This is a genomic window from Mucilaginibacter sp. P5_A4 (assembly GCF_056400605.1).
Genome location: NZ_JBFUKX010000021.1, coordinates 1 through 57,671, shown reverse-complemented (window position 1 = coordinate 57,671; position 57,671 = coordinate 1). Strand labels below are relative to the sequence as shown.

At 42.2% G+C, this 57,671-nt stretch carries 57 protein-coding genes (1 of these 57 running past the window's edge); 26 read left to right on the top strand and 31 right to left on the bottom strand.

What is annotated here, in order from left to right; translation table 11 throughout:
• Together AC1DQW_RS14430 and AC1DQW_RS14425 are read right to left on the bottom strand one after the other, a co-directional pair.
• Window positions 1–114, bottom strand: the beginning of a protein-coding gene (locus AC1DQW_RS14430) for a hypothetical protein (protein WP_477454721.1). Its footprint begins 1,002 nt before the window's first position; only the first 114 of its 1,116 coding nucleotides appear in the window; its start codon is at window positions 112–114; the stop codon falls past the left edge of the window.
• Between the two features lie 62 nt (window positions 115–176).
• Entirely contained in the window at window positions 177–1,376 is a 1,200-nt protein-coding gene (locus AC1DQW_RS14425) for a hypothetical protein (RefSeq protein ID WP_477454720.1), read from the bottom strand.
• A gap of 379 nt (window positions 1,377–1,755) precedes the next feature.
• Between AC1DQW_RS14425 and AC1DQW_RS14420 the strand changes: the two genes are divergently transcribed.
• The gene (locus AC1DQW_RS14420) at window positions 1,756–5,007 is read left to right on the top strand and encodes a VIT domain-containing protein (RefSeq protein ID WP_477454719.1); all 3,252 of its coding nucleotides are present in this window, start codon (window positions 1,756–1,758) and stop codon (window positions 5,005–5,007) included.
• Window positions 5,008–5,139: 132 nt separating this feature from the next.
• Here AC1DQW_RS14420 and AC1DQW_RS14415 read toward each other — a convergent pair whose 3' ends face one another.
• A complete protein-coding gene (locus tag AC1DQW_RS14415) occupies window positions 5,140–6,081 on the bottom strand; it encodes a DUF5996 family protein (RefSeq protein WP_477454718.1) in 942 nt (313 codons plus the stop codon).
• A gap of 181 nt (window positions 6,082–6,262) precedes the next feature.
• On the opposite strand from AC1DQW_RS14415, the gene AC1DQW_RS14410 reads away from it, so the two are divergent.
• The 4 genes from AC1DQW_RS14410 (at window position 6,263) to AC1DQW_RS14395 (ending at window position 8,880) form a co-directional block, all read left to right on the top strand.
• A complete protein-coding gene (locus AC1DQW_RS14410; protein WP_477454717.1) occupies window positions 6,263–6,745 on the top strand; it encodes a YybH family protein in 483 nt (160 codons plus the stop codon).
• A 56-nt stretch (window positions 6,746–6,801) separates the two neighbouring features.
• A complete protein-coding gene (locus AC1DQW_RS14405; protein WP_477454716.1) occupies window positions 6,802–7,614 on the top strand; it encodes a DUF6597 domain-containing transcriptional factor in 813 nt (270 codons plus the stop codon).
• A gap of 84 nt (window positions 7,615–7,698) precedes the next feature.
• Window positions 7,699–8,469 carry an isocitrate lyase/PEP mutase family protein gene (locus AC1DQW_RS14400; RefSeq protein ID WP_477454715.1) on the top strand — a complete coding sequence of 257 codons (771 nt, stop codon included), beginning with the start codon at window positions 7,699–7,701 and terminating at the stop codon, window positions 8,467–8,469.
• A 30-nt stretch (window positions 8,470–8,499) separates the two neighbouring features.
• Window positions 8,500–8,880: a YybH family protein gene (locus AC1DQW_RS14395; RefSeq protein ID WP_477454714.1), complete on the top strand. Its 381-nt coding sequence runs from the start codon at window positions 8,500–8,502 to the stop codon at window positions 8,878–8,880.
• A 70-nt stretch (window positions 8,881–8,950) separates the two neighbouring features.
• Here AC1DQW_RS14395 and AC1DQW_RS14390 read toward each other — a convergent pair whose 3' ends face one another.
• The 9 genes from AC1DQW_RS14390 to AC1DQW_RS14350 all read right to left on the bottom strand — a co-directional run bounded on the left by AC1DQW_RS14390 (window position 8,951) and on the right by AC1DQW_RS14350 (window position 17,250).
• Window positions 8,951–9,901 (bottom strand): class I SAM-dependent methyltransferase, encoded by a 951-nt coding sequence (locus AC1DQW_RS14390; RefSeq protein WP_477454713.1) that lies wholly within the window; start codon window positions 9,899–9,901, stop codon window positions 8,951–8,953.
• A gap of 212 nt (window positions 9,902–10,113) precedes the next feature.
• Window positions 10,114–11,697 carry a hypothetical protein gene (locus AC1DQW_RS14385; RefSeq protein ID WP_477454712.1) on the bottom strand — a complete coding sequence of 528 codons (1,584 nt, stop codon included), beginning with the start codon at window positions 11,695–11,697 and terminating at the stop codon, window positions 10,114–10,116.
• Window positions 11,698–12,074: 377 nt separating this feature from the next.
• Window positions 12,075–12,602: a low affinity iron permease family protein gene (locus tag AC1DQW_RS14380; protein ID WP_477454711.1), complete on the bottom strand. Its 528-nt coding sequence runs from the start codon at window positions 12,600–12,602 to the stop codon at window positions 12,075–12,077.
• 72 nt (window positions 12,603–12,674) lie between these two features.
• Entirely contained in the window at window positions 12,675–12,833 is a 159-nt protein-coding gene (locus AC1DQW_RS14375; protein ID WP_477405023.1) for a lmo0937 family membrane protein, read from the bottom strand.
• A 297-nt stretch (window positions 12,834–13,130) separates the two neighbouring features.
• Window positions 13,131–13,601 carry a hypothetical protein gene (locus AC1DQW_RS14370; RefSeq protein WP_477454710.1) on the bottom strand — a complete coding sequence of 157 codons (471 nt, stop codon included), beginning with the start codon at window positions 13,599–13,601 and terminating at the stop codon, window positions 13,131–13,133.
• 4 nt (window positions 13,602–13,605) lie between these two features.
• Window positions 13,606–15,141 (bottom strand): FAD-dependent oxidoreductase, encoded by a 1,536-nt coding sequence (locus tag AC1DQW_RS14365; protein WP_477454709.1) that lies wholly within the window; start codon window positions 15,139–15,141, stop codon window positions 13,606–13,608.
• A gap of 227 nt (window positions 15,142–15,368) precedes the next feature.
• The gene (locus tag AC1DQW_RS14360; RefSeq protein ID WP_477454708.1) at window positions 15,369–15,566 is read right to left on the bottom strand and encodes a KTSC domain-containing protein; all 198 of its coding nucleotides are present in this window, start codon (window positions 15,564–15,566) and stop codon (window positions 15,369–15,371) included.
• 20 nt (window positions 15,567–15,586) lie between these two features.
• Window positions 15,587–16,063: a CinA family protein gene (locus AC1DQW_RS14355; RefSeq protein ID WP_477405015.1), complete on the bottom strand. Its 477-nt coding sequence runs from the start codon at window positions 16,061–16,063 to the stop codon at window positions 15,587–15,589.
• Window positions 16,064–16,209: 146 nt separating this feature from the next.
• Window positions 16,210–17,250, bottom strand: a complete 1,041-nt coding sequence (locus tag AC1DQW_RS14350; RefSeq protein ID WP_477454707.1) for a methyltransferase — start codon at window positions 17,248–17,250, stop codon at window positions 16,210–16,212.
• A gap of 280 nt (window positions 17,251–17,530) precedes the next feature.
• Between AC1DQW_RS14350 and AC1DQW_RS14345 the strand changes: the two genes are divergently transcribed.
• Complete coding sequence (locus tag AC1DQW_RS14345) at window positions 17,531–18,901, top strand: hypothetical protein (protein WP_477454706.1); 1,371 nt, start codon at window positions 17,531–17,533, stop codon at window positions 18,899–18,901.
• 150 nt (window positions 18,902–19,051) lie between these two features.
• On the opposite strand, the gene AC1DQW_RS14340 is transcribed toward AC1DQW_RS14345, so the two are convergent.
• From AC1DQW_RS14340 to AC1DQW_RS14320, 5 genes are all read right to left on the bottom strand, one after another.
• The gene (locus AC1DQW_RS14340; protein WP_477454705.1) at window positions 19,052–19,750 is read right to left on the bottom strand and encodes a formylglycine-generating enzyme family protein; all 699 of its coding nucleotides are present in this window, start codon (window positions 19,748–19,750) and stop codon (window positions 19,052–19,054) included.
• Between the two features lie 183 nt (window positions 19,751–19,933).
• Entirely contained in the window at window positions 19,934–20,956 is a 1,023-nt protein-coding gene (locus AC1DQW_RS14335) for an NAD-dependent epimerase/dehydratase family protein (RefSeq protein WP_477454704.1), read from the bottom strand.
• 67 nt (window positions 20,957–21,023) lie between these two features.
• Window positions 21,024–21,599, bottom strand: a complete 576-nt coding sequence (locus AC1DQW_RS14330; RefSeq protein WP_477454703.1) for a Crp/Fnr family transcriptional regulator — start codon at window positions 21,597–21,599, stop codon at window positions 21,024–21,026.
• Between the two features lie 116 nt (window positions 21,600–21,715).
• Window positions 21,716–22,606 carry a helix-turn-helix domain-containing protein gene (locus AC1DQW_RS14325; protein ID WP_477454702.1) on the bottom strand — a complete coding sequence of 297 codons (891 nt, stop codon included), beginning with the start codon at window positions 22,604–22,606 and terminating at the stop codon, window positions 21,716–21,718.
• A gap of 71 nt (window positions 22,607–22,677) precedes the next feature.
• On the bottom strand, window positions 22,678–23,496 hold the full coding sequence (locus AC1DQW_RS14320; protein WP_477454701.1) for an SDR family NAD(P)-dependent oxidoreductase: 819 nt from the start codon (window positions 23,494–23,496) through the stop codon (window positions 22,678–22,680).
• 373 nt (window positions 23,497–23,869) lie between these two features.
• On the opposite strand from AC1DQW_RS14320, the gene AC1DQW_RS14315 reads away from it, so the two are divergent.
• From AC1DQW_RS14315 to AC1DQW_RS14295, 5 genes are all read left to right on the top strand, one after another.
• Entirely contained in the window at window positions 23,870–24,691 is an 822-nt protein-coding gene (locus AC1DQW_RS14315; protein ID WP_477454700.1) for a class I SAM-dependent methyltransferase, read from the top strand.
• Window positions 24,692–24,864: 173 nt separating this feature from the next.
• Complete coding sequence (locus AC1DQW_RS14310; protein ID WP_477454699.1) at window positions 24,865–27,225, top strand: ABC transporter permease; 2,361 nt, start codon at window positions 24,865–24,867, stop codon at window positions 27,223–27,225.
• A 270-nt stretch (window positions 27,226–27,495) separates the two neighbouring features.
• Window positions 27,496–27,816 (top strand): ArsR/SmtB family transcription factor, encoded by a 321-nt coding sequence (locus tag AC1DQW_RS14305; RefSeq protein WP_477401746.1) that lies wholly within the window; start codon window positions 27,496–27,498, stop codon window positions 27,814–27,816.
• Complete coding sequence (locus AC1DQW_RS14300) at window positions 27,813–28,304, top strand: SRPBCC family protein (protein ID WP_477454698.1); 492 nt, start codon at window positions 27,813–27,815, stop codon at window positions 28,302–28,304. The genes AC1DQW_RS14305 and AC1DQW_RS14300 overlap by 4 nt, the downstream gene beginning before the upstream one ends.
• 44 nt (window positions 28,305–28,348) lie before the next feature.
• On the top strand, window positions 28,349–28,777 hold the full coding sequence (locus AC1DQW_RS14295; protein WP_477454697.1) for a VOC family protein: 429 nt from the start codon (window positions 28,349–28,351) through the stop codon (window positions 28,775–28,777).
• A 116-nt stretch (window positions 28,778–28,893) separates the two neighbouring features.
• Here AC1DQW_RS14295 and AC1DQW_RS14290 read toward each other — a convergent pair whose 3' ends face one another.
• Both AC1DQW_RS14290 and AC1DQW_RS14285 read right to left on the bottom strand, forming a co-directional pair.
• Entirely contained in the window at window positions 28,894–29,325 is a 432-nt protein-coding gene (locus tag AC1DQW_RS14290) for an SRPBCC family protein (protein ID WP_477454696.1), read from the bottom strand.
• Between the two features lie 435 nt (window positions 29,326–29,760).
• Window positions 29,761–30,117, bottom strand: a complete 357-nt coding sequence (locus tag AC1DQW_RS14285; protein ID WP_477454695.1) for a winged helix-turn-helix transcriptional regulator — start codon at window positions 30,115–30,117, stop codon at window positions 29,761–29,763.
• A 103-nt stretch (window positions 30,118–30,220) separates the two neighbouring features.
• Between AC1DQW_RS14285 and AC1DQW_RS14280 the strand changes: the two genes are divergently transcribed.
• Together AC1DQW_RS14280 and AC1DQW_RS14275 are read left to right on the top strand one after the other, a co-directional pair.
• Window positions 30,221–30,973, top strand: coding sequence for an SDR family NAD(P)-dependent oxidoreductase (locus tag AC1DQW_RS14280; RefSeq protein ID WP_477454694.1), 753 nt, complete (start codon window positions 30,221–30,223; stop codon window positions 30,971–30,973).
• Between the two features lie 62 nt (window positions 30,974–31,035).
• Window positions 31,036–31,659, top strand: coding sequence for an NADPH-dependent F420 reductase (locus AC1DQW_RS14275; protein WP_477454693.1), 624 nt, complete (start codon window positions 31,036–31,038; stop codon window positions 31,657–31,659).
• 75 nt (window positions 31,660–31,734) lie between these two features.
• Here AC1DQW_RS14275 and AC1DQW_RS14270 read toward each other — a convergent pair whose 3' ends face one another.
• Window positions 31,735–31,929 carry a hypothetical protein gene (locus AC1DQW_RS14270; RefSeq protein ID WP_477454692.1) on the bottom strand — a complete coding sequence of 65 codons (195 nt, stop codon included), beginning with the start codon at window positions 31,927–31,929 and terminating at the stop codon, window positions 31,735–31,737.
• A gap of 108 nt (window positions 31,930–32,037) precedes the next feature.
• Between AC1DQW_RS14270 and AC1DQW_RS14265 the strand changes: the two genes are divergently transcribed.
• Window positions 32,038–32,625 (top strand): Crp/Fnr family transcriptional regulator, encoded by a 588-nt coding sequence (locus AC1DQW_RS14265; RefSeq protein ID WP_477454691.1) that lies wholly within the window; start codon window positions 32,038–32,040, stop codon window positions 32,623–32,625.
• A gap of 439 nt (window positions 32,626–33,064) precedes the next feature.
• A complete protein-coding gene (locus AC1DQW_RS14260; protein WP_477454690.1) occupies window positions 33,065–33,826 on the top strand; it encodes an SDR family NAD(P)-dependent oxidoreductase in 762 nt (253 codons plus the stop codon).
• Window positions 33,827–34,152: 326 nt separating this feature from the next.
• Here the strand turns inward: AC1DQW_RS14260 and AC1DQW_RS14255 are convergent, their stop codons facing one another.
• A complete protein-coding gene (locus AC1DQW_RS14255) occupies window positions 34,153–34,866 on the bottom strand; it encodes a LytR/AlgR family response regulator transcription factor (RefSeq protein ID WP_477454689.1) in 714 nt (237 codons plus the stop codon).
• 1 nt (window position 34,867) lies between these two features.
• Complete coding sequence (locus AC1DQW_RS14250) at window positions 34,868–35,989, bottom strand: sensor histidine kinase (RefSeq protein ID WP_477454688.1); 1,122 nt, start codon at window positions 35,987–35,989, stop codon at window positions 34,868–34,870.
• Window positions 35,990–36,217: 228 nt separating this feature from the next.
• Here AC1DQW_RS14250 and AC1DQW_RS14245 point away from each other — a divergent pair, with 228 nt between their 5' ends.
• From AC1DQW_RS14245 to AC1DQW_RS14225, 5 genes are all read left to right on the top strand, one after another.
• Window positions 36,218–38,632: a TonB-dependent receptor domain-containing protein gene (locus tag AC1DQW_RS14245; protein ID WP_477454687.1), complete on the top strand. Its 2,415-nt coding sequence runs from the start codon at window positions 36,218–36,220 to the stop codon at window positions 38,630–38,632.
• 375 nt (window positions 38,633–39,007) lie between these two features.
• Entirely contained in the window at window positions 39,008–39,442 is a 435-nt protein-coding gene (locus AC1DQW_RS14240; protein ID WP_477454686.1) for a hypothetical protein, read from the top strand.
• Window position 39,443: 1 nt separating this feature from the next.
• Entirely contained in the window at window positions 39,444–40,853 is a 1,410-nt protein-coding gene (locus AC1DQW_RS14235) for a hypothetical protein (protein WP_477454685.1), read from the top strand.
• Window positions 40,846–41,886: a hypothetical protein gene (locus AC1DQW_RS14230; RefSeq protein WP_477454684.1), complete on the top strand. Its 1,041-nt coding sequence runs from the start codon at window positions 40,846–40,848 to the stop codon at window positions 41,884–41,886. The genes AC1DQW_RS14235 and AC1DQW_RS14230 overlap by 8 nt, the downstream gene beginning before the upstream one ends.
• A gap of 270 nt (window positions 41,887–42,156) precedes the next feature.
• The gene (locus AC1DQW_RS14225; protein WP_477454683.1) at window positions 42,157–43,143 is read left to right on the top strand and encodes a hypothetical protein; all 987 of its coding nucleotides are present in this window, start codon (window positions 42,157–42,159) and stop codon (window positions 43,141–43,143) included.
• A gap of 507 nt (window positions 43,144–43,650) precedes the next feature.
• Here the strand turns inward: AC1DQW_RS14225 and AC1DQW_RS14220 are convergent.
• The 6 genes from AC1DQW_RS14220 to AC1DQW_RS14195 form a co-directional block, all read right to left on the bottom strand.
• On the bottom strand, window positions 43,651–44,178 hold the full coding sequence (locus AC1DQW_RS14220; protein WP_477411897.1) for a dihydrofolate reductase family protein: 528 nt from the start codon (window positions 44,176–44,178) through the stop codon (window positions 43,651–43,653).
• Between the two features lie 792 nt (window positions 44,179–44,970).
• Complete coding sequence (locus tag AC1DQW_RS14215; protein WP_477404249.1) at window positions 44,971–45,717, bottom strand: LytR/AlgR family response regulator transcription factor; 747 nt, start codon at window positions 45,715–45,717, stop codon at window positions 44,971–44,973.
• Window positions 45,714–46,748, bottom strand: coding sequence for a sensor histidine kinase (locus AC1DQW_RS14210; RefSeq protein WP_477454682.1), 1,035 nt, complete (start codon window positions 46,746–46,748; stop codon window positions 45,714–45,716). Before AC1DQW_RS14210 ends, AC1DQW_RS14215 begins: the two co-directional genes overlap by 4 nt.
• A gap of 27 nt (window positions 46,749–46,775) precedes the next feature.
• Window positions 46,776–47,111 carry a DUF4288 domain-containing protein gene (locus AC1DQW_RS14205; RefSeq protein ID WP_295714116.1) on the bottom strand — a complete coding sequence of 112 codons (336 nt, stop codon included), beginning with the start codon at window positions 47,109–47,111 and terminating at the stop codon, window positions 46,776–46,778.
• Window positions 47,112–47,277: 166 nt separating this feature from the next.
• Window positions 47,278–48,135 (bottom strand): LiaF transmembrane domain-containing protein, encoded by an 858-nt coding sequence (locus AC1DQW_RS14200; RefSeq protein ID WP_477454681.1) that lies wholly within the window; start codon window positions 48,133–48,135, stop codon window positions 47,278–47,280.
• Between the two features lie 400 nt (window positions 48,136–48,535).
• Window positions 48,536–48,943, bottom strand: a complete 408-nt coding sequence (locus tag AC1DQW_RS14195; protein WP_477454680.1) for a LiaF transmembrane domain-containing protein — start codon at window positions 48,941–48,943, stop codon at window positions 48,536–48,538.
• Between the two features lie 202 nt (window positions 48,944–49,145).
• On the opposite strand from AC1DQW_RS14195, the gene AC1DQW_RS14190 reads away from it, so the two are divergent.
• A complete protein-coding gene (locus AC1DQW_RS14190; protein WP_477454679.1) occupies window positions 49,146–50,456 on the top strand; it encodes a flavin monoamine oxidase family protein in 1,311 nt (436 codons plus the stop codon).
• Window positions 50,457–50,675: 219 nt separating this feature from the next.
• Here AC1DQW_RS14190 and AC1DQW_RS14185 read toward each other — a convergent pair whose 3' ends face one another.
• Both AC1DQW_RS14185 and AC1DQW_RS14180 read right to left on the bottom strand, forming a co-directional pair.
• A complete protein-coding gene (locus tag AC1DQW_RS14185) occupies window positions 50,676–51,569 on the bottom strand; it encodes a flavin reductase family protein (RefSeq protein WP_477454678.1) in 894 nt (297 codons plus the stop codon).
• A 13-nt stretch (window positions 51,570–51,582) separates the two neighbouring features.
• Window positions 51,583–52,578 (bottom strand): fumarylacetoacetate hydrolase family protein, encoded by a 996-nt coding sequence (locus AC1DQW_RS14180; RefSeq protein WP_477454677.1) that lies wholly within the window; start codon window positions 52,576–52,578, stop codon window positions 51,583–51,585.
• Between the two features lie 392 nt (window positions 52,579–52,970).
• Between AC1DQW_RS14180 and AC1DQW_RS14175 the strand changes: the two genes are divergently transcribed.
• From AC1DQW_RS14175 to AC1DQW_RS14155, 5 genes are all read left to right on the top strand, one after another.
• The gene (locus AC1DQW_RS14175) at window positions 52,971–54,128 is read left to right on the top strand and encodes a homogentisate 1,2-dioxygenase (RefSeq protein WP_477454676.1); all 1,158 of its coding nucleotides are present in this window, start codon (window positions 52,971–52,973) and stop codon (window positions 54,126–54,128) included.
• A gap of 66 nt (window positions 54,129–54,194) precedes the next feature.
• Entirely contained in the window at window positions 54,195–55,319 is a 1,125-nt protein-coding gene (hppD, locus tag AC1DQW_RS14170) for a 4-hydroxyphenylpyruvate dioxygenase (RefSeq protein ID WP_477404231.1), read from the top strand.
• A gap of 100 nt (window positions 55,320–55,419) precedes the next feature.
• Window positions 55,420–55,659: a hypothetical protein gene (locus AC1DQW_RS14165; RefSeq protein ID WP_477454675.1), complete on the top strand. Its 240-nt coding sequence runs from the start codon at window positions 55,420–55,422 to the stop codon at window positions 55,657–55,659.
• 373 nt (window positions 55,660–56,032) lie between these two features.
• A complete protein-coding gene (locus tag AC1DQW_RS14160; RefSeq protein WP_477454674.1) occupies window positions 56,033–56,497 on the top strand; it encodes a YciI family protein in 465 nt (154 codons plus the stop codon).
• A gap of 4 nt (window positions 56,498–56,501) precedes the next feature.
• Window positions 56,502–57,155 (top strand): DNA alkylation repair protein, encoded by a 654-nt coding sequence (locus AC1DQW_RS14155; protein ID WP_477454673.1) that lies wholly within the window; start codon window positions 56,502–56,504, stop codon window positions 57,153–57,155.
• A gap of 314 nt (window positions 57,156–57,469) precedes the next feature.
• Here AC1DQW_RS14155 and AC1DQW_RS14150 read toward each other — a convergent pair.
• On the bottom strand, window positions 57,470–57,671 hold a 202-nt coding region (locus tag AC1DQW_RS14150), incomplete at its 5' end, for a hypothetical protein (RefSeq protein WP_477454672.1).

The window sequence follows — 57,671 nt, the reverse complement described above, 5'->3', positions numbered from 1 at the left end:
AGGTTGTATCAGCTGAAAATTATTGATCGACAAGTTCAGGCTGGCTGCCAGCTGGTTGTACCAGGCATCTGTAATTGCTGTAATGCTGTCGCAAGGAAGATTTATGTTTGTCATTAGCGGTATATAATAATCAACCGAAAAATGAAGGCTGGTTTTTAGCCAGCCTTCAAAAGAAATTATGCATTTACCTCTTCGAAATTTTTTGCTGAGGCATAAAGAGCAATAGCAGGCGCTGATGAGTGCCCAACAAATTCTCCTGCAGATAGTACGTTAACACCCAGCACAATAGGCACACCTTGTATGCTTGATGTGGTAATTTGTAAATTACCGTTCTCGTTAAAGGTTGCTGTATTGGTTGATGAGCTGCCGCTACTGCCGCAATAGAATGGCCAGAATCCGGCAGATCCGCTCGATGTAATAGTCTGCTGATCCAATGTAGAATAGGAAGCATCAGAAGTTATTGTTACCGACATACCAGAAGCAACAATTACGTTGGCGCCAAAACGCTGCATGTTTCCATTGGTGCCAAAAGTATTGTTCCAATTGATAGAAGAGCCCGGGCTCCATGGGTTTCCGGTTTGGTTAGCATAAGCCAGCCCCATTGCAGATGAGTAGTACCAGGCACCAGGTGTATTAGCAAAAACCAATACATTGTCGAATGTGGCACTAACTGTTACATTGCTTGCGGCAAATTGCTCACTGATTGAAGACGTAGAGCTGCTGCCTCCCCAAAGTCCAAAGAATCCTGAATCGGAGCCGCCTGTCCATGAATTGCTTACATTAGAATTCATGCTGTTGCTGTTAAATGTGAATGCTCTTTGAGGACTACTGTTTAACTGGTTTACCATATCGGTATAACTAAGCTGCCAATCGAAATTTATTGGAAGTCCTAATGCATCTGTATAAATTAAAGCCAGTTCGTTTTGAGCAGTAGCAATAGGATCTAATAAAATAGCGGCATAATCAGAAGAACCAATATTGGCAACGCTTGGTGCATAAAACATAGCCCAGTTTCTAAACATAGTAGGGATTTGATTCATACTGGGAAGCGTAGGGAGCCTTAAAACGTAGGCTTGCCATTTTGCATAATTGGCTGCACCGATATCCTCCTTAACATTTATTTCTCTTGAAGGAACCAGGGCAGACAGTAAACCTCTGTAATCGTTGTAGAATTGATTACCACCGCTTGCTGCAAACTGCTGTGTTAAAGAAAAAGGTGGGATATTATTGTAATATGCCCAGAATATACTGTTTGCTGCAGAGCCACTTGCAATAGGTGGCGCTGGCTGAATGATTTGGAAGGAATCCGGGCTTTGTCCCAAGCCTTGTGAGAATCCATTATACCAACCATTTTGTAAATCTAAGAACGTACTCATGTTTGAATTGCTTTAGTTTTCCCCTACGTAAGGCTTTTGGGGATTTGCCCCTGTAACGATGCATTTACAGGTAAGCCCGTTTTTTTGAGTGGTAGCTGATCTCCACTTTTCAAAAGCTTTTGCATAACAAAGTTGCTTTTAAATACTACCGCAGATAAGCGTGTAAATACCTGTTTTTAAACCCCCGTGTTTTTACCTGTTTTTCATGAGTATTTACCTTTATTGCGGAGTTTGTATAGCTATGGCGCCGCCGTAAATTAACCCGGCATGCTGCAAACACGACCCCGATGAGAGATCCTGCGGGGAGGCAGGAGAGATAATTTTAAATCATTTTATGGAATGTTTATAATCCCTGCATCTAACAGGAAATAAGCAATCCATGAAAAGACTAAATTTATTTTTTTTATCGGTAACTGTATTCATAGTACTACAGGTATCAACTGCCTTTGCCCAAAGCCCGCAACTTACTGTAGATGGTAAAAGCAATAACGGCGTAAAGCTGCAACAACTAAAAATTGACGTTGCCATTTACGGTAATATCAGTCGTACCACCTGGCAAATGACTTTCTTTAACACCACGTCCCGTATTTTAGAAGGCACATTAACTTTCCCGCTTAAAGATGGTGTAAGCATCAGCCGGTATGCTTTAGATATTAACGGCAAAATGCGCGAGGCCGTTCCGGTCGACAGGGGGAAGGGTACAGTAGTTTTTGAGGCTATTGAACGCCGCAGGGTTGATCCGGGTTTGCTGGAAAAAGTAGAGGGTAACACTTTTCGTACCCGTATTTATCCCATTAATCCGCACAGCACGCGCACTGTAATTATCGGTTACGAAGAAGAGATCCCGCTGGCAGATAACGGCAATCTGAAATTTACGTTACCCCTCAATGTAAAAGATACGGTAGATAAGTTTTCGCTTAACGCGGCTGTAATTCAAAGCGTAACAGCCCCGGTTGCCGATAACTCCAATGGTGATAACCTGCAGTTTGATAACCATCAAAATACCTATACTGCCTCTATCGAAAAAAGTAACTATACCCCTGATCATTCCCTGTCTTTCTCGATACCAAAACCATTGAATGCAAATGAGGTAATGATACAGGCACAGGGCAATAAATATTATTATTTCGTCAACACTACCCTGCAGGCTAAAATTATAAACAAGCCCGCTCCTCACCGCATCGGCTTATTGTGGGATGCATCCTTAAGCGGCGCCAACCGCGACAGCAAAAAGGAATTTGCCCTGCTGGATGCTTATTTCAGAAAGATAAATAATGCCGAAATTACTTTGGTAAGCTTTAGTAATACCATTTTAAGCACTAAAGCATATAGTATCAGTAATGGTAATTGGTTGGCACTTAAAAACGACCTGGAACATATTACCTATGACGGGGCTACCAACCTGGGAAACGTCAATTTAGCGCAATACCAGGCAGACGAGTTTTTATTAATGAGCGACGGACATCAAACCTTTGGCGAAAAGACCATAAAATTGAGTAGCAAACCTGTTTATTGTATCAATTCATCAGCATCGGCCGATTATAGTAACCTGAAACTGATAGCCTTGAAAACGCATGGTGAACTTATTGACCTGACGAGGGATGATAACGACAAGGCGCTAAAAAGTTTAACTACTCAGCCGCTGCATTTTTTAGGGATAAAGGCCGGCACTTCAGTCGAAGAAAATTACCCTTCTTTGCCGGTCGCGGTTGGCCGTACATTTTCAATTGCAGGTATTACGCGAAACCCTAACCAGGCCATCACTTTACAATATGGTTATGGCGATAAGGTGAGCTATGAAAAAGTGATCATACTCGACCTGGCAAAAAACGCGGTTGAAGATGTTGATGTGGCCAAACTATGGGCGCAAAAAAAGATAAGCGAGCTGGATATTAACTACGACACCAACCGGCAGGACATTGAATCATTAGGTAAACGTTTTGGTATAGTAACACGCAACACTTCCCTCATTGTTTTAGAAACCGTGTACGATTATATTCAATACGGGATTGAACCGCCTGCCGAATTGCGCGAACAGTATGATGCCATTATGAAGCAAAGGGCACCCAATAATGTGCAACCCCAACGGGAAAATCTTAGCACTGCTCAATATATGCTAAATGACTTAACGCAATGGTGGAATGCCGATATTAAGCATGAGGTTAAACCCAAGCCCAAGAACAGGAAAACACCTCGTCAAAATACAGTTGCTGCAGTTGCAGCTGTGGTTATAGATGAACCCGTAGGAAATGCGGATGTGAGGCAGGCAACAACAAACGAGGTGGCCAGGTATAAAGCAACCCAGGCTGCACCAGGCTCCAGCCAGCTTAATGAAGTTGTTGTGATTGGATACGGAGGACAAAGAAAAACATCTGCTACAGGGGCTGTGCAAGCAATACAACCGGCCTATTTACAAGGGCGGGTAGCAGGTTTATCGGTAAATCCAGGTACTCCGGGTTCAGCCGACAAAGTATTTATTCGTGGTAACTCCAGTGTGGGTAACACGCAGCCATTGTACGTTGTTGATGGAGTGGCAACCAGCAATCCACCCAATATTAACCCTAATGATATTGCATCAATAAATGTGATAAAGAATGCCAATACAACAGTCATTTATGGTGTTAGAGCCGCAAATGGAGTAATTGTAGTAACCACTAAAAATGGCCGGGCAGCCAACGCCGACTCTGTTGTTAGCCAATTAAAACAAAAAGAGGGAATCAATATTACCTACAATCCAGCAAATGCCGATTATTTAAAAACTATCCAAAAAACAGCCAAGGGCGGACAATATCAAAAGTACCTGGAGTTGAGGCAGGCCTTTAGCGGCAACCCTGTTTACTATTTTGATGTGGCCGACTATTTTATAAAAACCGGGAACAAAGAACTGGGCCAGCGCATATTAAGTAATTTGGCCGAGTTAGACCTGGGCAGCTATGAGCTATATAAAATGCTGGGCTATAAATTAAAACAAACCGGAGATTTCGAGGGTGAGGTATTTGCCTTTAAAAAAGTTACCGAATTACGCCCCTTAGATCCGCAAAGTTACCGCGACTATGGCCTGGCTTTGGAGGATGCCGGCGAACACCAGAAGGCTTTAGATGTACTTTATGCCGCCATGAAAAAGAGTTATACAGCCGAAGCCGATGGTCTTTATAATGGCATACAGGAGATATTTTTACCCGAAATAAACAGGATCATCGCCTTAAATAAAGAGCGCCTTAATCTTTCTGCAATTTCTAAAACAGTTATAAAGTCCTTACCGGCAGATATCCGCATTGTAATGGACTGGAATATGAATAATACCGATATTGACCTTTGGGTAACCGATCCGAATAACGAGAAATGTTACTACGGCCACAACCGCACCGAAATTGGCGGACGCATTTCGGATGACATGACCCAGGGATTTGGCCCCGAGCAGTTTTTATTAAAAAAGGCTATAAAAGGCACCTACAAAATTGAGATTAACTATTATGGCGACAGGCAGGCAACCATTGCGGGACCAACAACCATTATGGCCGAGCTATTTACCCATTACGGAACCCCACAGGAAAAAAAGGAACTTATTGTATTACAAATGAAAAAGGATTCGAAAGGGGCGGTATATATAGGAGATCTGGATTTTAAGTAAAGGGTTTTAACCTTAGCACCAAACTTACGAAGTTTCAAACCTTCGTAAGTTTTTGCACGATTAGAGAAACACAGCATCTTCAGATTTTCGCGAATTATGCCTCGCAATTGCAAAAGTTTCTTTCATCCCTTATCAATCCCGGCTATTTTTCAGCGCGGATAGGTCACATTGAAGGTTTTTGTCCCAGTTGCCGGTTTTGGCGGCTGCATCATAAGTAGATTGCATAAATTTCAGCAATGTTTCTTCTGGTTTGGCAGATCGTTGTACAGCTTCATAGGTTAAAAAAAACTCACCCATTTCGCTGCTGTAAAACGCTTCGGGCGGCGCCACCTGCTGAGTGCCAAAATCATCCGGCGCAGGGTAACAGTACGAATAAAAGGAAGGGTGCGGAAACTCCTCTGAGCCCGGCCAGAAACCGCATGAGCTTACCTCCTGCGAGTAAGCTTCCTGCATCACCTCTTTTGGTATATTGGGCATAGCTCCCTGGTGCAATGGCGCCGGCCTGCCAGAAAAACGCGTAACAGCCAGGTCAAATGCGCCCCAAAAAAAGTGTACCGGGCTGTTTTTGCCCTGGAACCCGGCCCTGAAATCGGTAAATACATTATGGATCCTGACCAAAGCCTGCCAAAAATTATGCATTACCGCGGCGTTGTAACCGCAAGGCGCATGATTTTCTGCAAATGGTATAGCGGGGTCTACCTCGTTTGGTACCGCGTAAATAGCTACCTCTACACCTGCTTTTCGAATACTATCCATCAGTTCACTATAAAAACCGGCCACTGTTTGGCCACCAAGTGCAAAATAAAGCCTGATCCCTTCACTGGTGGTGATCTGTACCTGGTGGTTGATAAAATCCAGGTCTATCTGGAAAACGCCGCCATCGTAGGGCATACTGCCGGTAGTTAGCCCGGTGGGGCTTACATACAGCGTTACCTGCCATGAATGATTGATCCAGGGCATTTTCTGCAGCCTTATTTTGCCAACTATCTGGGTATACATATGTGCTGTGGCGATTGTTTCCTTTAGATCGTGGTAAGCTAAAACGGGCCAGGTTGATGTAGGTTGATCGGTCATGGGACTGAAATTTTAAAGGGTAAACAGGGGACGCCCTATTATGTTTTGACGGGAGACGGATATGGAAAAATGGTACGGTGAAAGTACCAGCCATAAACTTAAATGCTTGTTCCGATTTGTACAATTTTAAGGCCGATAGCAGCGGTAATTTTGATAAATAAATTCAAATAAAATTAATGTTATGATCAATAGAAACAATATTCCCACGGTGATGCAATTACTTATCCTGTTATTTTTGTTTGGCCATTGCGATGCGCAGCAAGCAAAGAGAAACGCCAATCTTGAAGAGGCTAAGAAAGCGATAGCCGAAAGTAACAGCATCTATTTCCAGGCTTTTGCAAAAGGCGATTCATCCATATTTATTGATCGCTATGCAAAAGATTGCTGGATTATGCCACCAAATGCACCGGCAATGTGCGGTGCAGAAGCGCCGCTCAAATTTTTTAAAATAGCTTATGAGCAAATCGGTCTCAGGAATGGTAAGTTTATTACCATTGATGTATTTGGCGATGGTGAAGAATATGTAACCGAAGTGGGGTTTTGGCAGTCGTTTGATGTTAATAATAAACTGTTTGATGAAGGTAAATTCCTGGTATTGTGGAAGAAAACTGCAAAAGGCTGGAAAATGTTCAGGGATTCTTTCAGCAGCGACCGGAATAAATAGAAATACCTGCTATTGTTGTTGGTGTAAAAGAAATATAAAAATCATAAATTCACGATATGGAATTTAAGCATTTTTTTCCATCGGATATTTTAAAGCCTTACATCAGGCACTATTATATCTTTGAATCAGATTCGGACATTGAATTTGAGGATACCGTATTTCCAAGCGGCGATATGGAAGTGATCTTTAACCTGGGTGAAGGCACATGGGAATCGTCAGTTGAAAATAAATTCCTCAAAACCCCTCCCATAGAATTATGGGGACAGATCACAAAACCCCTTGCTATCCGGTCAAAGGGCAGGCATACCATGTTGGGCATTAAATTTTTTACGCATTCGGCAGCCTATTTTTTTAATGACGAAATAGGGGTATTTAACGACCAGATCTCTGATCTTACTGATATCATAGGCAGCCCGGCAAAAACCTTACACGCGCAGCTTTTAGAAACAAAAGACCAGGGTAAAAGAATAGAGCTGATAGAGATTTTTTTATTGAAAAGATTAATAAGCAGCGAAAAAAGATCATTTAAGATTGATAAAGTAGCCCATATTTTATCAAGCATCAAAAAGAACCCAGCCGAAAATAACCTTGGTAATATTGCGTCGAAACATGGTATTACCCCACGTTACCTGCATAAATTAATTTACCAGAATACTGGCCTCTCGCCAACTTCGTTCAATAAAATAAACAGGTTCCAGTTCAGCCTTAAGCTTATTGCCAAAAACGAACAGCCTTTTACTGCCATTGCCTATAACTGCGGTTATTTTGACCAATCGCACTTTATAAGGGATTTTAAATCTTTTACCGGCCTTACGCCCTCTGCGTACATGGAAAACATAACTCCTGTTAACCAACTGTTACTTCAATAAAATTCCAAACGGTTCCGGTTTATACAATTTTAAGATTTACCACTGCCATACCTTTGGTATAATTAAATATTAAACATTTATTGTATGAACACTTTCGAAACATTTTCGCAGCTGCACCAAAACCCAACGCCTTTCCTGTTAGGCAATATATGGGATGTAAATAGTGCAAAACTATTTGAAGCCAATGGTTATAACGCAATTGGCGTTTCCAGCCAGGCATTGGCAAACTCATGGGGTTATGAAGACGGAGAAAACCTGCCCTTCGAAATCTTGCTGCAATTAGCCAAACGAGTGGTTGAGGTAGTTAATATCCCTTTTTCGGTAGACCTGGAAGGCGGTTATAGCCGCACGATAGCAGGTATTATCACCAATATAAATAAACTGCATGACGCCGGTGTGGCTGGCATAAACCTGGAAGATACGATTGCGGGTGCAACCCGTAATTTATTGCCTGTTGATGAATTTCAAAAAATACTTGCGGCCATAGCTGATCACATCAGCAGGAATAATTTGAAATTGTTTTTAAACATCAGGACAGATGGATTTCTTTTAGGCTTGCCAACTGCACTTTCAGAAACGCTCACCCGGATCAAGAGCTACGAAAACACGGGCGCCAGCGGGATTTTTGTACCCTGTATCACCAACAGTGATGATATTAAAACAGTGGTGAATGCCACTAAGCTTCCCATTAATGTTATGTGTATGCCCGATTTGCCAGCTTTCGAAGAACTGGGGGACCTGGGTGTAAAAAGGATTAGCATGGGGCCATTTCTATTTAACAAAGTTTATGATACCGCCGGGAAACTGGCAAAGGCTGTCATTAGCGATAAAAACTTCTCATCCATTCTGTCATAATTTTCTATTCACCAATAAAAACAAAAAAAGATGAACTTACCAACAAGAGCACAGGATGCTCATGCCACACTTGCCGCCGCGTTTAACACAGGCGATGTATCCACAGTAATGAGCATGTATGATGTTACCGGTATTATTGTACCTGAACCAAACAAGCCGGTATCCGGCAAAGATCAATTTGAAGCATCGATAAAAGCCATTTTATCCATTAAAGGGAAAATGGAAATTAAAACAGTTTATTGCCTTCAAACAGGCGATATTGCCCTGGGACGATCTGAATGGAGCATTACCGATGGGAGTGAAGTAAAAATAGCTGCCAAGGGCATCGAAGTAATGAAACAACAGGCCGATGGCACCTGGAAAATAGTAATAGACCAGGCATTTGGCGCTGAAGCTAACCTGTTGGCTTAAAAAAGAATAACCTGCAAATGATGTGTCAGGTCCTGTTTTCTTTATAGGAACAGGGCCTGGCACATTCATTTTATAAACTGGTAAAAACAGCCAGCTTATAACTATTATTGTCTTTCGGGGTAGCAAAATCAAGCCAGCTTTGTAGAGCTACCTGGGCGGTGCAAGGTCCGTAGGAAATAATCTTAATTTTTCTCTGCAACGATTCTTTCCTCAAGATCTCTAAAACCTCCTGCAGCATTTCACCCATGAAGGGCGTAAACATAAAAAATATGGTCCCTTCAGAATAGTCTGCTTTTCGTGCATCGACGTTTATAAAGGTCACGTTGGATAAATTGAGCGCTGCCGCGCAATCGGCCGCATAATCGCAAAAGGCCGGCTCAAACTCTATACCCTTGACTGTAACCCCGGTGAGGAGATTAATCAGGATGGCTACCTGGCCCAGGCCCGAGCCCAAATCAAAAAAAACATCATCTTTCGTGAAATGGGATTTCTCTGCGAGTTCGAAAACGATCCTGGCAGGCGTTTTTTGGTAGTATACCATTTCCGGCGCTAAATCTTTAGTCGGCTCCGGCATAGTCTGAAGGGGAAACAATCCGTTGATAAAAATATCAAGGTTATCATAACCTGGTTCTTCCTGGTGTTCGTTATGGTCTAAATTAAAACCGGTGTATTCATTAACCAGTTTTTTGAATTCTTTTCCTGTATATCTCCCCGTCTGGATCTTTGCCTGCAGTTTTTGAAATAGGTTAATATCAATTTCTTCCAGTTCGACCTTTACTTTTTCAACCCGGTATTTCAGCAAAAGCAGTTTGTCTGGTTCGCCTGTTTTCTGCAGGAGTTCTTCAATCTGATCAATGACCCGGAAATCGATGAAATCTATAACCTCCATCCGCTTATCAAAGTTTTTCTTCTGGCGTAGCAGGGTATCTTTTTCTATTTTCTCTATATATGATTGTATTTCATACATCACCGTTGTTGCCGTGCTATCAGTCTTAATAATACATGGTTCCTTTTTAGTCAATTTGGTGCTTTGATTAAGTATGATTGGCGCGGAATTTTTTTGGTCCCGGTTTTACAAAAATCTAAAATAAATCGCAGGTCATCAACCCGCAGGCAGCCTCATATGACTTTGCGCTAAGTGGGGGATGCTTAAACAAAATATTAAAGCCTGCAGAAGTTAATCTACAGGCTTTTCTCATAAAATCTACAAGCAGATATGGCTTAGGTGTTATTTTAGTATGTGTACGCTAATTCGGTTACATTATCTTCATTACCAGAAGGCAGTGTCTTTAATGTCCCGAGTGTAAACTCGAATTCAATATTGGTTCTTACGGTATCATTGTAGTTCAGTTCGCACTTTTCTTTTGTGCCATTGTTAAAGGTAACCGTGTTTGACCAGCCTGTGCCGCCGCAGGTACGGTCCCACCAGTTACTGAAGCTAAGAGTTGGTTTTATTACGGTGCCGTCTTTACCATGGCCGCCATCTGTATATTTAGCATGCAGGTGACCATGAAAATGCCTGCAATTATCATGATCATTATCTACGTCAATAACAGTTTCAACCACTGCGATTTTATCGTTCGGGTCAACCTTTACATAGAAGCGGTAAAACATTAGCGGCCTATATCCGTCGTAACTGGAAGCAATCGATGCCACTATGTTAAACTTGAAAGGGTGCAATTTTAAAGCTGGTACAATTTTTTCTTCCTGAACCTGGATGATCGCGTTAGTAAGGTCTTTAATAAAATCTGGTTTTGCAACCTCTTCTTCGGTGATTTTTGAAAGCTTGTTTACCCAATCGTTTGCAAAACCTCTTGCTTCTTTAAGCTTCTCGGTCCTTTGTGGTTTGTCGTCAACATGCCATTGCCTAACCAGTTTATTGTCCAGGTTCTCTATGCTTTCCTTTGTGAAATTGGCCATCCATTCTACGCGTTCATAATTTGCACTATGCAAATCCAACTGTGCAGGCGTAATACGGCAATCAAACAGTTTTACATCATCGTCGTTAACGTTTTTTGCAAAGTCGGCCAGGTGCATCCAACTGGTAAGTGTAACCTCGGTAAGGATTGCCAGGTTTGGCGTATTCTGTTCCCTGATTTTGGCAACAGCCTCGGCCATTTCCTTTATTGATGAGCCACCTGGTATATCGGTACCCATAGTATTCACCATAACAGACATGTTGTATTTGGCCTGTGACTTTTGCAGGTCGCTCTCAAAATTGCCTTTGGCATCTAAAAGTGAGTTGTATGATGCGCTAACTGCCACGTCCATTTTAACCTTATCGGCCATGCTGGAGGCATCAATTTTTACCTCGCCGTAAAGCTCGGTAGTTAGCTGGTAGGCAGATATGTACACGGTACCATATTTTGCTATAAATTGTCTCGCGTCTTTTTTTAATAAGGTGATGGCATCGGCGGTTAATTTGGCATCGCTGTTAAGGTGCACATGCCCGTATGACTTGCGGAAAAACGCCACATAGCTCGACGACGTTTCTGATATGCTGATATTTTTAACATAACTGGCAGCTACCGAACCAGATGCCGCACCGTACGAACCGGTAATTTCTGTAGAGGCACGCTGCAGTTCGTCGCGCTTGTATACGCTGGTACAGGCGGCAACTTTATACCGCGTTTCGGGGCTTGTTGGCTCTGATGGTTTAATGGAACTAAACTCAAGCGGTGAAGCTAATAGTCCCAGGTTTACTACCGTTTGTACCCCTCTGAAAGCTCCCGCACCTTTTTCAACAGAAAAATTCTTTCCTGTTGCAATAGCATACTGATGAATGTCATCCAGATTGCCGTTCTTCTCGTTTGTCATTTTTTGATGTGTTAAGTGTTTAAAATATTTTTTTTCAATTCGGGATATTGGTGATCCCTGATGAAGTAAAGGTAGCGGGAAGGCCATGGGCAGGTATGGTTGTTTATGGGGTATTTAGAAGGGTTTATTTACCCTTTATTTAAGGCAGTAAAAAGGGTAAAGAGCACCGGTGGCCGGTGTAAATCAGCGTAGGTTTAGGCTTTAACGTTTTTGGTGGTGGCAGGCTGTGCGCTGCAATATGTTTTTTCGGTATCACAATCACTTTGCAAAACCCGGTTTTGCGAACACTTTGGGCTTAAAACAGCGGCAAACTCGCCGGTGAGAAAACCCGAGGAGACGGTAAATTATTTTATGCGGTACAATATGGTTTTTAATAATTATAAGTCATCCATTTTATGGCCAGGAGAAGATTCACGGGTATTTTTTTCATTATTGTTCCTGGTTACCTTCCTTATTTCCCTTTTCTTTTTTTCAAGGCGTTCTGCTTTATCAATGGAATGAGATTGGTGAATATCGCGGTCTTTTTCTGCAAGCTTAGATACTCTGGCATAAAAGGCGCGCAGCTCATCCAGTTCATTTTCGGTAAGGTCTTCCACGTCTACCATCCGGTTACTGGTAAACCGGTTAGCAGCTATCAATTCGTTTAGTTTTAACTGGATCGCTTTAGATTCCTTGTTTTGCGATTTCTGGATCAGGAAGACCATTAAAAACGTAATGATAGTAGTACCTGTGTTGATCACCAGCTGCCAGGTTTCTGAATAATGAAAAACCGGGCCTGTTGCTCCCCAAACTACGATTGTAAGCGCGGCTAAAATAAATGCCGAAGAACTGCCGGTCCAAGCGGTAACGGCATTGGCAAATTGTTCAAATATATTCTTCTTTGGCTCAGATGAGGTTGCTTCCATTGTATTCTGCTTATTTAATAAAACGCGGGCTGTTAACCCGCGTTAATACTTTTTAAATGACATATGTTCAGCTTAAATTGTTGAAGATGATCTTTGAATGATGCCAAGTAAAAGTGCAATTATTGCGATAACAAGCAAGGCATGAATTAAACCGGTTGCTGAATAAGCAAACACACTGATCGCCCATCCTATAATCAGGATAACTGCGATGATATACAATAATGATCTCATAGCTTTTATGGTTTGATGTACTTAAATGATTGTAAAAACCATGCCAATTTTTGCTTGAATTAAATTTGAACGAAACGAAATTATATAATAGGTAAATTAAAAGTCAACCAATGGCGTCATTGTATCGCATAGCGGGTTAAGCAAGCTGTTGTACCATTTGATAGAAAACCCTGTATAAATTGCTATACAACAAAGGATGGTTTTAAATAAGAAAACAAAGGCGGGATGGGCAGAAAAAGACGCCATGAGGATGGCCGCTTATCCGGGATGTTTAAAAACGGTAGGTATAAGCACTCATTAATTGTGTGTGCTGTTACCCTTGCTTTCTATTTGTTTAATTAAACGATAGCTTATTGTTGCAAACAACGCAAAAACAACATGAGCGGGCACCAACTGGCTATAATATTTAGTATACCTGATCCACGGCGGAGCGGGATGTAATTTAAAAGTGAGTTTCCATACCCCAACGGCTAAAGCGCCACTAATACTGCCAAGTATTAAAGCATTCTTTAATGAGGGCTTTATCTTTTTTCGCTCCCATAGTTCGGTAAAAGTCGCTGCAAATATTAACCCAACCGCATAATGTGCAGCCCATCCCTGCGCCTGGTTCAGTTTTTTAGTGCCTGGTAGCAGGCGGTGTATTAGTGTGCCCAGATGCTCGGGCTCACTATAATTTTCCTTTTCAATAAGCGAAACCAGGTAGCTAAACAGCGTCATAAAGCTGGTACCGGCTACGCCCGAAATCGCTATTTTCTCCAACTTATTCATCCTTTTAAATTTTTTGTAAGCTTTTAACAGCAGGGCCGTTCAGTACTTCGCCGTCTATATCATACCGGGCCCCGTGGCAGGGGCAGTCCCAGCTTTTTTCTTCCGGGTTCCAGTTTACTATACACCCGGCATGGGTACATACAGGGTTAAGGGCATGAACGGTTCCGGCGGTATCGCGATAAACCGCTATTTTTTTACCATCCACTTCAATCACTTTACCGCTATCAGGGTGCAGGCGCTTTAAAGAGTCGGTTTCAGGTATATTAAATCTATCTGCTACCAAATGATAAGCTACATCTGCGTTTTCTTTTACAAATTCAGTAAAACCGACAATTGGTTTAATCCGCGCCGGGCTAAAAACGGCCGTATACTTATTTTCTTTTCCTGATACCAGGTCGCTTAGTATCTTAGCAGCTACCGAACCCAGCATCATGCCGTTACCGTTGTAGCCGGTTGCACAATAAACACCGTCAGCAGCTTCGGGCATCTGGCCGATATACGGAAAACCATCAACCGGAACATAATACTGGGACGACCAGCTATATTTTACAGAAGAAACATTATAATGCTTACTAATATATTTTTCCAGGTCGGCAAAAGCTTTTTCAGGATCATCGTGCCCGGTTTTATGATCATTGCCACCGGCAATCAGTAGCGGTTCGCCATCAATGGTATGTGTTCTGAAGTAATGGTAAGGCTCTTCCATATCATAAATGAGCGCATTGGGATAGGTACCGCTTTTCAGCTTAACAGCCAATACGTAACTGCGGTAAGGTGCACATCGAAAATTAAATGAGGTAATGCCTGGCGGGATATGGGTTGAATAAATAACTTTTTTAGCTTTAATACGCAATAAACCAGCCGCGGCTATATGGATGCTATTATCGCTGCTCAGTTGATTGATCCTGGTGTTTTCCAAAATGGTTCCTCCCGCTTCCAGGAAAGACTTTTCCAGGCCCCGTAAATATTTTAGTGGATGAAACTGCGCCTGGCCATCAAATAATAATGCTTTTTGAAATGGGATGGGGGTGGGTACATTATCCGTGTATTGTACAGGCACACCTGCATTAACGGCGCCTGCATATACATCGTCCAGTTGTTTGGCCTGGTCTTCATCTTCTGCATATAAATAACCAGCCCGGCTTTCATAATCACAGTCAATACGGTACGTTTTTATATTTTGCTTAATAATCCCGAAACCTTCATTTATAGCCTCTGCAAATAAAATGGCGCCCTCTGCTCCAAACGCGACTTCTGCTTCCTTGTATGTAGTGTCGGCAAAGGTATTGATATGTGCGCTGGTGCCGCCGGTGGTTCCAAAACCAATATTGCGGGCCTCTGCCAGCAATACCTTTTTACCCGCATTTTGCAACAATAATGCCGCCGATAATCCGGTAATGCCGCCTCCGGCTACCAGGCAATCATAAATAGCAGGAGGATCAAATTCGGAGTGCGCCGCTGCTAATGGGGGCAAAGCTTCCTGCCAGGGACTTTCCCGAAGCCCATCTCTTGAATTGGATGTATATGCTTTTGTTTTCATGCTAAAAATTATACAATGGAGTAGCTATTCTGTTTTCTTTTTTAAAGCATGTAATGTTATTATTGGAAATTAACTTAATTAAAAAGATATTTTTCATCTGATAAGACAGGCCTAACCCCGTAATAATTTAGAGCAAGTAGATGGAATAAATGTGTTGGAGTCGATTCTGCGGCAAAGGGTTGCAAAATGAGTTATGGAAGGGATCAGCATATTAAACGGCTCATAGTTTAACCGACTTTTTCAAACGGGTATTTGCCCTTTATATGGTGATTTAAATAAATTCCTTTAGCACCAGACGCTTTCATTTCCCTATAAATGGTTTCCGGAACGTGGCGATATTCATAAATTGCCCCAGATACATACGTTATTTTTAATGTCAACGAAGCAGCATCATAGGTTATAACCGAAATAACTGAAGATGGCATGGCTACAGTTTTTAATATGATCAGGATAGTTCATTAATGAGTAATTGCGCTACCTTGTCTATTGTTTGCAATACAATTTCTTCCGGCGATCCTTTATAAACGTCCCTGGTGGCCAAGTGTTTACCTTTAATCCAAACGTGAATAAACATTGTGCCTACGGGTTTTTCAAGTGTTTCGCTGCCGCCGGGCATGGTTAGCCCGGTAACGGCTACCTGTATATCCGCCTTCATCAAATTTCCCAGCCGTACGGCAAGTTCTTTGGTTATTTCTGCCGATTCCGGTGTGTATTTCTCTACCAGTTCTGCAGGCACTCCTAAAACATCCTGCTTGATACAGGCGTCGTAACAAACAATACCGCCCTTTAATATATCACCGCATTCCGGGATCAAAGAAAATTCAGCAGAAAGGCGACCGGCAGTCGCGCTTTCTGCAAAGGCAATAGTAAGATGTTGTTCTTTAAGTAACCGTTGGCAGTTAATAAGCAAATTTGATGGCATGGTATAAATAAATATTATTGCTTCAATAACAGTTATCCGGTACCAAAGGTTTGATCAGCCAACTTCATAACGTTAGTGCTAACCTGCCGTAGCTGCATAGACCACAGGTCACGAATTGTGCCAGGTGGGGCAATGTTAACGCGGTTTTATTTGTATGCTATTGCCGCGCTTGATGGACCTGCTAACGGAACGATTGAGGTTGATTTAAACCCGACAATATTTGCCCACCTGTTAAAGTCGGCAAATGTGTAATCAAATCCTGTCCCTGTTTCAATAAGCATATTCAAACTCATCATCATGCCAAAAGCATTTTGCTTTCTTTCATCATCTATTATGCCTTCAATAGCTACAAATGCCCCGCCCACCGGGAGCGCGTTATAAGCTTTTCTCATTAATGATATTTTATTTTCTTCGTCCCAATCATGCAGGATGTTTCCCATTACAACAATGTCTGCATGGGGTATAGGCATAGTGAAGAAGTCGCCGCTTGCGGTTTTTACACGATCTGATAAACCGAACTGCTGAATGGTGGCGTTTGCAATAGGCTCAATCGGTGGCAGGTCAAAACTTGTACAATGCATATGGGGGTTATGTTTTGCAACCATAAGTGAAAGCAACCCGGCCGAACCGCCTACATCAATCAGCGTTTTATATTTTGTAAAATCATATTTTTGAGCAAAGGCAATAAAATTACCCATTTGAATACCGGTCATTGCATTGGTAAATTCTTTTAATTTTTCAGGGTCCTTGTATATCAAACCGAAAAAATCTTCGCTTCTTTTTGCTTCGTTTTGCGGAAGCCCGGTAAGCAGCCCCTCGCCCAGGTTACCCCAAAATGCATATAAACGATTGTTCATCATTTCAAGGATACCTCCAATATATGATGGCTTGTTTTTATCTAAAAATGTATCTGTGTCCAAAGTATTTGAATAAATAGCGGTATCCAAAATACCTTCACGCCTTAAAAAGCCAAACACGGTTAAAGCATCTAAAAAATCATAAACATTCCTGTCTGTACATTTAAGCCCCAACATGTCTTTTACATCTTTGGCCTTCATCGTTTTCTTTTCGGCAAGTGTGGTGAATAATTGAAAACTCACTGCAGTCAAAAGAATTTTTGAGGCCCAAAAGCCTGTGCCAATTTTCATAATGTTTTCAGGCGATGGCTGGTTAGTTTGCTGTTCCATTTTTTTATCTTATTAATTGTCGGTTTTAATAAATTGGTTTGCCTGCCAGGGAATGCTACCGGGAGGCAGGTAAAAATTGGGTTATCTAAAATACGGCGATTTATTTTGATATAAGAATAAAAGAGTATTTGATAAAAGGCCGAATCACCCCTCTATAGTTTCCCACTGATGCAAAAAGGCTAATAATTAATTATGGTTATTATTGGTGTCTTCCTCAACTTCAAAGCAACCTTTTGCCCTGCGGTTACGAATACAACTAATGTCACCCATTAATAAACGAATGAGCCTAAAAACCGATCTGCATTTAAAGCTGAACGCTTTTGCCCAAAAGGGAAAGTGGAATAATACCCTGGTAAAAATTATTAATGCCCCATTGTTTTGGATTTTACTTGTCAGTGGGGTTGTGCGGGCAATTTATTATTCGGTTTTATTAACCACCCGTGCGGTTGATACAGCAACTTATATTAACTACCCCGCCAATATTTTAAAAGGCGAAACCGATCGTCTGCGTACGCCGGTGTATCCGTACTTTATCAAATTGGTGAAGCTATTTGGTGAGCAAAATTTGATGGATCATGTGGTTGTTGCACAAATCATTATTTCATTTCTCGCGATCATTTTGTTTTATAATGTGGTGAAGATTTGTTTCAAGCAAAGCAGCGTAGTATTTTCTGCAACAATATTATATGGTGTACTGCTACCCGTCATCAATTTTGATAAGATGGTGCTCACCGAATCGCTCTCCATCAGCTGTAGCCTGCTGGTTATCTATGTGGGGGTTAAATACCTGCAACGGCCGGGCAGTGGCAAGGCATGGGCGCTCACCTTGTTTGCTTTTGTTTGCATCATGTTGCGGCCATCATTTGTTTATTTATTGCCGTTGATTGTTGTGTTTTGGATTTCGAGGTTGCTTTTCTTCCGCAAAGACTGGAAAATGTGCCTTTCCGGGCTAACTGCCTCGGTAGTTGTTATATTGTTAATAATGGGTTATTCTCATCTAAACAAAAAGAATCACAATTTTAACGGCATTTCCGTCGTAAGTAATAATAACGAAATGGCGGTCATCGTCATCGCCAATATTTATCAATATGGTAATGACCCCGAAATTACCGCAGCCATAAAAGCTAATCTTGATCTGCAGCAAAAAACCACCGGGAAGCCCAGTAAGGGCGAGAATGTGATGCTGAAATTTGAACCTGACCGGATCCATCAATTCATTGTGGCGTGTATTAAAAATCAGCCGGTTGCTTTTGCTTTGGCTATCGGTGGCAAACTAATCGATTTACAAACACTCAATATATTCACCAATTACGCCGATCATAAGCTCTGTTTTCTGGCCTTTCGGATGAATAATATCGAGTACATGTTATTTTGCGTGACGTTTAATATCCTCTATATTTTTATAGTGGTTACTTTAGTGATGATTATTACCGGATGGTTCAAAAAAAAACAAATACCCTGGTTTAGCCTGTTATTGTGGCTACTAATTTTTGCACAGGTGGCAGTAGCTATTATCGGTGGATATTCCGAATACCCCCGCCTAATTTTACCCGCTATGCCTGCCCTTATCATTCTTCTGTTTTCATACATCGATAAAATCAGCTTCGCAATAGATCGTAATAAATTAAAAAGTTACCCGGTAACCATCTAAATTTCTCTAATTAACGGCAGGGACTAAGGAGTCCCGGCCAGCTTACTTAACAGCTGTGAACGTAGGCGAAGATTATGGTCTTATAGCTTTACCCTTTCACCTAAAAACAAAACGGGAACTCTTTTATGGCTGATTGGATTGCGTGGCAGGTTACTCACCGATGGGTCGTGCAATACGGAAACCCAAATCGTCGATTTTAAAACTTGTTGGATGACTTCGCCTGCGATTTGTTGACATACAGCCCCTTTCGTCATCGCACCAGCCACCCCCGCGAAAAATGCGATAAGAGCCGTAAACTGTTTCATCATACACGTCAGAACACCACTCCCAAACATTACCCAGCATGTCATATAATCCCCAGGGATTTGGTGTTTTCATTCCAACCTTATGCGTTGTTTGTTCCGAATTTTTTTTGTACCAGGCAATGTCATCAATCCCGCCGTACCTTATTCCATCCGTCCCGGCCTTACAGGCATATTCCCATTCCGCTTCAGAAGGAAGTCTATAGCCTTCACAATTTAAATTATATACGATATTGCCCGATGGCTCTAAAATATAAAAAGGTTCAAGACCTGTTTTGATAGAAAGCTTATTACAAAACAATACGGCATCTTTCCATGAAACGTTTTCAACAGGGTTCTCATCCCCATTAAATATACTGGGGTTTTCTTTTGTAATGTCATAATAAAGAGCCTGTGTTACAGGGTATTTAGCTAATAAAAATGGTTGTATTTCTACTTTCCAGCTATGTTTTATACGATCATCTCTTAAGGTAATTTCCCCTAAGGGAATTCGCACCATTCCGCTAATTATTTTTTCAATGTCTATAATGCCGTTAATGCTTTCCACTATAAGTTTACCAGTATTGCAATTAATTTTAAATGTAAAAAAAATAAACAAAAGCCTCCGGGTTTTATCTGAAGGCTTTTCAAATGATCTTTCCCATGCTGTTCCCATGGATGGGTTAAAATGTGGCCGCACATTACAAAAGCCAAACTCTTTTTTATGATTGATTTGCACAATCCCGCGGGTTTAAGAGGTCTTTAATTGCACCAATTGATGCCTGATCAAATATTGCATTGATTCTTTTACAACCATGTTGGTATTTGTGGGGTTAAAGCCTAATTCTTTTCTCGATTTTGTTAAACTGAAGTCCTGTTGCAATCCTGAAAACATAGCAATGTCTTTAGTGCTCAATAATGGTGCTTTCCCATTCATTTTACTTCCTAATTCCATTAACCAGGCAATAACAAATAAAATAAGTTTTGGCACTGCTACCGGTAATTTGATTTTCAATCCGGGGAAAAGCTGTTGTGCCATTTTAGTAGTATCTTTAATAGATGTACATTTTTCATTTGCCAGAATATATCTTTCTCCGTTGATTCCTTTAGTTGCCGCTAAATAACAACCTTCGGCAACATCTTTTACATCTACCCAGTTAAGCGCTATGTTAGTTTCTACCGGGATTTCTTTTTGCAGAATTAACCTGAGAATATTGTACGATACATTTAATGGCGCAAAAGCTTCACCTCCTATCATAGCGGATGGCAATACAGCTACCAACTCTATATTAAGTTCCTTAGCAAGTTTAAAAGCCAGTTGTTCGCCGTCGTTTTTTGAGTTATAGTACACATCCCTGCGATCTGGGTTATAACCGTAACTTTCCTTTGCCGGGATGGTGGTATAATTTAACGCGGCTATTGAACTCACGTACACAATTCTTTTAACCCCAGCCTCTGCGGCTGCTTCTATCATGTTCCTGGTGCCCCGGATATTTACATCATAAATTTCTTTTTGGGGATCTCTGGCCCAAAGCTTAAACGCGGCGCCTACTGCATAAAAAGTATCTACACCTTGCAGTGCCCTTACCAACGATTGCTTATCAGTAATGTCTGATTGAACCACCTCACAATCCAAACCTTCAAAAGGGTTTTTATTATTAATGTTCCTTACCGATGCACGTACCGGGATGCCTTTACTGATAAGGAGTCGTACTAAATTGTTGCCGAGATGCCCATTTGCACCGTTAACCAATGATAGTTGCTGATTTTCCATTTGCTTATTTTTTAATAATTAATGGGTCAAATCTGCCAACTATAAAAGCTAATCCACTTGACAAATGTTAGGAAAGCATCCGTTTGCGGATACGGCTCAAACTTTCGGGTTTCATGCCCAAAAACGAAGCTATGTATTGCACCGGTACGTGGTGGATGATAGCCGGATAATTTTCGATAAGTTTTTTATATCGCTGCTCTGCTGTTAATGTGGCAAGTTCTTTTGAACGGTTCTCGTTGTAAGCTATAGACTGCTGAAATACTTCAATACTGAAATCTTTAAACGCGACGCTTTTACTGGTTAGTCTGTCTAAATTGGGTTTTGTGATCCTAAGCAGTTCACATTCCGTAATACATTCTACACTTTCATCAGCTTTAGTTTGATTAATAAAATGAAAGTAAGAAGTTAAAAAGCCCGGCGGACAATTAATATGAGTTGTTACTTCGTCGCCATTTTCATTGTAATGAAAAATACGCATAAAGCCTTTTACAACAAAATACAAGTATTGGGGTATGTATCCGGCTTGTTCAACAATTCTGTTTTTAGGCAACAACACCGGCTCAAAACATGCTTTGCATAAATCATTATCAGCTGCTGTTAGCGGTCCCTTTTGAGATATTATATTTAGTAAGTGCTTGTGCATACCACCAAGTTATCAATAAATAACACCATTCTGCCGAAGGATCTCGTTTTGCGGAAAAGCATTTCACGGGTAAGTATTCGCATGTTCGTCTGCTCCGCAGAATGAAAATTTCAATCTCAGTTAACCAGCTGCTTTTTATACTGGTTGGGGCTAATACCTGTTTCCTTTTTAAAAAGCCTCGAAAAATAGGGCAGGTTTTCAAACCCAAGCTGGTAAGCTATTTCAGATACGCTTTGGTCATCGCCCATGAGGCGGTTCTTGGCTTCGTTTACCAGGTAAATATGGATCAGTTCGATGGCGGTTTTGCCGGTTTCCTGCTTCAACAGATCGCTCAGGTAACGGGGAGATAGATTGAGGCGCGATGCCAGCGTGCTTACCGAAGGCAGGCCCTGGGTAACCAATAAGCCGTTTTTAAAATAGGCGGCCAAAGCATCATTAAATTTCGATACCGTTTTGCCCGAAAGCTCGCGCCGGTTTATAAACTGGCGCTTGTAAAACCGTTGCGAATATTTGAGCATCGAATCAATGTGTGTAAGCATAATGTCGCGGCTGTACTCATCGGTATTGTTGCGGTATTCGGCATCTATTTTATAATACAGGTCCCACATGGTTTGTTCTTCCTGTGGCGAAAGGTGCAGGGCCTCGTTGGCCTCGTAATCAAAAAAGGCGTATTTATTGATCTCGGTATGCAAAATATGACCGTTCAGAAAATCCTCGTGGATGAAGATGACAAAGGCATCGTCCTCATATTCAACGCTGTTAAATTCCATAATCTGGCGAGGTTTTACAAACATCATGCTTCCGTTATCATGATCGTACCGGGTGCGGCCGTACATAATAACGCCCGACTTGAGCTTTTTAAACCCAATCATATAAAAATCGGATGTAAACTCCCGGTTGCYGAACGAACATGTGTGTACGCATCTTTGTACGCTGATAAGCGGGTTCTCGGGCGGGGCAAAGCCGTTGAAGCGGTGCATATCGGCTAAATTTTTAAAATGCTGCATGATCAAAAAAGGTTAAACAAATTTACGCCGAATTTCGGCGTAAATTGTGTCAGTATAATACCATTAAATATTTATTTACCGTGCGCTGCTGCTGATACCTCGCTCCAGCTGTCCCACTCGGCATAACGACTTTCATAAACCTGTTTAATCCAGGGGTAAGCCTGGCTGCCCAGGAATAAACGCAGCGGAGGGTTTTCACTGTCGATCAACTTTAGCACCGCGTCATTAGTTGCTTCGGGGATACCAAAAATATCATCGGTTAAGCCAGCCTGGAAAGCTGCCCGCAAGCCATCATACTCCGGCATCTCGGTGGTATGTGCAGATGAAGCACCTGCCCAATCCGTGGCAAAACCGTTAGGCTCTATCAGCGTTACGTTAATGCCAAAGCCCTTTACCTCGGCAGCCAGGGTTTCGCTTAAGCCTTCTACCGCAAATTTTGATGCATTGTACAGGCCCAATACAGGCAACGTAACCAAACCCAACGCGCTCGAAACCTGGATGATGTGGCCATGCTCCTGTTCGCGCATTACAGGTAACACCGCTTGTGTAAGCCATAGCAAGCCAAAAAAGTTGGTCTCCATTTGTTCGCGGGCTTCCTGCTCGGTGGTTTCTTCAACGCTGCCAAATAAGCCGTAACCGGCGTTATTGATCAACACGTCAATACTGCCAAAATGTTCCTTTGCTTTGTTGATGGCCGCGAAACCGGCAGTACGGTCGTTCACATCCAGTTGCAGGGGTAAAATATTGTCGCCGTATTTGCTTACCAGGTCATCCAGGGTACGCAGGTCGCGGGCTGTTGCTATTACTTTATCGCCGCGTTGCAGTAGTGCATCGGCCCATAATTTACCAAAGCCACGTGAGGCGCCGGTAATGAAAATTGTTTTTGCCATTGTTTTGTTGTTTTAATTATGACACAAATGTAGAGGGACTTTTGCCGCCCGATTTATACGGAAGTGGGGAAGAATGATACATTTTTACGTAGGTGATGGTGGGTGGTAATGGGAGTGTCATGATGAGGGGAAAATTGATAAATGCTGTTCCCCGGGCCTCCAATGTCAGGAAATCAAAAGGTTTGTTACGCAAAGACGCAATTGATTTGCTTATTTTTGATTTGCGCCTTAGCGTCTTTGCGTGAAATTATCTCAGGCTGTTTTAATAGCATTAGATATACCCCGCGGGGACGGATTATGAAAAACGATGCAATTGAAACTGTAGCCGTAGCTAACCGCTGTGCCGTTTGCTAAAATATAAAATCAATGATTCATGAATGATGCTTCGACTAAAGTTCCTTCCCCTGATTTGCAGGGAGAAACTGCCACTCAATATGATGATTTTTTTGGTCCGTTATACTTTGAGCCATATGCCATAGAAGTTGCAAAACGAATTCACCCCGCCCCGGTTTCTATTGTGCTGGAAATTGCGGCCGGAACAGGCCGTGTTACCCGCCATATCCGGGAACGTATTCCATCCCGGGCAAAACTAATCGCTTCAGATATTAGCGAGGATATGTTGGCCGTAGCCAAAAAAAAATTAAGCCATCTTGATATCGACTGGCAAAATATAGATGCCCAACAACTTCCTTTTAACAACAATAGTATCGACATGGTTATTTGTTGCTTCGGGTATATGTTTGTTCCGGATAAGCCAAAGGCATTTGCAGAGGCATACCGGGTGCTAAAACCGGGTGGCTTATTTTTATTTACAACTTGGGATAAGCTGGAGAATAACGCTGCGTCCTATTCCTGCAGAACTATAGCACAGCAATATTTGGAAGAGCCATTGCCAGAATCTTATAATCTTGCTACCTCGATGAGTGATGAAGCTGTTATAACGCCATTATTACAGCATGCCGGGTTTGCAAAAATATCAATTGAAAAAGTGCAACTTTTTGCCGTCAGTCCAACCGCAAAAGAAGCAACACAAGGACTTGTAGAGTGGGGGCCTATTTATGAGGAGATCAAAAAGCGTAATTCTGCCTGGATAGACGAGATAAAAATTAAGGTGGAAAAAGAACTTGCCGAAAAATTCGGAGCTGCTCCCATGATCGCTCCAATAAGTGCTGTAATCAGCCAGGCGCGGAAATAGTCAATGTATTAATAACTTAACATTAATTGCTTGAACTCCCTGTAACACAAACGAACGTAACCGTACGGTTATGAACAGTGAAGCCCGGAAAAAAACTATATAAATATTTTACAATCAACAAGTTAAAAAAATGGCATGATTTTGTAATGCAATTGGTTCAAAACATTGTAGCTATGCTGAAGAACTATATTAAAACCGCCTGGCGAAACCTGTTTCGCAATAAGTTCTATTCGCTGATCAATATTGCAGGGCTCACCGCCGGGTTGGCTATAGGCATTTTGATATTGCTTTGGGTACAGGACGAATTAAGTTTCGATAGCTTCCATAAAAACGCAGATAACATTTACCGCGTAGAGCTTTTTGGCGGCACGGGCGCCAGTAAACAGATCTGGCAAACTACGGTTGCGCCTATAGGCCCATTGGCTAAACAGGAACTCACCGATGTGCAGGAGCAGGTGCGCATTACTCCCAACTGGTTCTTCTCGCTATATAAATACAAGGAAAAAGTTTTTGGCGAACAAAACGTAGGCTTTGCCGATCCATCCCTGTTCAGCGTGTTTGATTTTCCGCTTATTGAAGGCAATACCGCCAGGCCATTCCTTAATGATAACTCGGTTGTCATCACCAAAAAAACAGCGCAAAAATATTTTGGCACCCAGGATGCTTTAGGCAAAGTGATTGTGGCAGAAGCCAAGGAAAACTTTACCGTGAGCGGCGTTATTAACGATTTTCCGCTTAACTCCAGCATCAACTTTGATATGATTATGCCCATGAGTTACCATGCTAAATACAGACTGGTAAACGGCAAAACGGATATAAATACTGATTTTAGTAATTACAGTTATGAAACCTATTTTAAACTAAAGCCGGGCGCATCGTTAAAGAAGCTCTCGGCCGACCTGTTCAAAATCCACATTAAGCACCGTGCCGAAGATACCGATGCCGACTACCTGTTACTGCCTATCAATAAAATTCACCTTTACAATGCCGACGGCACCGACCACGGCATCCAAACGGTGCGCATTTTTGTTATTATAGCCCTGGTTATTTTACTAATAGCCTGCATCAATTATGTAAACCTTTCAACAGCGCGCTCGTTGCTGCGCGCCAAAGAGATCAGTATGCGTAAAATTATAGGGGCGGCCAAAATGCAGCTGTTTATGCAGTTCCTGGTCGAGACAGCCCTACTGTTCCTCATCGCCACGCTATTTGCCGTGTTCGCCATATACCTGCTCATGCCGGTATTTAACCAGCTGGCCGGCAAACAACTGGTACTTAACCTGCTCAATCCGCATATCTGGCTCATTATCATCATCACGGTAGTAGCTACACTGGCCTTATCCAGTATTTACCCGGCCATGCTGTTGTCATCCTTCGAGCCTTTAAAAGCCCTGAAGGGCAAAATAAACGGCAGCATTAGCGATGCCCTGTTCCGTAAAATTCTGGTGGTGGTGCAGTTTACCTTTTCGGTAGTACTCATTGTAAGCACACTGGTTATCACCCAGCAATTAAAATACATCCAATCAAAAAATTTGGGGTACGATAAAAGCCATGTTTTTGGGGTTTGGATGCGCGATGCGTCAAAACATTACGATGCCGTGCGGGCCGAGCTTTTAAAGCAGCCCGGTGTAGAAGGTGTAACCCGTGCAACCAGCAACATCATCATCAGCAGCATGATCTCGGGCGATAATTCATGGGATGGCAAAGCACCCGGCCAAACCTTTATCCTGCACCCCATGGGGATAGATAAGGATTTCATCTCGTTTTTTAAGCTAAAAATGCAGCAGGGTGCCAGCTTCAGCGGCGCTGTAGCCGATTCGGCCCATTTTATCCTCAACGAAGCAGCCGTAAAAGAGATCGGCCTTAAAAACCCCATCGGCAAGCGCTTCCGTTTTCAAAGAACCAACGGCACCATCATTGGCATAATTAAAGATTTCCATTTTGCCAGCATGCGCGAAAAAATCGCGCCGGCCATCTTTTTCTACAAACCAGCAGTTTACCAAAGCCTGTATATTAAAACTACAACCAATAAAGCCGCTGCTGCTATAGCCGCGGCCGGTGTCCAGTTTAAACAATACAATGGCGAATACCCTTTCAGCTATAACTTTCTGGACGATATTTTCAATAACCTTTACCAGGGCGAGCAACGCGAAGGAACCCTGTTTAACTATTTTGCAGGCATGGCCATATTAATATCCTGCCTGGGCCTGTTGGGCCTTGCCGCCTACACCGCACAGGTACGCACCCGCGAAATTGGTGTACGTAAAGTATTGGGCGCATCGGTTACGGGCGTTATTGGCCTATTGGCTAAGGATTTCATCAAACTGGTACTCATTGCCATTGTTGTAGCTACTCCCTTGGCCTGGTACGCCATGAACAACTGGCTCGATGCCTTTGCTTACCGCATCCCTATTCACTGGACGGTTTTTGTACTGGCCGCGTTTATAGCTATCGTTATCGCTTTTGTTACCATCAGTTTTCAATCCGTCAAGGCAGCGCTGGCAAACCCGGTGAAAAGTTTGAGGAGCGAATAAGGTGTTTTTATCATATACGGTTTATGCAAATCCCGGATGTTTAATTGCATCCGGGATTTTGCATTTTAGGCTGGGGGCCTGTCGCCTCGCATAAACGCAGCTCTGGGGAATTACGACTTACACTGTGCAACCGCTGGTCTCTACGAGCCCCCGTGGACGGAAGACTTCCTGCCATTTACCCCCGACATAAAAAACTGCAAATAAATTTGCGCAACTCAAAAGTTGCATATATATTTGCAACCTACAGGTTGCTTAATTGAACATTACAAAATGAAACAAGACATATTCCAGGCCATAGCTGACCCGACACGCAGGGCTATTTTAACTTTAATTGCTATACAGGCATTAACACCAAATGCCATGGCCCAAAAATTTGATATGAGCCGACAGGCAGTATCAAAACATATTAAAGTATTACACGAATGCGATTTGATTAAACCCGAGCAGAGTGGCAGGGAAATTTATTATCACTTTAATGCAAAAAAAATGCAGGAATTCGATAACTGGTTAGCCCAATTCAGGCAAAGCTGGGAAACGCAATTCAATCAACTCGACCAATTATTATCAACAATTAAAAAAACAGAAAAATGAACAATGATTTGCTATTTGATTTTAACGTTGACAAAGCAGCGAAAACGGTTTATATAACCAGGGAATTTAATGCCGGACAGTCTTTAGTATGGGATGCCTTTACCAAAGCCGAGCTGCTTGACCAATGGGGCGCACCTGCACCCATGCGAGCCAAAACCAAGTATATGAATTTTGAAGTAGGCGGGCGGCGATTTTACGCGATGATAAGCCCCGATGGGCAGGAACGTTGGTCGGTGCAGGAATTTACATCGATTACCCCGAAAACCAATTTTAAGATGTACAACGCGTTTGCAGATAAAGACGAAAACCGTGAACTGCCGGGCTCTGAGTGGGATTACAATTTCAGCGAACAAAATGGAATAACCAAAGTGGACATTACCATTTTTAATGAATCGTTTGAGCGATTGGAGAAATTATTGGAGGGCTTCAAAATAGGCTTTACCATGACATTAAAAAACCTGGAGGAACTGTTAGCAACTTTATCCTAAAAGATTATAAACCAAAAAAAATTAACAACTTAAACATAAAAATTATGAGAACAATTAATTCCTGGATCAACTTCAACGGAAATGCCGAAGAAGCATTCACTTTTTACAAATCAGTTTTTGGCGGAGAGTTTACAAAGATCATCCGTTTCAAAGACCTGGCGGGGCCCGAATTTCAGGTGGCAGAAAATGAGGCCAATAAAATAATGCACATTGCCTTGCCGCTTGGCAAACACAATGTACTAATAGCCAATGACGTTCCCGAATTTATGGGACGGGTAAATGAAGCCGAAAACCGGTCGAAAATATCTGTTAGCGCCGAAAGTCGTGAAGAAGCAGACAAAATATTTAACGGATTATCTGCAGGTGGAGATGTGGAAGGGGAGATTGGCGACAGTCCATGGGGTACATACGCCGGAATGTTTAGAGACAAATATGGTATTGAATGGATTGTGGAATTTGACCCCCAATTATAAGGGATAAATTTAAGCGGAGGAAAGCCCACTTTAGCGCAAGCTTACAATTACCTTTAATTGCAAAAACGCTTAAAGTTTACGAAGCCCGGTTACCTGCGGGCTTTTGTATTTAATAATTACTTGCTCTCCACCACCCCACGCAATTTTTCAAAAGTACTCGTCCAGCCGGCTAAGTAGTTGTGAGCCGATGCCGATCCTACGCCGTTGTGCTCAAAATGCATCAGCGTACCTGCATCGCTTTGCTGTAACCTAACCACAACCTGCGATGTTACCCCCGGCTCGTTTTGCCAGCACCAGGTAAAGCTGAGTTCACGCGGCGGCATAACCGTTAAATAAGTACCAAAACAAGTATGCTCCATACCGCTGCTGTCCCTGAAATTTACCAGGAACTCTTTTCCGGACCGCGCATCGGCTTCGGCGCTAAGGCCCTGGCCATCCCGGTCCGACCCAAACCATTGCAGCATGGTGGCGGCATCCGTCCAGGCATGCCATATGGTGGTTATGGGGGATTGGAAGGTGGTTTGGATGGTGATGCTGTCGGAGGGCATTGATTAACGGGTTTGGGAATCTAAAATAAGGAAAAGAAAATTGTGCAAAGAATACATCGTGCAAGGCAAGGTGCGTTGGCCTTCACAGCGCGGGGGCTTTTATCAGCTGCAGTCACACGCCGTAAGGAACATTCGGCGATCTTTAATTTGATCTTACCGGAAGCTAAAATAAGGGAGTTGCAACAGAACGACATCATATTTTCCTCCCGTGGAGCAGGCATAAGGGTTTCACTTCACTTTTACAATTCGGAAAATGACCTGGATAAACTGTTGAATATAATCGACCGTTAACTTACGGAACGCGGCTATACATAATAAACCACGATCAACGATCTGATAGATTGGGGAATTGTGCAGCAAAAGAATATTGTGCAACCGCGGGGTCCTCTACGAGAGACCCGCGGGACGGAACTCCAACAAGGGCAAGCACGAACATTATTCCCCGACAATTTGCTTTCGGTGTACAATTCCCCAATCTGTTAGATTGCTGATGACGGTTTGTAGCGTATTGCCGTGTTCCGTAAGTTCATATTGAACCGTTATGGGTTGTGTATCCAAAACGGTTCGTTTTACCAACTGGTTTATCTCTAATTCCTTTAATTCTTTGCTCAGCATCCTGTTCGAAATTCCTTCGATATCACTCAAAATGTCGGTAAATCTCCTTTTACCGTAACAGCAAATAGACGAGATAATAGAAATTTTCCATTTCCCATTCAGCACTTCCATGGAATCCTGAACGGCTCTCATTCTTTTCTTTTGTTCCTGTTGAAACTCTTCTATTTTACACCCCATTGTTACTTTGTTACCTCTATGTTACTGTTATTTATCAGTACAAAGTTACCAAAAATAACTTTAGTGGTCTACCTTTGTCGCTCAATCTTTAAAAAAAGAAATAATGAATAGATTAAAAAATAAAGTAGCGGTTATTACAGGTGGTAATAGTGGCATTGGGTTTGGCATTGCCCAGGAATTTAAAAATGAAGGCGCTAAAGGAGCTATTGTCGGCAGAAATCAGGATACTTTAGATAGTACTGTGGTTCAGCTTGGAGATAATTTTATAGCCATAAATGCCGATGTAACCAACCTTGCCGACCTGGAAAGGGTGTTTGCAGCAACAGCTGAAAAATTTGGTAAAATAGACGTGGTTGTAGCCAACGCGGGAGGTGGAACTGTAGGAACTGTGGCCACTCTTGGCGAAGCCGACTTTGACAAGACAATTGATTTAAACCTGAAAAGTGTTTACTTCACCGTTCATAAAGCACTACCCTATATGAATGATGGTGGTTCTATTATTTTGATCGGGTCAAATGCAGCACATCGGGCATATCCGAATTTTACGCTTTATGGTGCTACCAAAGCGGCTGTGATCCATTTTGCAAAAGGATTTTCAAGCGATCTTTTAGGCAGAAAAATCAGAGCAAATGTTATAACACCAGGTACAACAGATACACCAGCATTTGACAAGTTTGTTCCCGCAGAACAAATTGATGCTATAAAAAAACACTTTGCAAGTGAAATGCCGATAGGCAGAATTGGGCAACCATCTGACATTGGTAAAACAGCGGTTTTCCTGGCCTCCGATGATTCTTCGTTCATGCTTGGTGCCGAACTCTTGGTTGATGGTGGTATGACCTATTTGTCTAAATAATTGCCCCCACACCGGCTCGGGTTTATAACCCGTGTCATTATATAATTAAAATAATTTTCAAAATGAGTAAATTAAAAAACAGCGTAGCAAGCTACGCAATTATCGGCTTCGGCAATATTGGCAAGGCCCTGGCCAGGGCGTTTGCCCGCAAAGGCATCGAAGTATCCGTTGCAACCACGCGCGACCCGGAAAGCTTTGTATCCGATGCCGCCGCGATTGGCCCCGGGATCATTCCCACAACACTGGCGGAAGCCGTTACGGCGGACGTCATCTTTTTGGCTGTGCGTTTTGAATCGCATCCGGATGTCGCCAAGGCGCTCCCCGCCTGGCAGGGGAAAATCATCGTCGATGTAACCAATGCTTACGGCGTGCCCCCTGAGAAGCTGGGAGGACAGCCTTCTGCCAGGTTCGTTGCGCAGGCCTTCACCGGTGCAAAACTGGTTAAGGGCTTCAACCATTTGATCGCTGCCATTCTTGACCAGGATCCGGCCGTACATGGTGGCAGGAGAGTCGTGTTCCTTGCGAGCGACGATGACGGCGCAGCAGCGGAGATTGGTGCGCTTGCGGAAAATCTCGGTTTCGCACCAATCCAACTTGGCGGGCTTTCGGAAGGCGGACTGCTTGTGCAGGCGCGTGGAAATAGCTGGGGTAAGCTCATCTTTCAGGACTTGATTAAGTTCGACTGATGAATCGTAATCGCAAATTTTGATGCGATCCTGCCTCGTGGACAAAGGGAATTACAGTTTGACTATAAATTTCTTTTAAATCCCTGTTTCTTCAGGAAGCAGGGATTTTTTGTTGAGAATGTGAATTTTTGGCCCGACACCTAATATGTTCATCTTGATGCGGATAAAAATCAATTCGGGCTGCCACTCGCTAAATACCCGAAAGGATGCCAGAATATCGATAATTCGATGGTCAACATTCCGCTGGTTGGCCAGGTGGCTTACTGCCATATAAGCATAACGTGTACCGGATGCCCGCCTACCATATAAAGCGATGTTTGTTTTTAGTCTTTTATCAGGCGGTTTTGAGTAAATTGCGAATAATTATATACTTGAACGATGTCCAATTTTGAAGCGCTTTTCGATTACATCCAGGAAATATCAGGCAAACTGCTTTCAGAGGATGATAAGCATTTGTTGATGGCACATTTCAAACCCAAAAAACTTCGAAAACGGCAATACTTTTTACAGGAAGGAGACGTATGCAAATATATTGGGTTTATTGTAAAAGGATCTGCCAGAACCTTTACGGTAGATGAAAAAGGGCATGAACATATACTGAAATTATCTTTGGAAAATTGGTGGCTGGCCGATTTTGAAAGCTTTTACCTGTTAACGCCAAGTCGCTTTAATATTGAAGCGCTGGAGGAACTGGAGGTTCTGCAATCAACCAATGCTCAAATTGAGGAGTTTCTTAAGGATATACCTGCATTTTCAGCGATGGCGAACGTAATCAGTCAGAATAACACCATTGCAACCCAGAAAAGAATGCAGGCTGCAATGAGCTATACGGCTGAAGAGCGTTACGAGGATTTGGTTAGCAATTATCCGCATTTTTTAAAGCGGTTCTCACAAAACATGATCGCTTCTTATCTGGGTTTATCCCCGGAAACTTTGAGCAGGATACGGAAAAACTCTTTTAAATAGATCGTTATGCAAGGATGAAATTCGGTATCCAAATTAAAATAGCGTTTTAGTTTTTTACCCGAACAGGAGCATCCCATAACATGCCAGCAAACCACACGCTTTAAGATAGCTTTTCCACAAAGCGGCCGGTTTTTCAATTGCCGCTTCAGAAACCCTCATCGATATACTTCCTGAATGCAAAAAAAGTGCTTACCAACGCAAAATATGCCGTTGTGACCGGTCTGGCTTTCTGCTGCTTTGGTTTTTTGCCTCTATCTTAAGTTGCTTTTTTACAATTAGTTATCCAATTATCGTGATTTAAGTCACGATCCTGAGTTGACCTAAATCAAAGGTACTTAATGATTCATGTCAATAAACAGTCCGTCACGCGGCTATATCTTTGGATGTACTTCAGAACGGAAAATACACCTGAAGAATTTGAATATATTAACATATAAAAATGATGAGTAAATTAAAAAACAAAGTAGCGGTAGTTACCGGTGCTTCAAAAGGAATAGGTTCATCTATCGCAAAACACTTTGCGGCAGAAGGCGCAAAGGTTGTTGTGAATTATGCCTCAAGTAAAGAAGGCGCGGATAGCGTGGTTAAGGAGATAACCGACAACGGGGGCATAGCCATTTCGGTACAAGCCGATGTATCGAAAGAAGCCGATGTAACCAGGCTGTTTGAAGAAACCAGGAAGGCATTCGGCACGTTGGATGTTTTAGTAAACAACGCGGTCTTTCAGCAATTTTTACCTATTGAACAAGCATCGGCAGCTGCTTTTCATCAGCATTTCAACGTTAATGTTTTGGGTCCTGTACTTACTATCCAGGAATCCTTGAAACTGTTTGGCGATAAAGGTGGTAATATCATCAATATCAGTTCGGGTGCAAGCAAATCGCCGATGGCGGGAGTCTCATTGTACTCTGCAACTAAAGCTGCGTTAGATGCCATAACCATCTCTTTGTCGAAAGAACTGGGTGCAAAAAACGTTCGTATCAATTCTATTTTGCCGGGTGCCACGGAAACAGAAGGTGCAACCAGTGCGGGTGTAACTGCGGGCAGTGAGTATGAAAAAATGTTTATTGCCAATACACCGCTTGGTCGCAGAGGCCAGCCCGAAGATATTGCGAAAGCTGCGGTATTTCTTGCTTCCGATGATGCAGCCTGGATCACGGGAGAGCAAATTTCCGTTTCGGGTGGTATGTATGGATTTTAATTCATAAAGTACAAGTATCTTTCAAATCCCTGTTTCTTCCGGAAGCAGGGATTTTTTGTTGCTTCAAATAACTTTACCAAAAAGAAAAATGTATGCTTTGGAGCGTTGAAAGTTACACGCAAGCAACACACTTATAAATGAATTTTGAAAAGTTAGTTTATCACATACAACAAACAAACGACTTTTTACAGCAAAGTGCCGTAAAAGATATGTAAACCATTAAATCAGCCAGTCAAACATTGGTCTTGTCGATATTTATACATAATAACTGTAATAAGTATAGCAAAACTTGCCTTTGCCGCGGTGACGCTTTTCTGGCGCCCTGGTCATTTTCTATCCCAAAGCCTTTTGCTCAGCACCCGGTCCATGACCTGCTCACGGTAGCCCCTGCTGATGGGAATACGGCTTCCACCTATAAACAGTTCGGCTGCTTCGATGCCGTCTATTTTGCTAATGGCGGCGATAAAAGATTTATGTACGCGGATAAAGGCCGTCGGGGCCAGCTTGTCCTCCAGGCTTTTGAGCGAAAGCATCGTAACATATTTACCTTTAGTGGAATAAATAGTTACGTAATTTTGCATGCCCTCGACGTAGAGAATGTCATCAAAGAATATCTTTTCGTATTTGCTGCCGCACTTGATAAAGAAATAATCTTCCGCTTGTTTAGCGGGATCACCGGTTAACAATTTATAATAATCCCTGGCTTTGGCGGCGGCTTTAAAAAAACGTTCGAATGTGATGGGCTTGAGCAGGTAATCCAGGACATTTAATTGAAAGCCTTCCAGCGCATAAGAAGGATAGGCGGTGGTGATGATCACCATCGGCGGTTTTTGCAGGATCTTCAGAAACTCGATGCCGTTCATTTTCGGCATCTGTATATCCAGGAATACCAGGTCGACAGTTTGCCTATCGATCATCGGCAGCAGTTCCAGCGGGTTTTCGCAAACACCGCCCAGGTTCAGAAAATCAACTTCCCTGACATAGTTGGCCAAGCCTTCCCTCGCCAATGGTTCGTCATCAATTATTACACAGTTGATCATTTTATTCAGCTATTAATTGTGCAGAAGGAGATATTTCTAATTGAGACAATTGCAGTTCCAGTTTCACTACAAAGCTTTCCGGGTTTTTCTGAATATCCAGTTTGTATTGCCCGGGATAGATCAGGTCGAGCCGGCGCTGTACATTTTTTAAACCGATACCTCCGTAGTTGATTACTTCATACGATCCATTCTCAGATGTACTGTTGGCAACCGTTAAATGAAGCTGTAGCCCGGTTACGGCCAGATCAATATTGATCCAATTGGGTTGTTTTTTATGCTTGGATAAGTGTTTAAAAGCATTCTCCACAAAGGTCATCAAAACAAATGGTGCTATGCCCATACCTGGCGAATGGGCTTCGTTTAAATTGAAATTAACTGCTAAGTTTTCATTCTGGCGCAGCTTTTCCAGCTCAATAAAATTTTCCAGGTAGGCGATCTCTTTGTCCAATGGGATCTGCTGGTCGTTACATTCATAAAGCTGGTGCCGCAGTAGTTCAGAAAACTTCGCCAGTGAGGCCGAGGCCATATCCGGGTTTTTATGGATCAGGAAGAAAATGGAATTGATGCTGTTGAACAGGAAATGCGGGTTGAACTGGTATTTAAGAAATTTTAATTCGGTTTCCAGCTTTTCCTTTTCCAGCGCCTGGTGCCGTCTTTGCGTTTCGAGCCAGTTCTTGGTGAGTTTGATACTCATGCCCAGCGTAATGGCGGCTATGGTGTTTGTTAAAGGGCTCCCCTTTGCAGCGTTATAGAAGCTGTTCCAGCTCCAGGTAAGGCCGAACATTTTTTGCGCATTAATGCCAGCCAGCCATGCGCTGAGGAAATAGCCTGGCACGATGAGCAAGGAAGAAGCGACGACCGTTAATGCCAGGATAAGGATGTACAAGCTATAGCTGCCTTTCTGCAGGTAACGCGGGATGAGAAAATACAAGTTGAAATAGACCGCGAAAGCGGGAAATATGGTGTAAAAGAACGATTTTACAAAAAAGACCGAAAAGAACATTTCATGGGCGGCCTCATAGAGACTGCCTACAGTCAGCGCCCAGAACACGTAGTTATACAACATCCAGAATGGGATGTGGTAGATCTTGTATTTAATAAACCAGTTTTGAGAAGTCGTCATGGATGGCATAATTAATAAAGTTACGGCTATTCCGTTAATAAATACAGGCCGATATACCAATGGCCGCTTTTAATTGACGAAATACACCGGGCAAAGGATAACCGGTACATTACTCTCTTTCAATCGCTGGCAACATTAATTCGTGCCATTTCATGCACCTCGTCAATTAGCGGCCGCAGTTCATCAATCGGATTTTTGCGTGCCGCAGATGAAAACTTCCTTTGGAGTATGAAAACGTTATTGCTCATCCTTTGCGGATTGCTGTTTAGCACTATTGCCCAAAGCCAGGTCAGCGGTACGCTTACGGATACCAATGGCAGCCCGGTACCATTTGCCACTGCGGTATTGCTGAAAAGTGCAGACAGTACGCTGGTGCGTTCGGCGGCCTCGGACGAAAAAGGGGGTTTTAGGCTTAGCGCTGCACCATCCGGCACTTATACCCTTAAAATCAGTTGTATAGGCTATATGGACTATTTTTCACCGCTCATTATTCGCGATCCGGCTTATGATGCCGGAACGATCCGGCTAAAAACATCCGGTAGACAATTGGGCGAAGTGGTGATCCGTTCCAGCAAACCCCTGGTACAGCAAACCGCAGGAGGCTTGGTGGTCAATGTACAGAACAGCATCCTCACCAAAGGCAGCTCGGTTTTGCAGGTGCTTTCACGCTCACCCGGCGTTATGGTTGACCCCCAGACCAACGGAATTAGCCTGAATGGGAAAAGCGGGGTCATGGTTATGCTGGACGGCAAGTTACTGCGCCTGTCTGCCGACCAGGTGGCCTCCCTGCTGAACGGTATGACGGCGGATGATATAGACAAGATCGAACTGCTTGCCACACCGCCCGCAAAATATGATGCGGATGGCAATGCCGGGCTAATCAACATCGTCACTAAAAAAACTAAGCGGCCCGGCACCAACGGTTCGGTAACTGCTTCGGCAGGGTATGGTAAAGGCGATAAAGAATCTGCCGATATTGATCTGAACCAAAATAGCGATAAAGTTAGCCTGCACGCTTCTTATAGTTATAACCACGACCATAGCTATGCTTTACTACTGGCGCAGGGTACAAGTAACACGCCTATCATTGGCGGGCAGAACACTTTTCATTACAATAGCCAAAGTAATACCGTATCCAATTATCAGGGCTTTAGCGGTGGCCTGGATTATCGTCCGGGTGCTAAAACCACTATCGGCGGCGGCGTTTATTATAGCATCAGCTCTAATCAAAACGGCAGTCATAACTTTGGCAATTACGCATTGGCCGATACCAACCTGGTGTTCGATTCGCAACTCGCTGGCACCAGTCATACGCACTACCTGCACCCCGGCCTTTACCTGGAGGAAACCATTGGTAACAATCAAAAGTTTAATGTCAACCTGGATTATTTTGGCCTTCATAGCAATGGCCCCACACAGGTGCAAAGCAATTTCAGTGATAGCCTGTTTGCATCACGCCAGCGTAACCTGTCCAATGCCAACATCCATGTATTTGTGACTCAATTGGATTACAGTAATTCTTTTAACAAGCGGCTGCAACTGGAAACCGGTTTAAAAAGTACCTACACCCGTAGCAAAAGCACATCTGCCCTTGAAAATCTGGTGGGTGACCACTGGGTATCGGTCGGGGCAGGCACCTCGAACGACCTGGCTACCCGCGAACTGATCGCTGCAGGTTATGCAGTGCTGATCTGGAAACCCGACAGTTTAACCAGCCTGTCTGCAGGGGCCAGGTACGAATACTCGCGCAACGCGACCGATCATTCGCTCAATGCGCAATACTTTGTCGACCGCCGGCTGTCTAAAATGTTTCCGGCGATGTTTCTTAGCCGGAAGCTAAATGCGACAGATGAACTGCAATTATCCTATACCGAGCGCATTAGCCGCCCATCTTTTGCCGATCTGGCTTCTTATGTGTCTTATAACTCTCCAACCTCTGTATTTACAGGCAACCCGGCGCTAAAGCCGACCATCACCCATAACTTAAAGCTGGCTTATAACGCAGGTGACTACTTGTTTTCCCTATTGTACAGCCATGACACCGACCCTATCCAGGGTGTGCAGGGCGTTCCCGGCCCCACCAAAGGGCTGGTTTACCTGATGCCTGAAAATGCTGACTGGCAGAATAACCTGGCTGTGCAGGCGACCATTCCGGTCAAAATTGCAACCTGGTGGGAGATGAACTATAACCTGAGCGGCGGCTGGCACAAATACCGGATCACCTATTTCCCGGAATTGCTGGAGAAAAGCTATTTCAGCTATTCCCTGAATTTTACCGAAAGTTTTAAACTGCCAAAGCGCTATGCCCTTGAACTGTCGGGCTATTATAACTCCTCATCCTATAACAGCAACTCCCGCTCAAATGGAAATGCCATTTTCAACATGGGCTTTAAAAAAAACCTTGAAAAGGATCATGGTAGTTTTCAGTTAAGTGTATCTAATATTTTTAGCGCCGATATTTATCGCGGCCACCAAGGAGCGCTAATTGCTGATGCTTTTAACAACGTTGTGGATGTCATTTATCATGGAGAATCCGGCTTCCGCCCGATCATCAGGCTGTCTTACAGCCGGTCATTTGGTTCGAACAGTAAAAAAGCTTCCCGCAATAATAACAGGACAAAAGAAGAACAGCAGCGGCTTTGAAATAAATGAAGACGGGTTCGTCACTATTTTTAATAAAATGCGTCTTGGGTGCGACAATAGTTGAAATATTTGATAACATCCGCAAAATTTACCGCGTCAGCAATGCTTGTCCCGGACTGGCGGAGTATATCGAGTTTTTTGCGGAATCCTTTAGCTTGTGGTCGATGTTTTCACCGCACCATTCTACCGAAAGATCTCGTTTCCGAAAATGCCTGATCACTGCTATTCGGTACGTACCCATGTTTTACTTTGTATTGAGCAGGCCAATTACAATACACAATGCATTGGCTGGTGCGGTGAAAACACCGACCAGAGGCTGAATAATATATTATAAAGTGATGTAAATATTTTATATCATTGTTAAGAATTACAACCATGAACCTTAAATATCAACAACTTATCGACCAGCAGGGGCTTTCTTTCCAGTGTCCGCCGCCTAATTGTAAAGAAAATGAAGCCGTTGAAGCAGCAAGATGGGTAACCTTTCCTATTGATCATGAATTGAATTTTCTTCCTAATCATGTATACAATACCAAACGAGATGCTCCCCAAAGGCCAATGGATGACAAACTTAAGTGCGGATATTGTAGCCTTTCATTTCATACTTCAGTGGAAGCATCTGAAATGGTATTCCATTCTTTAAATCCATCAATACAAAAAAAACTGGGCTACACTCATGTGGCTAAGGGAAATATTGGTGCTAGGTTAGGACTAATGTCGGAACTGAATCCGATAACAAAGCATTTTGAATTCTTTGAAACAATAAATATAGAATGGTCTAATAATTTTATAATTTCAACTCAACTATAATATGCTAACAACAGCAGGATATAAGATTGAGGATCTTCCTTATAAGAATCTGACAAAGGTGCAGGATATTCTATATGCAGATGGACCGATATTAACTCATTACAATGATTTGAAATTAGATGACTTTTTATCTTATTGGGTAGATTATAACGAAACCTTTAATCGATGGCTGATATTTAAAACTGAAAAAAGAAGTTTATACAACTATTTATCAGGCGGAATATCTCTAAGAACATTAATTGAACTATTAGATTCAAATTTTGTATTCTTAATAGACGAAGATAATTCGGGTAACATACTCAATGTAGTCATGCTAAACGCATATGCTTTACCAGAGGATTACTTGCCAGATGATAGAAGCTTTTACACATTGGGACTGCCGTCATTTTATGATATTTACCTGGTTAAAAATCAGTACATTGAAAGATTAAGGGAGCGCTCCTACATCTTCACCTTGGAGCCTACTGACGAAGTTCACGATAGGGCTGTATCTTCCAAAGAAGCAGGTGCCTTTTTGATAGATATTACTAAATCAATTGAAAGTTACATTGATTTAACAGCGATGGATTCACTTAAGAATTCTATTGTTGATAGAGCTAAGTTAAACAAAACCATTAACCAACTTAAGCAAAAAGTTTCTCCGAGAATCGCTGATACAGCTTATAGTAGCTTTCAAGTTTCGGTTGCAATTGACACGGTAGTTTTGCAACCTGAGAATGAACATATTAAAAACTGGAAGAATGAACTGATCGAAGGATACAAGAACGACGTCCTAGATGTTGATTTTACGAACATTGAAGACGCAAAGGCTATAGTGAATCGTTTTCCTGACACTGAATCCAGGAAAAAAATATTTGACCCATTATTTAAGATTCTTTGTAATAAAGATATTTCCTTAAGTGTAACATCATATAATAAAGGATTTGTTCGCAATTACAAAAGAGGTCGCCCGACAGAACATTTTAAGGAACAAATTTTACCACGGATTTCTTTGGAGGAATATATATTAGCTCAGGAAAAGCGATCCCAGATAGTCACTGCTGTATTTAGATTACCCCAAGGTGTTAATTTAAGTGAGTTTAAAAAGAAAGAGTTAATCGAAAACTTGCTATTTACACAAGAGGGAAACCAGCCTACTATCCCTATTCAATCACCAATAACTGTCGGAGATCGCTTAATAGAACTATCGGTTCCGCTAGAATGTACTTTAATGATAGATTCTGTCGGTAACATTCAAATGTTCAATACAGTTCTTGAGTTGCAGGCAGAAGGTAATAATATGCCCGAGGTCATAGAATCAATCAAAAGACAATTTATAGATTTAGTTGATTTTAAAAATGTAAACCCCAATTTTATTGATGAAAAAACTCGAGAACTCGATAAATTATTAATTAAAAAAAAACATGAATAAAGAAATTGAAAAGATAATATCACCGATAGGTCTTAATGAATCTGAGTTTAAACTTATTCAGGGTGTATATACTGATCCTGCTACTGTTATTGCGATAGCGGAAACTGGATATAAGATATACAATATGTTTAAAAAAAAGAAAGCAAAACCGAATGTGGAATTAGTGTATCTAAAAAAGATCTACACGGAAATTAGAGATATGCAAAATGATTTAAATACAATCATTAATTTATTGCATGACCTTAAAGTTTATATACAGCAAAACCAAATCGAATATATATCAAACGTATTGTCATCCAAGATTAATACCATAAATTTATTTCTAATCGGATGGCTTGAAAATGGTAGGGGTAATCTTGAAGAACAGTTTGCATCAATACATGAAACGAAATTTTTGCTAGGCAATTATGGCTTTGCACACATACATATTTACATGCTAGCCTTTCGTAAAGAATTAGACCTATGTTATTGGTTAAAAAAAGGCCCGGTCTTTACAAAAGTTTTATTAGAGGATAGTAAGCAATATTTTATCGATGCCATTAACTCAAAGCATCAATTGGATACACCAGCAAAAAAGCTTGTGGAGATAATCAATTTAATGCAAATATTAGAAAATAATTATCCTATAGGAAATTTCAATGAAGAGGTGAGAGAGATAATAAAAGCGACAGGAAGCAATAACAGAGATGGCTACAAACGATCAAAATTCACGCTCAATATCTCCGGCGACATTGCTAATGGCTATACTTTCGCATTTTCTGAATTAATACTTGAAATTAGAAATCCTTGGTACTATGAACGGACCAAACCAGAGCATGGTGGAGGCGCAGGCGGAGGTGGAGGTGGACATATATTGGAATTAGAAAGAAAGATTTTCTATCAGGGTAATACTCCTATTTTAGAAACAAAAATAAAAGCTTATAATGAAGCTCGTGAATTATATCTTCATTATTTAAAATCAAAATTAGAATTAACAACTATAATAGTTTCAATTAATCAATTAATTGAAGTGATAGACACTTGGACTGAATAACAAACTCAATCCAACCTGTTTTTTGTTCAATTTTCGCCTTTGTGGTGTTTTTACCAACAAAACCGGTATGTGATGGCACTTTTATAGTACTTAATATTTTTTCAAATGACTATCATTGGCTTGTTGGAGACATTCCAACAAGGGCGGAGTTGTAGAAGCCCAACGATTGAACTGTGAGATCAGTGATTTGGAACTGAGCGATGACAATGTTGATTATGATAAAATCAAATGGTATAATTTATAGTTGTTTAACTCCAGAAGATATTAGAAATGATGCTTAAAGGAATCACAAAAAGAAAAGAGGTTGAAGCATATAGAAAACAACTAAAGGAAAATCTGGATACAATTACAACTAAAAAGATACCAGTTCGATATTCTTCCCGCAATGGAATTAGCAACGAAGAAATCGCTAGCTACTCAGACCAATATAATATATGGTGGTATTTCTCGGGTAAGGAGGATCAATATTGGAATCCCTTTGGCAAAGATGAACCCAAACCCCATAAAGCCGTAACAGGCCGATGCCAGATTAATATGAACAAGGAAGGCCTAAATCGCAGCATTGGGGGAGCTTTTGCAAAAGATGATAACGGACGTTTATACCTAATGCACAATGGAACGATAGGTGGCGGTAAGACAGGTATAAGTAAAAACCCATTTCTGGACTGGTACCCCGCTCCATTGCTCGATATTGATTTTGAGGGAGAAAAAGCTAAATATTTCATTGTTGCGGAGTTTGGCTCTCCTAATTTTTTTGAACAAATCAGCTTTTTCGTGCATCAAGTGTATGACTTCAAGGAAAGTAGAGGTAGGGCCTCCCAAAATGTCAAAGTAAACTCCAAGCGAAATAAGATACTCCAAAATGGAGAATCCGACCTTCGCAATCCTTATTCACTTCCGGAAAGAACTGTTATTCCTTCAGCGGATCACGCCAGAATAACTAATTCCTTGTTGGAAAATTTAACAAATAATGGATATGATGCAAAACGCACGCGACTGATAGATGCCTGCATCATTGACAGGCAAGATGATATAAGTCACATATTTGAGGTTAAAAGCTTATTGACTACACAAAGTCTTTATACGGCCATTGGACAATTAATGATGTACGGTTTAAGACATGAGGCCAAATACTATTTAGTTGTAGAAAATACAATCTCACCAAAGTTAATAGCGGATGTTTCAGAACTGGAGATTGCGGTTATTATGTTCAGATGGGAAAATAAGCAACCTATTTTTGATACTATGAGACTTTGATTAATTTATAATCAAACTGATTTCGGTTAAACTAACATCGTTCTTTTTTGAGCCATAATTTTGTTTAACCTTCGCTGGCGCCCGCGTGTCGCGGGTGCCCCGCTGATTGGTGAGCATTTTGTTAAGTAATGAATTTGCAAATCCCGGATGTTTTAACCGCGCACTTGAAACACCAATTATATCCCATATTAATTGGAAGCCCCTCGCGTAAGGGATAGCAACGAATACCGGCCCTGTGCCTAATGCCTGAAGCCGTATAAGTGAATAGCCCGACCCGACCTAAGGAGGGTTACGCCATAATTAATTGTGTGACTTAAAAGTTCATTAAACCCCTTCCTTCCCCTTCCCCAAGGAAGGAATCGCGCGTGGGCCGGGGCTTGGATGGTGGTGATGCCAAGTTCGTTTAGCAACTCCAACAAGGGTAGAGCAATAATGCCGATGATATGACTGTCTGCCCAAATTGCGGCAATGCTATGTTAGCGGTTCGTTGTTATTTTTAGTCATTTATTATTGACTTGAATAATGCAATAACACTGTTCCGCAAGGAAATGATTTACATTCTTTCAATGTTAATAGCAAATTGCTATTGATGAATTTCAAAATTGGTTCATCGCTATTACTGGCAAGCGGATTTACAAGTAAATAGTATTCGTCTACTAATTTGTGTCCGATTAAAGATGATACGAATTTATTACCTCCATAAACAATGATGTCTTCCCCTTTATTTTCTTTCAATTGTTTTATTTCTTCTGCAATATCGCCACTTATGATAGTAGCATTATCCCACTGATTGACCTTGAGTGTATTTGAAAAAATATCCTTGTGAGTATCATTAATTGGTTTTCCAATTCTACTATTAATATCATTGGGATCAGGATTCTCGGCTACATCCTTCCAATATGGAATAAAACCTTCAGCCGTGATTCGTCCGAGTAAGATACTGTCCACATTTTTAAGGTTGTCAATGCAAAAGGTTACCATATCATCATCCCAATTTATTCCCTCAAAATTCATTTGTACTTTTAATTTTCTCATGACGTTTTAATTTTAATTGTTTGTAGTGGTACAAAAATGTAGGATATAATTAAAAAAGGCGTGAGCCAAAAGCGACAAAATAGAAGGGTGATTACGACTGAGATATTTTATATCATAAAGGTAGTAGGGTGTTACTTTACAATGACCGCTAACTCTTGTATTGTCGCAACCCAATATCACCAAACTTGCGGCAATACAACTAAGATACAGTGTATTTACGAAAGTTCCCTTCGCTGGCGCCCGCGTGTCGCAGGTGCCCCGCTGATAGGTTAGCGTTTTGTTAAGTAATGAATTTGCAAATCCCGGATGTTTTAACCGCGCACTTGAAATGCCAATTATATCCCATATTAATTTGGAAGCCCCCGCGTAAGGGATAGCAACGAATACCGGCCCCGCGCCTAATGCCTGAAACCGTATAAGTGCATAGCCCGACCCGACCAAAGGAGGGTTACGCCATAATTATTTGTGTTACCTAAAAAGTTCATTAAACCCCGTTCATTTTAATTATGGCAAATTCGCCACAATTGGAAATTCGGCAATGTGATGCTTGCCTTCATAGTTCATTAAACCCCTTCCTTCCCTTCCCCAAGGAAGGAATCGCACGTGGGCCGGGGCTTGGATGGTGGTGATGCACAGTTCGCCTGGCATGGTATAAAAGCGTGGTGTAGACGCATGGTGTAGAAGATTTCTCCTCACCCCCTGCGCTCACTACCCTCTCTGGCTCGTTCGAAATGACAATTTTTTTAAGCTTTGAGCTTTAGGCCTTCGGCTTTAAGCTTTTTCGCTTTCAGCTCAAATTCCCAGCACCTGCTTCAACTTCACGTACCCCGTTTTACTCACCGGTATCTTAGCTCCCGATTTTAAAATAGCCAGGTGGGCGTCTTTTTCGTAAGGGTCTATCCGGGTGATTTGTTGTATGGCGATGATGTAGGAGCGGTGCACGCGCACGAACTGGCGTGGATCGAGGGTTTGCTCGAAGAAGCTCATGGTTTTGTTTTTGAGGTAGGAGCCTTCTTTGGTGATCACGCTTACATAGTCGTCGTCGGCCATCAGGTAATCAACATCGGCAACGGGGATAATTTTTACCTTGGTGCCGGTTTTAACCACAATGCGCTCGTGCTGTGCGGGCGAATGGGCGGCTACGCTTTCCAGCAGTTCTTCGGTATGTTTTTGGGCCTGTTTCTCGGGCGCGGCGGCCAGGAATTTTTCAACAGCTTTATTAAAACGTTCCTTACTGAAGGGTTTCATGAGGTAATCCACCGCGTGGGCTTCAAACGCCTTAATGGCGTACTCGTCAAAAGCGGTGGTAAATATTACCGCCGGAGGGTTCTCCACCAGTTCCAGCATCTCAAAACCATTGATCTTGGGCATCTGCACATCTAAAAAAATCAGGTCGGGCTGGTGCAGTTGTATGGCTTTCAGGCCTTCAAAACCATCATTACACTCCTGTATCAGCTCAATCTCTTTAAAATTTTGCAGGTATTCCATTACAACCATGCGTGCTAATGGTTCGTCATCAATAATTAAGGCTCGCCTCATAACTGTGGTACTTTTATTATGGTTGTAAATATATTATCATTTGCGTGAGTTTCCATGAGGTCGTTACGGGCAAATAATAAATAAAGGCGGCGTTGTACCCCGCGCAAGCCAAAACCGGTACCTTTTTTGGGGCGCGAGGTTTGCGGATCATACGGGTTTTGGATCATGATCATTAGGTAATGCTCTTCCATTTCGCCGCGGATGCTTACGGTTACATCGCCGGTGGTATCGTACAAGCCAAATTTTATGGCGTTTTCTACCAGGGGCTGCAGCAGCATTGATGGCAGCAGGGCGGCGCCGCATTTGGGATCGCAGCTAATCTCGGTTTGCAGGCGGTGACCAAAGCGTACCTTTTCAATATCCAGGTATAAATTAAGGTGGGCCAGCTCGTCAGACAATGGCACCTGCTGCTGATCGTCTTTTTTTAGCGTACCACGTAAAAAATCAGAAAGCTGGTGAATCATCCTGCGGGCCTCATCGGGTTTAAAGCCGATAAGAGCATTGATGGAGTTAAGGCTGTTGAATAAAAAGTGGGGTTGTAATTGCTGGCGCAGGTTATACAGCTCGGCATCTCGGGCCAACTGTTCGGCCTCGGTTTTGCGCTTCTGGGTTTCTTTCTGATCAAGCTGCGAGTACCACAACAGGCTGAGCATGGCCATCCAGCCCACGGCCAAAAAGTTTACAAAAAACCTGATGGTGAGCGATTGTGTTACAAAGCTGATAAAAACCTTATCGCTGTTGAGCAATGGCAGCAGGTAACGGCAACCGGCGGCGCAAATGCCTGCCAGGGCAACCACCCAGATAAACAGGTTGATATAACTGCCTTTGCCCGGCTGGTAATAGCGCAGGTTATTGTTAATAAGCCAGCAGGCGCACAACAATAAAACGGCGCTCAGCAGGCCATCTATAGTAGCGGTGAACCACAAAAAACCAAAGCTATGGATAATATACGTTTGCAATGCGGCCCATAAAAAGCCGCATCCTATAAATGCACCATATAATTTTGAGGCTGATGATGAGGATATTGCCAAAACTTAGGTTTTTGTGTTTTTTATTGATTAATTCCTGATGCCCAACAGCGCCGCTTTATGGTGTGCCCAGGCAATGTAAAGGTCGGCATCCGGCGTTTCGTGAATGTTGTAATACAGCTCGGCTCCGTCGGTAGGTTCGTTAATGCGGTTTAACTCGGCCACATCAATAAACTGCCATTTAACGGTTTGTTTCTCTATATTTTTAAAGCTATCCTGGTTGGCATGGCCAATCTTGTTAGCTTTTTCAAAGGCATTTAATTCAGTTTCGGCACTTATCAGGCGCAACTGTTCATCAAATTGCGCCTGATGGTCTCCATCGCCGCTTATTACCCTGAAAACTAATTTTGCTACGTACCAGTTCATGATTGTATGATGTTTAAGCCCCCTCTAAATCTCCCCCGCCGGTTGGCGGGGAGTTTTTGGGTTATTGTTTGTTTTTAAATATCTAAGCCCCGTCTAAATCTTCCCGGTAGGGGAGACTTTTTTAAGCCCTTCCGCTAACCAGCGGAGAGGGTTTGGGTGGGGCTCCTTAATAACTGCGGATATCAACCCCCGCAAAAATGGAAACTCCTTTTAGCACCAGTATTTTACCGTTAACGTTTGATGCGGTGCTTTTTATCCTTTTATCATCCACACTGGCAAACACCGCTGCCAGATCTGATACTACCTGCCAGTTGGAGGGCACAATAATTTTGGTGCCGCCGAAGATCTGGGTGATATCAAGGTACACCCGGCCTTCAATATCGGCCTGGGTAAAATCAATTTCGGCGCCGCCAAAAATGTTCACTATTTCGCCGCCTTTAAAGGTTTTTGATAAAACGGTTTTGTTTACCCCGCCAAAGACAGATACGGTATCAAGGTAATCATCCCCATTGTGATGCCCGAATGGTGGGGTATGCGGAGGGGTAAAAGGGTCTTTAGGTGGTATATCGTCGCCATCCTTTACCGTATAATCAACCACGGGGTCGTTAACCTTATCAAAGTCGAATTTCGGTTTGTCGGTTTTAGTCCAGTTAAAATCTTTTTCCCATTTGTTCCTGGCCCATTGCGGGTCGGCATGTTTACCGCGTCTTAATATCAGCCATAAGCCAAAACCAATAATAGCGATAGGCCATACAATCCTGTCGGAATTATTAACGTTGTTAATAATAAACAGGAGTACACCTACACCAATCAAAATTGAGCCTGATGGTTTTTGGAAATTATGCTTGGCGCCTACGTAAAGGCCCCAGGCTACCAGCCATAATGGCCAGAGTTCCAGTGACTCCGGAATAAAAAAGATGCGGAATTGCTGTAGCAGTAATATTCCTCCTACGGCAAGCAGTAAAAACCCGGCCATAGCTTTGCCGTTGTTGGGGTTTTGCGGAGAATTTATATCGTTGTTCATTTGTTATATGCATTTTAAATCATATCCAAAACTAAGGTAACATTATAGTTGAGCCAAACAAAAACTGGTGATGTATTTAAAGAAATCGGTGAGGGGGGAGGTTTTGTCGGTGAAAAAATTGGAGGGTGATATATTAATTACATAAAAGTAGATTAAAGTTGAATAAAACTCGCCCATTTATCATCAAAACCTGTATAAAACTACTATAAAACTCGGCTTTTTTAGCAGGAATAAGCAGCAGGTATACTGGTTTCGCCGGTATTATTGACAAGGTCCTGCCAGTGCTCGGATTTTACAAAAAACAAACGTCCGGGCATGGAAACCCCGAACAAAAAAACGAACACCCGCAAAAAAGGGAGAACCTATACGGACCCTCCCTTAAATCAAACTATTAAATCAATTACACTTCCGGCTCAGCGGTTTTATCAAAATTGAATGGCTTTTTTGCCTCGCCGAAAGTATATTCTTCTTCTTTATTTTTGCGTGGTTTTAATACCAGCCAGGTACCAAAGCCCATGATAGCAAGCGGCCAAACTATGCGGTCGGCACCGGGGATGTTGTTATCAATTAAGCAGGCTACGCCTATCGCAATAATAATTATCCATGATGGTTTCCTGAAGTTGTATTTGGCAGCCATATAGGTGCCCCATGCTATCATCCACATTGGCCAGCTAAACAGCCAGTCGGGTATAAAAAACATGTTAAATTCGTTTATCAGTAATATACTTCCTATTACCAATAAAATTGCCCCGGCAGCAGCTTTGCCGTTGTTTGGGGTATTAATGGTGGTGTTTATATCGTTGTTCATCGTCTTGAGTTTTAAATTATACCTAAAAGTACGGCGGTACAAAGGCGTTGGCAAGCCTATATTGGCGACTGGGGCTAAACTACCCGGTAAGGAATAGGATTTTGTCGGTGAAAACGGATGGGGATTTTACCGAAACTTTGAGGCCGAAACTATGCCACTTAATCGCCCGTAAATGCTTATATTGCTTTAGCTAATTATGATTATGACAGATGCCGATATACTTATCATTGGTGCCGGTGCGGCAGGGTTAATGGCTGCCCGTACGCTGGCAAAATCGGGCAAACGGGTAACCGTATTGGAGGCCCGCAACCGGGTAGGGGGCCGCATTCATACGCTGGAATATGGCTCAACCCAACAACCTTTAGAAATGGGCGCCGAGTTTATTCATGGCGATCTGCCTGTTACGCAATGCCTTCTGGATGAAGCTGGTATAGCCTATCATCATGCCAATGCATCTATGTGGAGATACGATGACGGTGACTTTAAAAACGATGGAAGTTTTGTTGAACACTGGGATTTGCTGATAGAAAAGCTTAATGCCTTGCAGCAGGATACCAATATCAGCAACTTTTTGATGCAGGAGTTTAAGGGTGATGAATACCAGGGTTTAAGGGAGTCGATAAGGAAATATGTATCGGGCTATGACAATGCCGACCCTGGGAAGGCAAGCGCATTTTCGTTAAGAAAAGAATGGCAATCTGAAGATGAAAACGCGCAGTACCGTATCGACGGCGGATATATCAGGCTGGTTAAATTCCTGGCAGATGAATTGGTGCAGGCCGGGGGAAATATTTATTTAAATGCGGTAGCACAACATATTAACTGGCAGCAACACCAGGTAAAAATAACTACCGATGCGGGTATTACCTATACCGGCGGGCAATTACTTGTTGCACTGCCCCTGGGTGTTTTACAGGCCGCCCAAGACGGCATCGGAGCGATAAGTTTTGATCCAGGAATACCTGTTTACATCAAAGCCGTAAATACCCTGGGTTTTGGTGCAGTAATTAAAATATTATTGGAGTTTGATAAAGCTTTTTGGGAGGAAGTGAAAACAAAAAAACTCCCGGTTACGAGCCTGAAAAATATGGGTTTCCTGTTCAGCAACGAACAGATCCCCACCTGGTGGACACAGGTGCCCAATCATACAACCTTGTTAACCGGTTGGCTTGGCGGCCCCGAAGCAGGTGAAAAAGTAGATACCCCGGACGAAGAGATATTAACGCAAAGCCTGCAATCATTAGCAAATATCTTTACGCGCGATCCACAACAGTTAAAAGAAAGCCTCCTCAGCTGGCATGTAGTAAACTGGACAGCAGATGCATACACACGCGGCTCCTACGCATATGATACCGTAGAAGCCAACCAATCACGAAATATTTTATGTGAACCCGTACAGGATACCATCTTCTTCGCCGGCGAATATCTTTATGAAGGTATCGCCATGGGCACCGTTGAAGCCGCGCTTACCAGTGGCTTGAGAATGGCAGAAAGAATACTGGATTTTAAATAAAGAGTGGGTTAGATGTGCAGATTTCAGATTTCGGATGTGCAGATTTTGTCTGAACCGGAATTTTTGGAATTAAAGAATGAACAGAATTTTATCAAACTTAGATTATGCGACAGAATTCTTAAAATTCAAATAATTCCATGAATTCGAAAAATTCCGGTTCAGATAAGAATCGTACAATCAAAACATCATCTGCACATTTGTAATCTGAAATCTGCACATCTAAACTCCTATCAGCAACACCATCATCGCTTCTTCGACCCTGTCCATTTCAAGCAGTTGTTTGGCTTTTAAATGCAATTGCAATTCGCGGGTTTTGCTATCGCCAATGGTGGCATCAAGCAGCTCTTTTATTTCGGGATCCAGCGCATAGGTTTCAATGGCTTCATCTGTGGGTAGCAGCTCCAGGTTGCCCAACTGGCCCAGGTTATTCCCGGTTAATATCCTCGAATTGCGAATAGCATATGGCAAAGCATCAACCCCAATACCTATTTTAACGTTTGGTTTAGCTACTTTAAAAAGATTATCCTTAGTTACCCGGCAATACCAATCGCCGCCAAGGCGGGCTACCTGGTCTGTTTTTGTCTGATCTATCTTTCCATCGGCCCCCAAAATACTTTCGCTGATGTGGATCAGCTTTATTTCGGCCAAAATCAAATTTCCGGCGCCTGCATTTTTGCCCAGGCTTATTACATCATTCACCACGCACTCCAACTGTACTGTTGATTGGGCCACTCTTGGCGGTTTTACCAAATGAGAAGCTACCGGAGTTAAGCCCGATTTAATAAATTCATTTACCCCCTTAGGGTACTCCACGCTTGATAACGAGACCTGTTGCACCATATCATAATTAACAATATTTATTACGCATTCCGGTACCTCTAATATATTTTCCAGCGTATGCTTGGTAGTATTATCGCGTACCCTGCGCGATGGCGAAAACACGCATAAGGGCGGGTTAATGCTAAAAACATTAAAAAAACTAAATGGGCTCAGGTTAACATTGCCATCCTTATCAATAGTTGATGCCAGGCATATTGGGCGCGGGGCCACCGCATGATTAAGATAGTTTTGAAGCTCTAAAGTTGTAAGATCTTTGATATTGATGGATAACATATTACCTGGGGGCTTATTTCTTCAAACCCAAAATCGAAAAATCATCCTTGGCCTTAGTGATGATATTGCCCAGCATGCCCAGGCCGGTTATTTCCATCTCTACCAGGTCGCCGGCTTTAAGCCATTGGGATTGATAGTTAGGGTCATGCAGTAATCCCGTTCCGTTAAGTTCCAGGAAACATCCGGTGCCAACCGTGCCAGATCCAATCACATCCCCGGGTAGCACATCGCAACCGTAGGCACAACGTTCAATGATTTCGGCAAAGGTCCAGTCCATATCGGCCATATTACCTGCCGATACCTGCTTGCCATTCACCCCGCATTTCATCTCTAAATTATAGGCATTACCAGTATGGCCAGGTTTGGCAGCCACCTTATATTTTTCAAGCTCATCGGGCGTTACCAGCCAGGGACCGATTACGGTTGAAAAATCCTTGCCTTTTGCCGGGCCAAGGTTCAATAGCATTTCTTCCATTTGCAGGGTGCGGGCGCTCATATCGTTCATGATCATATAACCGGCTATAAAGCTATCCGCATCGGCAGCCCTTATGTTGCGGCCTCTCTTGTTTAGTACCACGGCTATCTCCAGTTCAAAATCAAGCTTATTAAAATGATCTGGCATGCACTCAATTTCGCCGGGACCTTGTATGGCATTATGGTTGGTAAAATAAAATATGGGGTATTGGTCAAATTCGGGTATCATATCCGCCTTGCGGTTGCGGCGGGCGGCGGCCACGTGCTGCCTGAAGGCGTATCCGTCCCGGCATGATGCAGGGTGCGGTACGGGAGCTATCAGTTCAAAAAACAATTCTTCTTTAGCCTCCATTTTACCCGAGCTTATGGCTTCATGAACCCGCCTGGCACGATCCATCAGCTCATCTCCACCCCACAAAAATTCGTTCATATTATCGGGAATCAGCTTATCGCACGAGTTGAGGTTATAAATGTGGCCGTTTATAAAAATGCCTAAATGCTCGCGGTCTTCGGTTTTATAGGATACTAATTTCATACATTGAGGTAGTTGGTTATTTCAAAGCTAACAATTGTTTATTTGAAAATTTGGAGATTAATAAATAAACTGATGGTAATTTATTATAACTACTCTCCATCACTTTCAAATTAAAATAATTCCACCTAACTTCGTATAACACAAATCATGAGCATACAAAAGCATTTTTTATTTTCCCTGGGTCTAACCTCAATGAGCGATGCATCATCGTTCAGGGATGCTATGCTTGCCAAGATAGTATTGGCTCAATACTAAATTCTTTCTCTTTTCCTTTCTAATTGTCAATAAACCTTTTTAAGAGGGTTTATTTATGTGTTTCCCGGCGTTTTTCGATACGCTTGTGAAACTATCCGGATAGTTTAAACGTTTTATTTTCAATCAATTAAAACACCATGCCTGTATATCATACATTAGGAGCTATTCCGCCCAAACGGCATACGCAGTTCCGTAAGCCCGATGGTACGTTATATGCCGAAGAGCTGGTTTCTACCGAGGGTTTTTCGAGCCTTTACTCGCTGGTTTACCATGCTTACCCACCTACTATTGTAAAAACATTAGGTGAGCCTTACAGTGTGGAAGCTAAAATAGCGCGCGAAAAGCACCTGAAGCATACCAGCCTCATTGGCTTTAATATTGAGCCCGAAGATGATTACCTGCAAAGCCGAAAACCGGTACTGGTAAACAATGATCTGCATATTTCGCTGGCGGCTCCCCGTCAAAGCATGACTGATTATTTTTACAAAAATAGCCAGGCAGATGAAGTAGTTTTTATACATGAAGGAACAGGTACTTTAAAAACCGGGTTTGGCAATATAAAGTTCGGGTACGGCGATTATTTGGTGATACCCCGTGGTACTATTTACCAAATGGAGTTTGATACTACAGCAAACCGCTTGTTTATTGTAGAAAGCTTTAGTCCTATCCGCCCGCCAAAACGTTACTGCAACCAGTATGGGCAGTTGATGGAACACTCGCCGTATTGTGAGCGCGACATTAAGCGGCCAAAAGACCTGGAAACCCATGATGAACACGGCGATTTTAAGATCCTGATAAAAAAACAGGGACTCATTTATCCATACATTTACGGTACCCACCCTTTTGATTTTATTGGCTGGGACGGCTTTCATTATCCATGGGCGCTTTCTATTCATGATTTTGAACCAATAACCGGGCGCTTGCATCAGCCGCCGCCGGTACACCAAACCTTTGAGGGCAATAATTTTGTGATATGCTCTTTTGTTCCCCGTAAGTTTGATTATCATCCCTTGTCAATCCCTGCGCCATACAACCATAGCAATGTAGATAGCGACGAGGTTTTATATTATGTAGATGGTGATTTCATGAGTCGCAAAAGCGTAGTAAAAGGACAGATCACCCTACACCCCGGTGGTATTCCGCACGGGCCGCATCCCGGATCGGTAGAAAAGTCGATCGGTAAAGAATCAACAGATGAACTGGCCGTAATGATTGATCCCTTCCGCCCGCTAATGCTGACAGAAGATGCTGTTAAGATTGAGGATGAGAATTATTATAAAAGCTGGCAAGAATAAGGCGAAAGCCAAAAGGGCTACGTCACAGCCTAATCACTAACCCGCTAAATCATTAATTAAAAAACAATGCAAACAAAAACCATAGATAAAAAAGTAACAGCAACAGATTTTTTACCGCTTAACGGTACCGATTATGTTGAATTTTATGTGGGCAACGCCAAGCAGGCCGCTCATTATTACAAAAGTGCTTTTGGTTTTCAAACGCTGGCTTATGCCGGCCCCGAAACCGGCGTTCGCGACAGGGCCTCTTATGTTTTAAAACAAGGAAAAATCAGGCTGGTGTTAACTACCCCCCTGCATTCTGACCATCCTATTGCTGAGCATATTAAGAAACATGGTGATGGCGTAAAGGTACTGGCTTTATGGGTTGATGATGCTTATGATGCCTTTGAGCAAACCACCAGTCGCGGTGCCGAGCCTTACCAGGAGCCACAAACCCTCCAGGATGAAAATGGTGTGGTACGCACCAGCGGGATTAAGCTTTATGGCGAAACTGTTCACCTTTTTGTTGAGCGCAAAAATTATAAAGGTCTGTTTTTGCCCGGATATAAAAAGCTGGAGACTACCTATAACCCAACTGAGACGGGTTTATTGTATGTTGACCATTGTGTAGGCAATGTAGGCTGGCATAAAATGAATGAATGGGTTAACTTTTACGAAGAAGTATTGGGTTTCAAAAATATTTTGACGTTTGATGATAAAATGATCTCAACAGAATACTCGGCCCTGATGAGCAAAGTGATGAGTAACGGTAACGGCTATGTTAAGTTTCCTATTAATGAGCCGGCAGAAGGCAAAAAGAAATCGCAGATTGAGGAGTACCTTGAGTTTTATGAAGGCGAAGGTGTACAGCATTTAGCCCTTGCCACGCATGATATTGTAGCAACGGTAACTGAATTGCAAAGCCGCGGTGTAGAGTTCTTAACTATACCCACTTCCTACTATGATGAACTAACAAACAGGGTTGGTCATATAGATGAAGATCTTGGTCCACTTAAAAAGCTGGGTATTTTGGTTGACAGGGACAATGAAGGATACCTGCTACAGATTTTTACCAAACCGATTGAAGATAGGCCTACGCTTTTCTTTGAGATCATTCAGCGTAAAGGTGCCAAATCATTTGGCGCGGGCAACTTTAAGGCACTGTTTGAAGCTATTGAGCGCGAACAGGATTTGAGGGGGAATCTTTAGGTAGATATAAGACGTGAGATTTTATTTAAATTAAAACCGGGTTTTGCCTGGTTTTTGTTATTGAATAAATTTTTGTAATTTAACTTAATAAATCATGGGCATGAATATAAAAGAAGATTTTCATCATCTAATAGACACTATTGATGATGAACAGCTTTTAAAAGACTATTATAAGCTGATACAACGATTAAATACTGATCAAACAGGTAGTCTCTGGAACAATCTGAATGAAACTGAAAAGCAAGAATTATTATCAGCTTATGATGAGAGTTTCGATGAAAATAATTTAATAAGTCATGAGCAGGTAAAACAGCAACATGAAAAATGGCTAAAGCAATAATATGGAACCGCAGAGCCAGCATTAAATTTAACGAGATATATTATATACCTGCAATACAAATGGAGCGATAATGTCGCAAGAAATTTTGTCATTAAAACTTATCGTATAATTGAAATCATTGCTCAGAATCCAGAAATTGGAGCATTGGAGAATAAAGAAAAACAAATTCGGGGGTTTGTAATTACTAAGCATAATACAGTGTTTTACAGGGTTGAAAACGATAAGATAATCCTTCTAAACTTTTTTGATAACAGACAACATCCTCAAAAGAAAACGAATATTTAAGATCTATATCTATTTAGCCGGGTGAATAGCCCGGCTTTTTGTTAATTAAACAATAACCTATATTTGATATGAATAAACGCTTAATCACATGAAAAAGATCAGTCTGCTAATTGCAATCCTTGCACTAAGTTTTAGCTGCTTGGCTCAAACTACAACCAAACCTGTTTACGATGCGGCGCTGGCTAAAAAATTAGGGGCCGATAAGTATGGAATGAAAAAATATGTAATGGCTTTTTTAAAAGAAGGAACCACGCAAATCAAAGACTCGGTTGCAAGCGCTCAGTTGCAAAAAGCACACCTGCAAAATATTATGAAGCTGGCTGCCGAAGGTAAATTAATTGTTGCCGGTCCGTTTTTGGATGATCAGCCTATACGGGGAATATTTATTTTTAATGTAGAAAGCGTTGAAGAAGCTAAAAAATTAACTGAAACCGACCCGGCGATAAAAGCGGGCGAATTGGTAATGGAGTTACATCCGTGGTATGGCAGCGCTGCTTTAATGGAAGTGGTGCGAATTCATCATACCATTGAAAGTAAAAGCGTTGTTGACTAAATTAATGCAAACAGCCAATGTTATCGGGCTGCTAAATCAAAAGGCTAACCCGGCCTATCTTGCCGGCATGTTACGCTTTGGAATTGACAATTCAAGTGCGCTTGGTGTTAAACTCCCCGACTTGCGTAAGCTGGCCAAAACGATAAAAAAGGATCATACCCTGGCCCAGGAACTTTGGGATACAGGTATTCACGAAGCCCGTATCATGGCCTCGCTGGTAGATGATCCTGCTTTAGTTACCGAAGACCAAATGGATAGCTGGACAAAAGATTTTTGTTCCTGGGACCTATGCGACCAGGTTTGCGGCAATCTTTTTGACCGTACGCCATTTGCAGTTGCCAAAGCCATTGAGTTTAGCTGCCGCGAAGAAGAATATGTAAAACGGGCCGGGTTTGTTTTAATGGCCGAATATGCTGTGCACAACAAAAAAGCACCCAATGAAACATTTATACCATTTTTTTCTATTATGGAACGCGAGGCCTGGGATAATCGTAACTTTGTTAAAAAAGCTGTGAACTGGGCCTTAAGGCAAATTGGTAAAAAGAACGAGTTTTTAAAAGCTGAAGCAATAGCCGCCTCCCGGCGTATGCTGTTGCAAAATCATAAGTCGGCAAAATGGATAGGCAGTAATGCATTGGCCGAATTGATAAATAAGTAATATTTATCAATAATATCATAAAAATTCCCTGAAAACATGGGATAAAACTATAAAAAACTAAACTTTTTACTCACAAATCTCCATTTTTTGGATTTTTTTTAAATAAATCCCCTAAAAACATTTAGAAAAACGATTTTCGTGTTTAAACATTCAAAAAAGGCTTGCTAAACCCACAAAATCAGATGATATTAACATATTATTGTCATAATCAATCGAATTTTAAGTTATAAATTTATTTTGTAATTGTCAGTATTTGAGTAGTTTATATCATATATCAAATACTATATTTGGAATCCCATAATTATTAAAAAAATTTAAAGGTTTAGCAAAACATAAACAACCAGAGGTTGTAAATAGGGTTGTTTTCTAATTGTGGCACATAATTTATTATTGATATGCATCATTAAATAAGTAAAGAAAAGGTTGTTTATAGTATGAGTTTTTCTGAAGGGCATAAATTTTCTGATGATAGCAAGCAGCATCTTGCTCAAATTATTGATAATATTAATGCCGGTA

What these genes read in the sequence shown, in the direction of transcription:
- AC1DQW_RS14425 (WP_477454720.1), bottom strand. Translation starts at nt 1,376, where the DNA reads ATGAGTACGTTCTTAGATTTACAAAATGGTTGGTATAATGGATTCTCA.
- AC1DQW_RS14420 (WP_477454719.1), top strand. Translation starts at nt 1,756, where the DNA reads ATGAAAAGACTAAATTTATTTTTTTTATCGGTAACTGTATTCATAGTA.
- AC1DQW_RS14415 (WP_477454718.1), bottom strand. Translation starts at nt 6,081, where the DNA reads ATGACCGATCAACCTACATCAACCTGGCCCGTTTTAGCTTACCACGAT.
- AC1DQW_RS14410 (WP_477454717.1), top strand. Translation starts at nt 6,263, where the DNA reads ATGATCAATAGAAACAATATTCCCACGGTGATGCAATTACTTATCCTG.
- AC1DQW_RS14405 (WP_477454716.1), top strand. Translation starts at nt 6,802, where the DNA reads ATGGAATTTAAGCATTTTTTTCCATCGGATATTTTAAAGCCTTACATC.
- AC1DQW_RS14400 (WP_477454715.1), top strand. Translation starts at nt 7,699, where the DNA reads ATGAACACTTTCGAAACATTTTCGCAGCTGCACCAAAACCCAACGCCT.
- AC1DQW_RS14395 (WP_477454714.1), top strand. Translation starts at nt 8,500, where the DNA reads ATGAACTTACCAACAAGAGCACAGGATGCTCATGCCACACTTGCCGCC.
- AC1DQW_RS14385 (WP_477454712.1), bottom strand. Translation starts at nt 11,697, where the DNA reads ATGACAAACGAGAAGAACGGCAATCTGGATGACATTCATCAGTATGCT.
- AC1DQW_RS14380 (WP_477454711.1), bottom strand. Translation starts at nt 12,602, where the DNA reads ATGGAAGCAACCTCATCTGAGCCAAAGAAGAATATATTTGAACAATTT.
- AC1DQW_RS14375 (WP_477405023.1), bottom strand. Translation starts at nt 12,833, where the DNA reads ATGAGATCATTATTGTATATCATCGCAGTTATCCTGATTATAGGATGG.
- AC1DQW_RS14370 (WP_477454710.1), bottom strand. Translation starts at nt 13,601, where the DNA reads ATGAATAAGTTGGAGAAAATAGCGATTTCGGGCGTAGCCGGTACCAGC.
- AC1DQW_RS14365 (WP_477454709.1), bottom strand. Translation starts at nt 15,141, where the DNA reads ATGAAAACAAAAGCATATACATCCAATTCAAGAGATGGGCTTCGGGAA.
- AC1DQW_RS14360 (WP_477454708.1), bottom strand. Translation starts at nt 15,566, where the DNA reads ATGCCATCTTCAGTTATTTCGGTTATAACCTATGATGCTGCTTCGTTG.
- AC1DQW_RS14355 (WP_477405015.1), bottom strand. Translation starts at nt 16,063, where the DNA reads ATGCCATCAAATTTGCTTATTAACTGCCAACGGTTACTTAAAGAACAA.
- AC1DQW_RS14350 (WP_477454707.1), bottom strand. Translation starts at nt 17,250, where the DNA reads ATGGAACAGCAAACTAACCAGCCATCGCCTGAAAACATTATGAAAATT.
- AC1DQW_RS14345 (WP_477454706.1), top strand. Translation starts at nt 17,531, where the DNA reads ATGAGCCTAAAAACCGATCTGCATTTAAAGCTGAACGCTTTTGCCCAA.
- AC1DQW_RS14335 (WP_477454704.1), bottom strand. Translation starts at nt 20,956, where the DNA reads ATGGAAAATCAGCAACTATCATTGGTTAACGGTGCAAATGGGCATCTC.
- AC1DQW_RS14330 (WP_477454703.1), bottom strand. Translation starts at nt 21,599, where the DNA reads ATGCACAAGCACTTACTAAATATAATATCTCAAAAGGGACCGCTAACA.
- AC1DQW_RS14320 (WP_477454701.1), bottom strand. Translation starts at nt 23,496, where the DNA reads ATGGCAAAAACAATTTTCATTACCGGCGCCTCACGTGGCTTTGGTAAA.
- AC1DQW_RS14315 (WP_477454700.1), top strand. Translation starts at nt 23,870, where the DNA reads ATGAATGATGCTTCGACTAAAGTTCCTTCCCCTGATTTGCAGGGAGAA.
- AC1DQW_RS14310 (WP_477454699.1), top strand. Translation starts at nt 24,865, where the DNA reads ATGCTGAAGAACTATATTAAAACCGCCTGGCGAAACCTGTTTCGCAAT.
- AC1DQW_RS14305 (WP_477401746.1), top strand. Translation starts at nt 27,496, where the DNA reads ATGAAACAAGACATATTCCAGGCCATAGCTGACCCGACACGCAGGGCT.
- AC1DQW_RS14300 (WP_477454698.1), top strand. Translation starts at nt 27,813, where the DNA reads ATGAACAATGATTTGCTATTTGATTTTAACGTTGACAAAGCAGCGAAA.
- AC1DQW_RS14295 (WP_477454697.1), top strand. Translation starts at nt 28,349, where the DNA reads ATGAGAACAATTAATTCCTGGATCAACTTCAACGGAAATGCCGAAGAA.
- AC1DQW_RS14290 (WP_477454696.1), bottom strand. Translation starts at nt 29,325, where the DNA reads ATGCCCTCCGACAGCATCACCATCCAAACCACCTTCCAATCCCCCATA.
- AC1DQW_RS14285 (WP_477454695.1), bottom strand. Translation starts at nt 30,117, where the DNA reads ATGGGGTGTAAAATAGAAGAGTTTCAACAGGAACAAAAGAAAAGAATG.
- AC1DQW_RS14280 (WP_477454694.1), top strand. Translation starts at nt 30,221, where the DNA reads ATGAATAGATTAAAAAATAAAGTAGCGGTTATTACAGGTGGTAATAGT.
- AC1DQW_RS14275 (WP_477454693.1), top strand. Translation starts at nt 31,036, where the DNA reads ATGAGTAAATTAAAAAACAGCGTAGCAAGCTACGCAATTATCGGCTTC.
- AC1DQW_RS14270 (WP_477454692.1), bottom strand. Translation starts at nt 31,929, where the DNA reads ATGGCAGTAAGCCACCTGGCCAACCAGCGGAATGTTGACCATCGAATT.
- AC1DQW_RS14265 (WP_477454691.1), top strand. Translation starts at nt 32,038, where the DNA reads ATGTCCAATTTTGAAGCGCTTTTCGATTACATCCAGGAAATATCAGGC.
- AC1DQW_RS14260 (WP_477454690.1), top strand. Translation starts at nt 33,065, where the DNA reads ATGATGAGTAAATTAAAAAACAAAGTAGCGGTAGTTACCGGTGCTTCA.
- AC1DQW_RS14255 (WP_477454689.1), bottom strand. Translation starts at nt 34,866, where the DNA reads ATGATCAACTGTGTAATAATTGATGACGAACCATTGGCGAGGGAAGGC.
- AC1DQW_RS14250 (WP_477454688.1), bottom strand. Translation starts at nt 35,989, where the DNA reads ATGACGACTTCTCAAAACTGGTTTATTAAATACAAGATCTACCACATC.
- AC1DQW_RS14245 (WP_477454687.1), top strand. Translation starts at nt 36,218, where the DNA reads ATGAAAACGTTATTGCTCATCCTTTGCGGATTGCTGTTTAGCACTATT.
- AC1DQW_RS14240 (WP_477454686.1), top strand. Translation starts at nt 39,008, where the DNA reads ATGAACCTTAAATATCAACAACTTATCGACCAGCAGGGGCTTTCTTTC.
- AC1DQW_RS14235 (WP_477454685.1), top strand. Translation starts at nt 39,444, where the DNA reads ATGCTAACAACAGCAGGATATAAGATTGAGGATCTTCCTTATAAGAAT.
- AC1DQW_RS14230 (WP_477454684.1), top strand. Translation starts at nt 40,846, where the DNA reads ATGAATAAAGAAATTGAAAAGATAATATCACCGATAGGTCTTAATGAA.
- AC1DQW_RS14225 (WP_477454683.1), top strand. Translation starts at nt 42,157, where the DNA reads ATGATGCTTAAAGGAATCACAAAAAGAAAAGAGGTTGAAGCATATAGA.
- AC1DQW_RS14220 (WP_477411897.1), bottom strand. Translation starts at nt 44,178, where the DNA reads ATGAGAAAATTAAAAGTACAAATGAATTTTGAGGGAATAAATTGGGAT.
- AC1DQW_RS14215 (WP_477404249.1), bottom strand. Translation starts at nt 45,717, where the DNA reads ATGAGGCGAGCCTTAATTATTGATGACGAACCATTAGCACGCATGGTT.
- AC1DQW_RS14205 (WP_295714116.1), bottom strand. Translation starts at nt 47,111, where the DNA reads ATGAACTGGTACGTAGCAAAATTAGTTTTCAGGGTAATAAGCGGCGAT.
- AC1DQW_RS14200 (WP_477454681.1), bottom strand. Translation starts at nt 48,135, where the DNA reads ATGAACAACGATATAAATTCTCCGCAAAACCCCAACAACGGCAAAGCT.
- AC1DQW_RS14195 (WP_477454680.1), bottom strand. Translation starts at nt 48,943, where the DNA reads ATGAACAACGATATAAACACCACCATTAATACCCCAAACAACGGCAAA.
- AC1DQW_RS14190 (WP_477454679.1), top strand. Translation starts at nt 49,146, where the DNA reads ATGACAGATGCCGATATACTTATCATTGGTGCCGGTGCGGCAGGGTTA.
- AC1DQW_RS14185 (WP_477454678.1), bottom strand. Translation starts at nt 51,569, where the DNA reads ATGTTATCCATCAATATCAAAGATCTTACAACTTTAGAGCTTCAAAAC.
- AC1DQW_RS14180 (WP_477454677.1), bottom strand. Translation starts at nt 52,578, where the DNA reads ATGAAATTAGTATCCTATAAAACCGAAGACCGCGAGCATTTAGGCATT.
- AC1DQW_RS14175 (WP_477454676.1), top strand. Translation starts at nt 52,971, where the DNA reads ATGCCTGTATATCATACATTAGGAGCTATTCCGCCCAAACGGCATACG.
- hppD (WP_477404231.1), top strand. Translation starts at nt 54,195, where the DNA reads ATGCAAACAAAAACCATAGATAAAAAAGTAACAGCAACAGATTTTTTA.
- AC1DQW_RS14165 (WP_477454675.1), top strand. Translation starts at nt 55,420, where the DNA reads ATGAATATAAAAGAAGATTTTCATCATCTAATAGACACTATTGATGAT.
- AC1DQW_RS14160 (WP_477454674.1), top strand. Translation starts at nt 56,033, where the DNA reads ATGAAAAAGATCAGTCTGCTAATTGCAATCCTTGCACTAAGTTTTAGC.
- AC1DQW_RS14155 (WP_477454673.1), top strand. Translation starts at nt 56,502, where the DNA reads ATGCAAACAGCCAATGTTATCGGGCTGCTAAATCAAAAGGCTAACCCG.